General features: G+C 70.9%; 51 protein-coding genes, 1 tRNA gene and 2 pseudogenes (1 of these 54 running past the window's edge). 24 read left to right on the top strand and 30 right to left on the bottom strand.

The window, feature by feature from the left end:
- Window positions 1-744, bottom strand: the 5' portion of a protein-coding gene (locus ABZ453_RS37190; RefSeq protein ID WP_359022201.1) for a pirin family protein. Its footprint begins 228 nt before the window's first position; the window shows 744 of its 972 coding nt (coding positions 1-744); the start codon lies at window positions 742-744; the stop codon falls past the left edge of the window.
- A gap of 110 nt (window positions 745-854) precedes the next feature.
- Window positions 855-1322: an SseB family protein gene (locus ABZ453_RS37185; protein WP_133044023.1), complete on the bottom strand. Its 468-nt coding sequence runs from the start codon at window positions 1320-1322 to the stop codon at window positions 855-857.
- Between the two features lie 163 nt (window positions 1323-1485).
- Here ABZ453_RS37185 and ABZ453_RS37180 point away from each other — a divergent pair, with 163 nt between their 5' ends.
- The 5 genes from ABZ453_RS37180 (at window position 1486) to ABZ453_RS37160 (ending at window position 6625) form a co-directional block, all read left to right on the top strand.
- Window positions 1486-3327, top strand: coding sequence for an acyl-CoA dehydrogenase (locus tag ABZ453_RS37180; RefSeq protein WP_359022199.1), 1842 nt, complete (start codon window positions 1486-1488; stop codon window positions 3325-3327).
- A 132-nt stretch (window positions 3328-3459) separates the two neighbouring features.
- On the top strand, window positions 3460-4752 hold the full coding sequence (locus ABZ453_RS37175; protein WP_208781849.1) for a M18 family aminopeptidase: 1293 nt from the start codon (window positions 3460-3462) through the stop codon (window positions 4750-4752).
- A gap of 81 nt (window positions 4753-4833) precedes the next feature.
- A complete protein-coding gene (locus ABZ453_RS37170; protein ID WP_133044020.1) occupies window positions 4834-5085 on the top strand; it encodes a DUF6458 family protein in 252 nt (83 codons plus the stop codon).
- Window positions 5086-5240: 155 nt separating this feature from the next.
- Window positions 5241-6401: a glycosyltransferase family 2 protein gene (locus ABZ453_RS37165; protein WP_359022196.1), complete on the top strand. Its 1161-nt coding sequence runs from the start codon at window positions 5241-5243 to the stop codon at window positions 6399-6401.
- 59 nt (window positions 6402-6460) lie between these two features.
- Window positions 6461-6625 carry a hypothetical protein gene (locus ABZ453_RS37160; RefSeq protein ID WP_356769957.1) on the top strand — a complete coding sequence of 55 codons (165 nt, stop codon included), beginning with the start codon at window positions 6461-6463 and terminating at the stop codon, window positions 6623-6625.
- Between the two features lie 6 nt (window positions 6626-6631).
- Here the strand turns inward: ABZ453_RS37160 and ABZ453_RS37155 are convergent, their stop codons facing one another.
- Both ABZ453_RS37155 and ABZ453_RS37150 read right to left on the bottom strand, forming a co-directional pair.
- Entirely contained in the window at window positions 6632-8488 is a 1857-nt protein-coding gene (locus tag ABZ453_RS37155) for an NHL domain-containing thioredoxin family protein (protein ID WP_359022194.1), read from the bottom strand.
- A gap of 29 nt (window positions 8489-8517) precedes the next feature.
- Window positions 8518-8910, bottom strand: a complete 393-nt coding sequence (locus ABZ453_RS37150; protein WP_359022192.1) for a cupin domain-containing protein — start codon at window positions 8908-8910, stop codon at window positions 8518-8520.
- A gap of 52 nt (window positions 8911-8962) precedes the next feature.
- On the opposite strand from ABZ453_RS37150, the gene ABZ453_RS37145 reads away from it, so the two are divergent.
- Together ABZ453_RS37145 and ABZ453_RS37140 are read left to right on the top strand one after the other, a co-directional pair.
- Window positions 8963-9964, top strand: a complete 1002-nt coding sequence (locus tag ABZ453_RS37145) for a helix-turn-helix domain-containing protein (protein ID WP_359022190.1) — start codon at window positions 8963-8965, stop codon at window positions 9962-9964.
- Window positions 9961-10455 carry an LURP-one-related family protein gene (locus tag ABZ453_RS37140; protein WP_208781505.1) on the top strand — a complete coding sequence of 165 codons (495 nt, stop codon included), beginning with the start codon at window positions 9961-9963 and terminating at the stop codon, window positions 10453-10455. Before ABZ453_RS37145 ends, ABZ453_RS37140 begins: the two co-directional genes overlap by 4 nt.
- Before the next feature lie 92 nt (window positions 10456-10547).
- Here the strand turns inward: ABZ453_RS37140 and ABZ453_RS37135 are convergent, their stop codons facing one another.
- The gene (locus tag ABZ453_RS37135; RefSeq protein WP_359022188.1) at window positions 10548-11345 is read right to left on the bottom strand and encodes a carbon-nitrogen family hydrolase; all 798 of its coding nucleotides are present in this window, start codon (window positions 11343-11345) and stop codon (window positions 10548-10550) included.
- A 184-nt stretch (window positions 11346-11529) separates the two neighbouring features.
- On the opposite strand from ABZ453_RS37135, the gene ABZ453_RS37130 reads away from it, so the two are divergent.
- Window positions 11530-12354 (top strand): maleylpyruvate isomerase family mycothiol-dependent enzyme, encoded by an 825-nt coding sequence (locus ABZ453_RS37130; protein ID WP_359022186.1) that lies wholly within the window; start codon window positions 11530-11532, stop codon window positions 12352-12354.
- A 15-nt stretch (window positions 12355-12369) separates the two neighbouring features.
- Here the strand turns inward: ABZ453_RS37130 and ABZ453_RS37125 are convergent, their stop codons facing one another.
- The 3 genes from ABZ453_RS37125 to ABZ453_RS37115 all read right to left on the bottom strand — a co-directional run bounded on the left by ABZ453_RS37125 (window position 12370) and on the right by ABZ453_RS37115 (window position 15335).
- Complete coding sequence (locus tag ABZ453_RS37125) at window positions 12370-13170, bottom strand: hypothetical protein (RefSeq protein ID WP_359022184.1); 801 nt, start codon at window positions 13168-13170, stop codon at window positions 12370-12372.
- Window positions 13171-13374: 204 nt separating this feature from the next.
- Complete coding sequence (locus ABZ453_RS37120) at window positions 13375-14676, bottom strand: MFS transporter (RefSeq protein ID WP_359022182.1); 1302 nt, start codon at window positions 14674-14676, stop codon at window positions 13375-13377.
- Window positions 14673-15335 carry a GntR family transcriptional regulator gene (locus ABZ453_RS37115; protein WP_359022180.1) on the bottom strand — a complete coding sequence of 221 codons (663 nt, stop codon included), beginning with the start codon at window positions 15333-15335 and terminating at the stop codon, window positions 14673-14675. The genes ABZ453_RS37120 and ABZ453_RS37115 overlap by 4 nt, the downstream gene beginning before the upstream one ends.
- Window positions 15336-15565: 230 nt before the next feature.
- On the opposite strand from ABZ453_RS37115, the gene ABZ453_RS37110 reads away from it, so the two are divergent.
- Both ABZ453_RS37110 and ABZ453_RS37105 read left to right on the top strand, forming a co-directional pair.
- The gene (locus ABZ453_RS37110; RefSeq protein WP_359022178.1) at window positions 15566-16477 is read left to right on the top strand and encodes a D-alanyl-D-alanine carboxypeptidase; all 912 of its coding nucleotides are present in this window, start codon (window positions 15566-15568) and stop codon (window positions 16475-16477) included.
- Window positions 16478-16651: 174 nt separating this feature from the next.
- Window positions 16652-17668 carry a Bro-N domain-containing protein gene (locus tag ABZ453_RS37105; protein WP_359022176.1) on the top strand — a complete coding sequence of 339 codons (1017 nt, stop codon included), beginning with the start codon at window positions 16652-16654 and terminating at the stop codon, window positions 17666-17668.
- A gap of 90 nt (window positions 17669-17758) precedes the next feature.
- On the opposite strand, the gene ABZ453_RS37100 is transcribed toward ABZ453_RS37105, so the two are convergent.
- The 3 genes from ABZ453_RS37100 to pdhA (ABZ453_RS37090) are packed head-to-tail and all read right to left on the bottom strand — an operon-like array spanning window position 17759 to window position 21360.
- Window positions 17759-19189 carry a dihydrolipoamide acetyltransferase family protein gene (locus ABZ453_RS37100; RefSeq protein ID WP_359022174.1) on the bottom strand — a complete coding sequence of 477 codons (1431 nt, stop codon included), beginning with the start codon at window positions 19187-19189 and terminating at the stop codon, window positions 17759-17761.
- Window positions 19190-19199: 10 nt separating this feature from the next.
- Window positions 19200-20207: an alpha-ketoacid dehydrogenase subunit beta gene (locus ABZ453_RS37095; protein WP_359022172.1), complete on the bottom strand. Its 1008-nt coding sequence runs from the start codon at window positions 20205-20207 to the stop codon at window positions 19200-19202.
- Between the two features lies 1 nt (window position 20208).
- A complete protein-coding gene (gene pdhA / locus ABZ453_RS37090; protein ID WP_359022170.1) occupies window positions 20209-21360 on the bottom strand; it encodes a pyruvate dehydrogenase (acetyl-transferring) E1 component subunit alpha in 1152 nt (383 codons plus the stop codon).
- Window positions 21361-21807: 447 nt separating this feature from the next.
- On the opposite strand from pdhA (ABZ453_RS37090), the gene ABZ453_RS37085 reads away from it, so the two are divergent.
- Window positions 21808-22920, top strand: coding sequence for a phosphotransferase (locus ABZ453_RS37085; protein ID WP_359022168.1), 1113 nt, complete (start codon window positions 21808-21810; stop codon window positions 22918-22920).
- 111 nt (window positions 22921-23031) lie between these two features.
- On the opposite strand, the gene ABZ453_RS37080 is transcribed toward ABZ453_RS37085, so the two are convergent.
- Window positions 23032-24597, bottom strand: coding sequence for a protein kinase (locus ABZ453_RS37080; protein WP_359022166.1), 1566 nt, complete (start codon window positions 24595-24597; stop codon window positions 23032-23034).
- A gap of 336 nt (window positions 24598-24933) precedes the next feature.
- Here ABZ453_RS37080 and ABZ453_RS37075 point away from each other — a divergent pair, with 336 nt between their 5' ends.
- Window positions 24934-26553 carry a protein kinase gene (locus ABZ453_RS37075; protein WP_359022164.1) on the top strand — a complete coding sequence of 540 codons (1620 nt, stop codon included), beginning with the start codon at window positions 24934-24936 and terminating at the stop codon, window positions 26551-26553.
- 65 nt (window positions 26554-26618) lie between these two features.
- Here ABZ453_RS37075 and ABZ453_RS37070 read toward each other — a convergent pair whose 3' ends face one another.
- The gene (locus tag ABZ453_RS37070) at window positions 26619-27161 is read right to left on the bottom strand and encodes a bacterial proteasome activator family protein (protein ID WP_359022162.1); all 543 of its coding nucleotides are present in this window, start codon (window positions 27159-27161) and stop codon (window positions 26619-26621) included.
- Between the two features lie 87 nt (window positions 27162-27248).
- Complete coding sequence (locus tag ABZ453_RS37065) at window positions 27249-27800, bottom strand: PadR family transcriptional regulator (RefSeq protein ID WP_359022160.1); 552 nt, start codon at window positions 27798-27800, stop codon at window positions 27249-27251.
- A 78-nt stretch (window positions 27801-27878) separates the two neighbouring features.
- Here ABZ453_RS37065 and ABZ453_RS37060 point away from each other — a divergent pair, with 78 nt between their 5' ends.
- Entirely contained in the window at window positions 27879-28529 is a 651-nt protein-coding gene (locus ABZ453_RS37060) for a hypothetical protein (protein WP_359022158.1), read from the top strand.
- Window positions 28530-28535: 6 nt separating this feature from the next.
- Here the strand turns inward: ABZ453_RS37060 and ABZ453_RS37055 are convergent, their stop codons facing one another.
- Together ABZ453_RS37055 and ABZ453_RS37050 are read right to left on the bottom strand one after the other, a co-directional pair.
- Window positions 28536-29516, bottom strand: a complete 981-nt coding sequence (locus ABZ453_RS37055; protein WP_359022156.1) for an NAD(P)H-quinone oxidoreductase — start codon at window positions 29514-29516, stop codon at window positions 28536-28538.
- Window positions 29517-29549: 33 nt separating this feature from the next.
- Window positions 29550-30224, bottom strand: a pseudogene (locus ABZ453_RS37050) (NAD(P)-binding protein); the annotation flags it as partial.
- Window positions 30225-31171: 947 nt separating this feature from the next.
- Between ABZ453_RS37050 and ABZ453_RS37045 the strand changes: the two are divergent.
- Window positions 31172-31999: a DUF2637 domain-containing protein gene (locus ABZ453_RS37045; protein ID WP_359022154.1), complete on the top strand. Its 828-nt coding sequence runs from the start codon at window positions 31172-31174 to the stop codon at window positions 31997-31999.
- 470 nt (window positions 32000-32469) lie between these two features.
- Window positions 32470-32721 (top strand): annotated as a pseudogene (locus tag ABZ453_RS37040) (ion channel); the annotation flags it as partial.
- Window positions 32722-32811: 90 nt separating this feature from the next.
- On the opposite strand, the gene ABZ453_RS37035 reads toward ABZ453_RS37040, so the two are convergent.
- The 5 genes from ABZ453_RS37035 to pdhA (ABZ453_RS37015) are packed head-to-tail and all read right to left on the bottom strand — an operon-like array spanning window position 32812 to window position 38761.
- Window positions 32812-34200 (bottom strand): molybdopterin molybdotransferase MoeA, encoded by a 1389-nt coding sequence (locus tag ABZ453_RS37035; protein ID WP_359022152.1) that lies wholly within the window; start codon window positions 34198-34200, stop codon window positions 32812-32814.
- A complete protein-coding gene (locus tag ABZ453_RS37030) occupies window positions 34197-35114 on the bottom strand; it encodes an NTP transferase domain-containing protein (protein ID WP_359022150.1) in 918 nt (305 codons plus the stop codon). The genes ABZ453_RS37035 and ABZ453_RS37030 overlap by 4 nt, the downstream gene beginning before the upstream one ends.
- Window positions 35115-35157: 43 nt before the next feature.
- Window positions 35158-36624 (bottom strand): dihydrolipoamide acetyltransferase family protein, encoded by a 1467-nt coding sequence (locus ABZ453_RS37025; protein ID WP_359022148.1) that lies wholly within the window; start codon window positions 36622-36624, stop codon window positions 35158-35160.
- Entirely contained in the window at window positions 36624-37628 is a 1005-nt protein-coding gene (locus tag ABZ453_RS37020) for an alpha-ketoacid dehydrogenase subunit beta (protein ID WP_359022146.1), read from the bottom strand. The genes ABZ453_RS37025 and ABZ453_RS37020 overlap by 1 nt, the downstream gene beginning before the upstream one ends.
- Window positions 37628-38761 carry a pyruvate dehydrogenase (acetyl-transferring) E1 component subunit alpha gene (gene pdhA, locus ABZ453_RS37015; RefSeq protein ID WP_359022144.1) on the bottom strand — a complete coding sequence of 378 codons (1134 nt, stop codon included), beginning with the start codon at window positions 38759-38761 and terminating at the stop codon, window positions 37628-37630. The genes ABZ453_RS37020 and pdhA (ABZ453_RS37015) overlap by 1 nt, the downstream gene beginning before the upstream one ends.
- 190 nt (window positions 38762-38951) lie before the next feature.
- Between pdhA (ABZ453_RS37015) and ABZ453_RS37010 the strand changes: the two genes are divergently transcribed.
- A complete protein-coding gene (locus ABZ453_RS37010; protein WP_133044336.1) occupies window positions 38952-39437 on the top strand; it encodes an Lrp/AsnC family transcriptional regulator in 486 nt (161 codons plus the stop codon).
- Between the two features lie 2 nt (window positions 39438-39439).
- On the opposite strand, the gene ABZ453_RS37005 is transcribed toward ABZ453_RS37010, so the two are convergent.
- Both ABZ453_RS37005 and ABZ453_RS37000 read right to left on the bottom strand, forming a co-directional pair.
- Window positions 39440-40030 carry a TetR/AcrR family transcriptional regulator gene (locus tag ABZ453_RS37005; RefSeq protein WP_359022142.1) on the bottom strand — a complete coding sequence of 197 codons (591 nt, stop codon included), beginning with the start codon at window positions 40028-40030 and terminating at the stop codon, window positions 39440-39442.
- Window positions 40027-41544: a 3-hydroxyacyl-CoA dehydrogenase gene (locus ABZ453_RS37000; protein WP_359022140.1), complete on the bottom strand. Its 1518-nt coding sequence runs from the start codon at window positions 41542-41544 to the stop codon at window positions 40027-40029. The genes ABZ453_RS37005 and ABZ453_RS37000 overlap by 4 nt, the downstream gene beginning before the upstream one ends.
- Window positions 41545-41704: 160 nt before the next feature.
- On the opposite strand from ABZ453_RS37000, the gene paaN reads away from it, so the two are divergent.
- Window positions 41705-43396 (top strand): phenylacetic acid degradation protein PaaN, encoded by a 1692-nt coding sequence (gene paaN, locus ABZ453_RS36995; RefSeq protein WP_359022138.1) that lies wholly within the window; start codon window positions 41705-41707, stop codon window positions 43394-43396.
- Here the strand turns inward: paaN and ABZ453_RS36990 are convergent.
- The 3 genes from ABZ453_RS36990 to ABZ453_RS36980 are packed head-to-tail and all read right to left on the bottom strand — an operon-like array spanning window position 43393 to window position 46193.
- Window positions 43393-44133, bottom strand: coding sequence for a TrmH family RNA methyltransferase (locus ABZ453_RS36990; protein WP_359022136.1), 741 nt, complete (start codon window positions 44131-44133; stop codon window positions 43393-43395). The genes paaN and ABZ453_RS36990 overlap by 4 nt on opposite strands.
- A gap of 33 nt (window positions 44134-44166) precedes the next feature.
- Complete coding sequence (locus ABZ453_RS36985) at window positions 44167-45375, bottom strand: HTTM domain-containing protein (protein ID WP_359022134.1); 1209 nt, start codon at window positions 45373-45375, stop codon at window positions 44167-44169.
- Complete coding sequence (locus ABZ453_RS36980) at window positions 45372-46193, bottom strand: DUF5819 family protein (RefSeq protein ID WP_359022132.1); 822 nt, start codon at window positions 46191-46193, stop codon at window positions 45372-45374. Before ABZ453_RS36980 ends, ABZ453_RS36985 begins: the two co-directional genes overlap by 4 nt.
- Before the next feature lie 340 nt (window positions 46194-46533).
- Here ABZ453_RS36980 and paaA point away from each other — a divergent pair, with 340 nt between their 5' ends.
- The 6 genes from paaA to ABZ453_RS36950 all read left to right on the top strand — a co-directional run bounded on the left by paaA (window position 46534) and on the right by ABZ453_RS36950 (window position 51445).
- Window positions 46534-47529: a 1,2-phenylacetyl-CoA epoxidase subunit PaaA gene (gene paaA / locus ABZ453_RS36975; protein ID WP_359022130.1), complete on the top strand. Its 996-nt coding sequence runs from the start codon at window positions 46534-46536 to the stop codon at window positions 47527-47529.
- Window positions 47526-47813 carry a 1,2-phenylacetyl-CoA epoxidase subunit PaaB gene (gene paaB / locus ABZ453_RS36970; protein WP_130439069.1) on the top strand — a complete coding sequence of 96 codons (288 nt, stop codon included), beginning with the start codon at window positions 47526-47528 and terminating at the stop codon, window positions 47811-47813. The genes paaA and paaB overlap by 4 nt, the downstream gene beginning before the upstream one ends.
- Window positions 47810-48529 carry a 1,2-phenylacetyl-CoA epoxidase subunit PaaC gene (gene paaC / locus ABZ453_RS36965; protein ID WP_359022127.1) on the top strand — a complete coding sequence of 240 codons (720 nt, stop codon included), beginning with the start codon at window positions 47810-47812 and terminating at the stop codon, window positions 48527-48529. The genes paaB and paaC overlap by 4 nt, the downstream gene beginning before the upstream one ends.
- Window positions 48523-49062 carry a 1,2-phenylacetyl-CoA epoxidase subunit PaaD gene (paaD, locus tag ABZ453_RS36960; RefSeq protein WP_359022125.1) on the top strand — a complete coding sequence of 180 codons (540 nt, stop codon included), beginning with the start codon at window positions 48523-48525 and terminating at the stop codon, window positions 49060-49062. The genes paaC and paaD overlap by 7 nt, the downstream gene beginning before the upstream one ends.
- Complete coding sequence (locus tag ABZ453_RS36955; RefSeq protein WP_359022123.1) at window positions 49062-50126, top strand: 2Fe-2S iron-sulfur cluster-binding protein; 1065 nt, start codon at window positions 49062-49064, stop codon at window positions 50124-50126. The genes paaD and ABZ453_RS36955 overlap by 1 nt, the downstream gene beginning before the upstream one ends.
- Before the next feature lie 185 nt (window positions 50127-50311).
- The gene (locus ABZ453_RS36950; RefSeq protein ID WP_359022121.1) at window positions 50312-51445 is read left to right on the top strand and encodes an acyl-CoA dehydrogenase family protein; all 1134 of its coding nucleotides are present in this window, start codon (window positions 50312-50314) and stop codon (window positions 51443-51445) included.
- A 28-nt stretch (window positions 51446-51473) separates the two neighbouring features.
- On the opposite strand, the gene ABZ453_RS36945 is transcribed toward ABZ453_RS36950, so the two are convergent.
- The 4 genes from ABZ453_RS36945 to ABZ453_RS36930 form a co-directional block, all read right to left on the bottom strand.
- Window positions 51474-51803: a rhodanese-like domain-containing protein gene (locus ABZ453_RS36945; protein ID WP_208785366.1), complete on the bottom strand. Its 330-nt coding sequence runs from the start codon at window positions 51801-51803 to the stop codon at window positions 51474-51476.
- Between the two features lie 58 nt (window positions 51804-51861).
- On the bottom strand, window positions 51862-52707 hold the full coding sequence (locus ABZ453_RS36940) for a J domain-containing protein (protein WP_359022120.1): 846 nt from the start codon (window positions 52705-52707) through the stop codon (window positions 51862-51864).
- Between the two features lie 276 nt (window positions 52708-52983).
- Window positions 52984-54396: a DUF2252 domain-containing protein gene (locus ABZ453_RS36935; protein ID WP_359022243.1), complete on the bottom strand. Its 1413-nt coding sequence runs from the start codon at window positions 54394-54396 to the stop codon at window positions 52984-52986.
- Between the two features lie 336 nt (window positions 54397-54732).
- A tRNA-Leu gene (locus ABZ453_RS36930) sits at window positions 54733-54819 on the bottom strand.
- Between the two features lie 500 nt (window positions 54820-55319).
- Here ABZ453_RS36930 and ABZ453_RS36925 point away from each other — a divergent pair.
- On the top strand, window positions 55320-55817 hold a 498-nt coding region (locus ABZ453_RS36925; RefSeq protein ID WP_359022118.1), incomplete at its 3' end, for a DUF3662 domain-containing protein.

Raw genomic sequence — 55817 nt, 5'->3', positions numbered from 1 at the left:
GAACACCGCCGTCTGGCCCAGGTGGATCGGGCGCCGCTCGGCACCCACCGCACCCTTGCCCGCGAGCACGTACGCCAGCCCGTTGAAGTCCTCCCGCCACGGCAGGGTGATCTCCGCACCCGGCGCGAGGGTCGCGTGGATCATCGTGATCGGGGTGTGGGTGATACCGGGGCCCGCCTGACCGTCCAGCTCACCGGCGATCACCCGCAGCAGGGCGCCGCCGTCGGGGGAGGTCAGCAGCTGGACGTGGCCCCCGCGGATGTCCTGGTAGCGGGGCGTCATCATCTTGTCCTTGGCCGGGAGGTTCACCCACAGCTGCAGACCGTGGAAGAGACCGCCGGACATGACGAGGGCCTCCGGCGGGGCCTCGATGTGCAGCAGGCCGGAACCCGCGGTCATCCACTGGGTGTCGCCGTTGGTGATGGTGCCGCCGCCGCCCTGGCTGTCCTGGTGGTCGAAGATCCCGTCGATGATGTAGGTGACGGTCTCGAAGCCGCGGTGCGGATGCCAGGGGGTCCCCTTCGGCTCTCCAGGCGCGTAATCCACCTCCCCCATCTGGTCCATCATGATGAACGGGTCCAGGTGGCGGTAGTTGATCCCGGCGAACGCACGGCGCACCGGGAAGCCCTCGCCCTCGAAACCGCTGGGCGCGGTGGTGACGGCGAGTACGGGACGGGCCACGGCGTCGGCCGGGGCGACCACGCGCGGCAGGGTCAGCGGGTTCTCGACGGTCACAGCGGGCATGTCGGTACCTCCTTGTGCGGCCATTTTAGTTGAGCATTGAACTTTCTGCTACCCCACAACAGAGAGAGCCCGGAGGGCATTCCCTCCGGGCTCCCGGCTGCGCGAGCGGTTCAGCCGTACATTCTGCGCATCGCGAAGTCGACCATCTGTTCGACCGCCTTCGCGTCGAAGACCATCCGGTGCTCGCCCTCCATGTCGAGGACGAAGCCGTAGCCGGTGGGCAGGAGGTCGATGACCTCGGCCCCCGTGATCACGAAGTACTTGGACTCCTTGCCCGCGTACCGGCGCAGCTCCTTCAGCGAGGTGAACATCGGGATCACCGGCTGCTGGGTGTTGTGCAGGGCGAGGAAACCGGGGTTGTCGCCACGCGGGCAGTAGACCTTGGAGGTGGCGAAGACCTGCTGGAAGTCCTCGGCCGACATCTGCCCGGTGGTGAAGGCGCGCACCGCGTCCGCGAGCGACGGCGGCGACGGCTCGGGGTACAGCGGCGGCTGCTGGCCGTACCCGCCCGGCATCTGCTGCTGCGGCGGGACGCCGTACTGCTGCTGGGCCCCAACGTTCTGGTCGTAGCCGTACATGCACCACAGGGTACTGACCCCGCACGAGGGCTCGGTCACAGATGGCCGGATCGGGGTTGCTTCTTATTACCGACGGGTAGCATCATCGTAGCCACTTGTTGGTACGTGAACTAGCGCGAGGATCCACCAGTGCCTCGCCGATCTCTCTTACGGAGCCGTCGCCATGGGGCACTACAAGTCGAATCTCCGCGACATCGAGTTCAACCTCTTCGAAGTACTCGGACGCGACAAGCTGTACGGCACCGGACCGTTCGAGGAGATGGACACCGAGACCGCGAGGAGCATCCTCGAGGAGCTGACCCGTCTCTCGGAGAACGAGCTGGCGGAGTCCTTCGTCGACGCCGACCGCAACCCGCCGGTCTTCGATCCGGAGACCAACACCGCGCCGGTCCCGGCGTCCTTCAAGAAGAGCTACAAGGCCTTCATGGACTCCGAGTACTGGCGCCTGGGCCTGCCCGAGGAGATCGGCGGCACGACCGCCCCGCCCTCGCTGATCTGGTCGTACGCGGAGCTGATCCTCGGCGCCAACCCGGCGGTCTGGATGTACTCCTCCGGCCCGGCGTTCGCGCGCATCCTCTTCGAGGAGGGCACCGAGGAGCAGAAGAAGTGGGCGCAGATCGCGGTGGACCGCACCTGGGGCTCCACGATGGTGCTCACCGAGCCCGACGCGGGTTCCGACGTCGGCGCCGGCCGCACCAAGGCGGTGCAGCAGGAGGACGGCTCCTGGCACATCGAGGGTGTGAAGCGCTTCATCACCTCCGGTGAGCACGACATGGAGGAGAACATCCTCCACTACGTGCTGGCCCGTCCCGAGGGCGCCGGCCCCGGCACCAAGGGTCTGTCGCTCTTCCTCGTGCCGAAGTACCTGTTCGACTGGGAGACCGGCGAGCTGGGCGAGCGCAACGGCGTGTACGCCACCAACGTCGAGCACAAGATGGGCCTGAAGGCCTCCAACACCTGCGAGATGACCTTCGGCGACAAGCACCCCGCCAAGGGCTGGCTGATCGGCGACAAGCACGACGGCATCCGCCAGATGTTCCGGATCATCGAGTTCGCCCGGATGATGGTCGGCACGAAGGCCATCTCGACGCTGTCGACCGGCTACCTGAACGCCCTGGAGTACGCCAAGGAGCGCGTCCAGGGTCCGGACCTGGCGAACTTCATGGACAAGACCGCGCCGAAGGTCACCATCACCCACCACCCCGACGTGCGCCGTTCGCTGATGACGCAGAAGGCGTACGCCGAGGGCATGCGGGCGCTCGTCCTCTACACCGCCTCCATCCAGGACGCGATCGCCGTCAAGGAGGCGAACGGCGAGGACGCCAAGACCGAGCACGCGCTCAACGACCTGCTCCTGCCGATCGTGAAGGGCTACGGCTCCGAGAAGGGCTACGAGCAGCTCGCCCAGTCGCTGCAGACCTTCGGCGGCTCCGGCTTCCTGCAGGAGTACCCGATCGAGCAGTACATCCGCGACGCCAAGATCGACACCCTGTACGAGGGCACCACGGCGATCCAGGGCCAGGACTTCTTCTTCCGGAAGATCGTCCGCAACCAGGGCGCGGCGCTGAACTCCCTCGCCGAGGACATCAAGAAGTTCCTGGCGCTGGGCACCGGCGGCGAGGAGCTGGCCGGCGCCCGTGAGCACCTCGCGAAGGCGGCCGTCGAGCTGGAGGCGATCGTCGGCCTGATGCTGACCGACCTCGCGGCCACCGAGCAGGACGTCAAGAACATCTACAAGGTCGGCCTGAACACCACCCGCCTGCTGCTGGCCTCCGGTGACGTGGTCGTCGGCTACCTGCTGCTCAAGGGCGCCGCGGTCGCCGCCGAGAAGCTGGAGACCGCCTCCGCGAAGGCTGTGTCTTCTAAAGATGTGGCGTTCTACACCGGCAAGATCGCGGCGGCGAAGTTCTTCGCGGCCAACGTCCTGCCGGGCGTCACCGGCGCGCGCAAGCTCGCCGAGGGCGTCGACCTGGACCTGATGGAGCTGGACGAGGCCGCGTTCTAGTCGGGGCTCCGGTCCCGCCGGTTGTGGGTTCCGTCGTCGCCGGATCTGGGTAGCCAAAATTCCACATCGCCCTCACGAGGGCCCGCTCCCTGTACGCGGAGTGGGCCCTCGTACGTCGTTAAGGTGAACCCCATGAGCGAACCCCCCCGCTTCGACCGCGGCCACACCGACGACCTCATGTCCTTCCTGACGGCGAGCCCGTCGCCGTACCACGCGGTGGCGAGTGCCGCCGAGCGGCTGGAGAAGGCAGGGTTCCGGCAGGTCGCGGAGACGGACGCCTGGGACGGGACGAGCGGCGGCAAGTACGTGCTGCGCGGCGGCGCGATCGTGGCCTGGTACGTCCCCGAGGGCGCGGCGCCCCACACGCCGTTCCGTATCGTCGGCGCGCACACCGACTCCCCGAACCTGCGGGTCAAGCCGCTGCCCGACACGGGGGCGCACGGCTGGCGCCAGGTGGCCGTGGAGATCTACGGCGGCCCGCTGCTGAACTCCTGGCTCGACCGTGACCTGGGGCTGGCCGGCCGGCTGACCCTGCGGGACGGCTCGACCCGGCTGGTCAATGTCGACCGGCCGTTGCTGAGGGTGCCGCAGCTCGCCATCCATCTGGACCGTTCGGTGTCGGCGGAGGGCCTCAAGCTCGACAAGCAGCGCCACATGCTGCCGGTCTGGGGTCTGGGCAACGACGTGCGCGACGGCGATCTGATCGCCTTCCTGGAGGAGAGCGCGGGGCTCGCGGCGGGCGAGGTGACCGGCTGGGACCTGATGACGCACTCCGTGGAGCCGCCGGCGTACCTGGGCCGGGACAAGGAGCTTCTCGCCGGGCCGCGCATGGACAACCTGCTGTCGGTGCACGCGGGCGTGGCCGCGCTCGCCGCCGTCAGCGGCACCGACCTGCCCTGCGTCCCCGTACTGGCCGCCTTCGATCACGAGGAGAACGGCTCGCAGTCGGACACCGGGGCGGACGGACCGCTGCTCGGAAGTGTGCTGGAGCGGTCGGTGTTCGCGCGGGGCGGGTCCTTCGAGGACCGGGCGAGAGCCTTCGCGGGCACGGTGTGCCTGTCGTCCGACACGGGTCACGCGGTGCACCCCAACTACGCCGAGCGGCACGACCCGACGCACCACCCGCGGGTCAACGGCGGGCCGATCCTGAAGGTCAACGTCAACAACCGCTACGCCACCGACGGTTCGGGCCGCGCGGTGTTCGCCGCCGCCTGCGAGAAGGCGAACGTCCCCTTCCAGTCCTTCGTCTCCAACAACTCCATGCCCTGCGGCACGACCATCGGCCCGATCACCGCGGCCCGGCACGGGATCAAGACCGTCGACATCGGCGTCGCGATCCTGTCCATGCACAGCGTCCGGGAGCTGTGCGGCGCGAACGACCCTTATCTGCTGGCGAATTCGCTGGTGGCGTTCCTGGAGGGATAGTCAACCGAGCCGTGGCGCATGGGTGATGTCCGTCCGGGTACTCGGGTTCTACCGCAACGACCGGACAGGGAGGCGACACTCATGGGCCTCGGCGGGTGCATCATCCTCATCGCCGTGGGAGCCATCCTCACGTTCGCGACCGACTGGCACATGCAAGGGGTCAACCTCGACCTGGTCGGCATCATCCTGATGATCGTCGGCCTGATCGGGATCAGCACCTTCAGCGGCATCGCCCGGCGCCGGCGCGTCGTGGTACCGCCGACGACACCGGTCGTGGAGGAGGAGGTTCGCCACCGTCGTACGGACGGATACTCCGACGGATACGGCATGTGACGGACACACAGGGCAAGCAACGACAACCGTGAGCATTCCGTGATCAGGGGTGTCTTGTTGGCTTGTGTGAAAATAGTGAAGACTCCGGAGTGTTGTAGTGCCCGGGGGGTCGCACGTGCCGGGCGTGAACCATCAGCACACCCGGAGGGCTCCCCGTGCACCACCCGGCGGAGACGACCGCCGTGGCGCCCGTCCCGGGGCCACGGCCTTCGCGACGGCACGCGGCACGTCGCGCCCATGCCGCACCCGACGAACTCGACGGCCCGCTGCGGCTCGTGGTGCTGATCCCGGCCCACAACGAAGAGGACCGCATCGCCGACGCCGTCCAGGGCCTGTGGCGGCAGACCCGGCGTCCCGACCTGATCGTCGTCGTGTGCGACAACTGCACCGACGCCACGGCCGAGATCGCCGCCGCCCACGGCGCGCAGGTCTTCCACACCCAGGGCAACACCCACAAGAAGGCCGGCGCCCTCAACCAGGCCATCGCCTGGGTGCTGCCCCATCTCGAGGAACGCGACCTGCTGCTGGTCCAGGACGCGGACACCGTGCTCGACCCGTGGTTCAACGAGACCGCGATGGGCACCTTCAACCGCAAGGTCGGCGCCGTCGGCGGGGTGTTCTACGGCGAGGACGGCGGCGGCTTCCTCGGACTGCTCCAGCGCATGGAGTTCCACCGCTACGCCTGGGAACTGGAACGCTCCGGCGGCAAGGCACAGGTGCTCACCGGCACCGGCACGATGTTCCGCGCGCGGGTGCTGCGTGAGGTCCGCGCGGCCCGCCGGGCCGGGGTCATCGGCGGCGGCAACGGCTACTACAGTCTCGCCTCGCTCACCGAGGACGACGAGATGACGAAGGCCGTCAAGACCCTCGGCTACCGCGCCATGTCACCGGCCGGCTGCGCGGTCACCACCGAGGTCATGCCGACCCTGGGCAAGCTGTGGCACCAACGGCTGCGCTGGCAGCGGGGCGCACTGGAGAACCTGCGCGACTACGGCTGGACCCGGGTCACCGCGCGCTACTTCATGCAGCAGTTCATGATGGGCTTCGGCGCCCTGTGCTTCCTGGTCTATCTGACCTACATGGTCACCTACACGACGCTGTACGGCTGGCCCGGCTTCTCCCCGTTCTGGACGGCGATCGGGCTGCTCTTCGTGGTCGAGAAGACGGTCTCCGTACGGCGCGCCGGGCCTCGAGCGGTGCTGGTCGCCGCGCTGATGGTCCCCGAGATGCTCTACGACCTCTTCCAGCACGCCGTCTACTTCACCTCGCTGTGGGGGCTGGTGCGCCGCAGCGAGGAGAAGTGGGTGGCGACCTGACACCCCCTTGACCCACCCCCCGCGAACCAACCCCCGCACACCGCTAGGAGAAGCACGACATGTACGGAAGAGTGATCGGCGCCGGGACCACGGGCGCCGGCGGCGCCACCCTGGCCGCCACGGGCATGTGGATGAACAGCATGGCGCTGCTCGTCACGGCCACCACCCTGATGGCCGCAGGGGTGGCCCTGTTCAAGCTGGCGCCGCGCACGCGCCGCCGCTGACCCCGGTCAGCCGGCCGAATCGTCCATTCCGGCCAGTACCAACGGCAGCCGGTCCGCCCCGCCTTCGGTGAGGCGGACCGGAACCCCCCAGTCCTGCTGGTGGACATGGCAGGCCGGGTAGGGGTTGTCCGTGTCGTCGTCGCAGGACGCGGCCATCGCGGAGACGTGCAGGACTCCTTCCGCGATCCCGGGGGCGAGCTCCAGGGTGCGGGAGAGGTCGGTGCCGGCGCCCTCGCCCTTCAGCAGGAGCCCGGGGGGCGTCGACGACACCAGCAGGCGGGTCGAGGGGCCGTACCGGGTGTCCAGTTTCTGGCCCGCGGGAGCCTGGAAGATCACGTCCAACAGGAGCCTGCCGGGGGCGACTTCGGTGGCGGCTCGCCGCGTGCGGTGGGCCACCGACTCCACCCGGACCGCCTCCTCCGGCAGACGCAGCCGGGTCAGCCTGTGCCGCGCCGACTCGACCACCACGATGTCCTCGCCCACCAGCACCGCGTCGCTCGGTTCGCGCAGGTCGGTCGCGAGGGTGGTGACCTCGCCGGTCGAGGGGTCGTAGCGGCGCAGGGCGTGGTTGTAGGTGTCGCTCACGGCCACCGAGCCGTCGGGGAGGGCCGTCACGCCCAGCGGGTGCTGGAACAGGGCCTGTCCGGCCGGGCCGTCGCGGTGACCGAAGTCGAACAGGCCCGTGCCGACGGCGGTGCGGACCGTGCCGTCGAGGTCCACCCAGCGCAGGGCCGAGGTCTCGGAGTCGGCCAGCCAGAGCCGGTCGGCGGTCGCCGCGAGTCCGGAGGGCTGGGCGAACCAGGCCTCGGAGCCCGGGCCGTCGACCAGCCCCTCGTTGGTGGTGCCGGCCGTGACGGCGACCGTCCCTCCCCCAGAGCCGAACGCCTGGGCGGTGCCCCCAGCCGGGTCGTACGCCCACAGCTGGTGGACGCCGGCCATGGCGATCCAGACCTTGCCGCCGAAGAGGGCCACGTCCCACGGGGAGGAGAGGTCGATCTCGCGCGCCGGACCCGACGTGGGCGAGCCCTGCCACCACTGGCGTCCGGTGCCGGCGAGCGTGGTGACCTCGCCGGTGGCGAGGTCGAGGCGGCGCAGGGCGTGGTTGACGGTGTCGGCGACGACGACCGCGGCCTCGTCGAGGAGGGCGAGGCCCTGCGGCTCGTTGAAGGCCGCCGCCTCCGCCGAACCGTCGGCGAACCCGCGCGCACCGGAGCCGATGCGGCGCACCACCGTCTCCCCGTCCGCCGCCAGCTCCACCAGCTGGTGCCGGGTGGTGTCGCTGACCAGGAAGGTGCCGCCCGGCAGGACCAGCGCCTTGCCCGGGAAGCGCAGGGTGGTCGGCTCCGGCTCCGGCGCCACGTACGGCCCGTCGCCGCGCCGCAGCGTCCCCTTCGCCTCGTGCTCCGCCTCCAGCTCCGTCACCAGCCGCTCGATCGCGTGCACATGCCCCTCACCGGCGTGCTGCGCGACGACGTACCCCTCGGGGTCGATCACCACCAGCGTGGGCCAGGCCCGCACCGCGTACTGCTTCCAGGTCGCGAGTTCCGGATCGTCCAGCACCGGATGCGCCACCCCGTACCGCTCCACGGCGTCGGCCACCGCCGCGTGCTCGGCCTCGTGCGTGAACTTCGGAGAGTGCACCCCGATCACGACGACGGTGTCGGCGTGCTTCTCCTCCAGCTCCCGCAGCTCGTCGAGGACGTGCAGACAGTTCACGCAACAAAATGTCCAGAAGTCGAGTACGACGATGCGTCCACGCAGGTCGGACAAGGTGTACTGCTGGTCGCCCGTGTTCAGCCAGCCGCCCTTGCCCACCAGCTCGGGGGCTCGGACGCGGACGCGTCGGGGAGGGGAGTCGGTCATGGCTCAAGAGTGCCACCCGCCACTGACAGTCACGAAAGCGCGTGGCCCGTCGTCGCGTCCACGTGGTCGGGGATCTCCTCGTGGTGGTCGCCGACCGTGAGGGTGCCGGTGGGTTCGAGCATCAGGATCTCCGCGGGGATCGGGGCGTAGGGCTTGTGGTGGGTGCCGCGGGGGACCGTGAAGACGGAGCCCCTGGGGAGGACGACCGTGCGTTCGCCGGAGGGTTCGCGCAGGGCGATGCGGAGTTCGCCGTCCAGGACCAGGAAGAACTCGTCGGTGTGGTCGTGGACGTGCCAGACGTGCTCGCCCTCGACCTTGGCGACGCGGACGTCGTAGTCGTTGACGGCGGTGACGATGCGCGGGCTCCAGCGGTCCGTGAAGGACGCGAGGGCGGCGGACAGGGAGATGGGTTCCGTGGTCATGGGTCCATCGTGGGGGTGGGCCGGGACGGTGCGTGAGTGCTAGAAATCGCATATGCCGCAAGGATCCTCTCAGCCCCCTCCGCACCGGGTCGCGGTGATCGTCGACGAGGGCACCAACCCCTTCGAGGTGGGCGTGGCGACCGAGCTGTTCGGGCTGCCCCGGCCCGAACTGGGGCTCGCGGGGCCGCTGTACGAGGTGACGGTGTGCGCGCCCGCGCGTGAGGTGCGGATGAACCACGGGTTCTTCACGTTGACCGGGCTGCCCGGGCTGGACGCCGTGGACGGGGCGGACACCCTCGTCGTCCCGGGGCGGCCCGACAACGTCGTCCCGCGCGCGGAGGCCGTACTGGAGGCGATCCGCCGCACGCACGCGCGTGGCGCCCGCGTCGTCAGCTTCTGCACCGGGACCTTCGCGCTCGCCGAGGCCGGGCTGCTGGACGGGCGCCGGGCCACCACCCACTGGCGCTGGGCGGACCTGTTCCGGGAGCTGCATCCGAAGGTGCTGCTGGAACCGGACGTGCTGTTCGTCGACGAGGGCGATCTGCTCACGGCGTCGGGCAGCGCGGCCGCGCTCGACCTCGGGCTGCACATCTGGCGCCGGGACCACGGCGCGGAGCTCGCGAACGCCGTCTCCCGGCGGCTGGTCTTCGCCTCGCACCGGGACGGCGGACAGCGGCAGTTCGTGGAGCGGCCCGTGCCGGACGTGCCCGACGAGTCGCTGGGACCGCTGCTGGCCTGGGCGCAGGAGCGGCTGGGCGAGCCGCTGACGGTGGCGGACCTGGCGGCCCGGGCGGCGGTGTCCCCGGCGACCCTGCACCGCCGTTTCCGCGTCCAGCTGGGCACGACCCCGCTGGGCTGGCTGACCGGGGAACGCGTCGCCCTCGCCTGCCGTCTCATCGAGCGCGGGGAGGAACGGCTGGACGTCGTCGCCGCGAGGAGCGGCCTGGGCAGCGCCGCCAACCTCCGCGCGCGCGTGCGGCGCGAGACTGGGCTCAGCCCGTCGGCCTACCGGCGGCGTTTCGGGCCGACGCCCGGGGAAGAGGTGGGGACATGAGATTCCAGGTACGCGACCGGCTCCTCGGCTTCGGCGAGGACTACTGGATCGAGGACGAGCACGGCGGCAAGGTCTTCCTCGTCGACGGCAAGGCGATGCGCCTCAGGGACACCTTCGAGCTGAAGGACACCCAGGGGCGGGTCCTGATCGACATCCACCAGAAGATGTTCGCCCTGCGCGACACCATGGTGATCGAACGGGACGGCGAGACCCTCGCCAAGATCAAACGTAAGCGCCTGTCGCTGCTGCGCCACCACTACCGGGTGACGCTCGTAGACGGCACCGAACTCGACGTCAGCGGCAAGATCCTCGACCGGGAGTTCGCCATCGAGTACGACGGTGAGCTGCTCGCCGTCATCTCACGCCGCTGGCTGCACATCCGGGACACGTACGGCGTCGACGTCGTCCGCGACGACGCGGACCCGGCGCTGCTGATTGCGGTGACGGTGTGCGTGATCCATCTGGCGGAGAAGGAACGCGAGGAGGACTGACGCCTTACGGAGCGCGGCTGAGGGCTTCCGGACGCTCGGAGGCTGAGGCCTTCCGGACGCTCGGAGTGCGTGAGCGAGGCTTCCGGCCGGCCTCAGAACGCGTGCGGGGGCTCCAGGCCCAGGACGCGGTCCTTCAGGGCCGGGAACTGCTCCCGGGTCGCCGCCACCTTCGCCGGGTCGAAGTCGACGGTGAGCACCTCCTCGCCGGCCCCCGCCTCGGCCAGCACCTCGCCCCACGGATCCACCACGATCGAGTGACCCGCCTGCGGAACTCCGGCATGCGTCCCGGCCGTTCCACAGGCGAGCACGAACGCCTGGTTCTCGACCGCCCGCGCCTGGGCCAGCAGCGTCCAGTGCGCCCGGCGGCGCTCCGGCCAGCCCGCCGGGACGACGAGGGTCTCGGCGCCGGAGTCGACGAGCGAGCGGAACAGTTCGGGGAAACGGAGGTCGTAGCAGGTGGCGACGCCGAGGGTGGTGTCGGGCAGACGGACCGTCACCAGCTCGCGTCCGGCACCCATCAGCACGGCCTCGCCCTTGTCGAAGCCGAAGCGGTGGATCTTGCGGTAGGCGGCGGCCAAGTCGCCGGAGGGTGAGAAGAGGAGGGAGGTGTTGTAGAGAGGGCCCGCAGGGTCCTGTTCGGGGATCGAGCCCGCGTGCAGCCACACGCCCGCGTCGCTCGCGGCCTTCGCCATCGCCTCGTACGTCGGCCCCTGAAGCGGCTCGGCGTCGGCGGCGAACCGCTCGTACGCGAAGGCGCCCGTGGTCCACAGCTCGGGCAGGACGACGAGATCCGCCCCGGCCTGCTCCCGTACCAGCGAGGCCACCCGACGCCGACGGGATTCGACCGATTCGCCCTCGTTCACGTCGATCTGGAGCAGAGAGGCGCGCACACTACCACCGTCCTGGCATTCGAGCCGTCCACACGGGCCTACGATCGTCACACGAAAGCACTGCCGGGGTGCCTCACAGCAGCGTAACTTAGCGTTCCAAGACACCCGCCGACAGCAGCCGCCACCTCCCACTGGCAACGCCGCCACCACCGCCCGTGTACCGACCGCCGAGGGGTCCCGTTCCGTGAGTCTGCATCCCACCCTCCAGCCCTACGCCGACGCCTGGACCCACTCCATCGAAGCCATATCCGAACTGGTGGGGCCGCTCGTGGAGGGAGAGTGGAACCGGCGCACGCCCTGCCCCGGCTGGTCGGTCCGGGACGTGGTCTCCCATGTCATGGGCCTGGACTGCGAGATGCTCGGCGACCCGCGCCCCATCCACACGCTGCCGCGGGACCTGTTCCACGTCACCAACGACCTCCAGCGCTACATGGAGATGCAGGTCGACGTCCGCCGTCACCACACGGCGCCGGAGATGACCTCCGAGCTGGAGTACGTGATCATCCGGCGCAACCGCCAGCTGCGCAACGAGTCGCGCGCCCCGGGCACCAAGGTGCGCGGTCCGCTCGGCACCGAGCTGACGCTGGAGAAGGCCATGCGGGGCCACGCGTTCAACGTGTGGGTGCACGAGCAGGACCTGCGCGCCGCGCTGGGCCGTCCCGGCAACCTCGACTCCCCCGGCGCGCACATCGCCCGGGATGTGCTCCTCGGCGAACTGCCCGCGGTGGTGGCCGAGCGGGCGAACGCGCCGCGCAGTTCGGCGATCGTCTTCGACGTGCACGGGCCGGTGGAGTTCCTGCGCACCATCAGGGTCGACATCCAGGGCCGCGGCACGCTGGAGACGGCCCCCGCGCTCGGGCCCGCCGCGACCTTCACCCTGGACTGGGAGACGTTCGTACGCCTGGCCTGCGGCCGGGTGACGCCGGAGGCGGTGGCGGACCGGGTGAAGGCGGAGGGCGATCCGGAGCTGACGGCGGCCGTCCTGCGCAACTTCGCGGTGACGCCGTAGTCCGCGTCGCTCGGTTCAGCGGTCCTCGGTGACGGAGGTGGCCACGCCGTCGGCGATGACGACCTTCGCCGCCACGCCCTTCTTGGCTGCGGTCTCCAGCTGGTCGAGGGTGCACGTGGACATCGACTGCGACATGGGGCTGCCGCAGATGCCGCCGGCGCCGTGCACGACGGTGTCGTTCGCGACGTAGAAGGCCTGCGGGGTGCCGCCCTGCTTCGGGGCGACCGTGTACTTGCCCGGGGCGAGGTAGGAGACGGTGCCGTCGTAGGTGGCGTTCACGCCCGAGCCACCGGTGCCGCCGCTGTCGACGTCGTGGCGTTCGCGGACGACGGTGGCGACGCCGTTCCTGATCGTGACGTCGGCGGTGACGGGGGCCTTCCTGGTGGCCGTCTCCAACTGGTCGAGGGTGCAGCGCGGACGGGCCTCGGAGCGGGGGCTGCCGCAGATCTTTCCGGCGCCGTGGACCTCGGTGTCGGTGGTGGTGAAGAAGGCCTGGTCGGTGCGGCCGGGGACATGGACGGTGTACTTGCCGGGGGCGAGGTAGCCGACCGTGCCGCCGGTGACGGTCGCGCTGACGCCCCGGGCGGTGCCGGAGGCGGTGGTCCGGGCGCTCGTGCCGGAGACGTGGGAGCGCTTCGAGGTCTTGGACACCTTCGAGGTCCCCTTCGACGAGGTCTTCGACGTCGACGTGTGCTGGGAGTTGCCGCCACCGGTCGTGCCACCGCTGTGCGAGGAGCCGCTCTGACACGCCGTCATCAGCAGGCCGGCCGTGATCGCGGCGGTGACGAGGGCGGCCTTGTGCAGGTGGCGGTACATCGGGGTTCCCTTCGGGAGCGTCGGAAGCGAGTACGGCGTTCGCTCGTTCGACGACTATGAGCTCCCGAAGGCCCCGCAGGTCACGCCCGTCCCCGCTTCACGACACCCCTGTCACACGCCCATGACACAGCGACACGTCGGCTGTGAAGGCCCGTTGGCATGAACCGGAGGGTCACACGGCTACGCGAACCGTCTCCACCCGGTTCACGCGGGCACGTGCACCGTCTCCACCCGGCTGGCCACCAGCCGCTCCCGCTCCCGCCGGGCGACCCGGCGCCGCAGCCGCAGGATCTGGCTGACGCCCAGCGCCTGCAGCACGAACACCGAGGAGAAGGCGATGGTGTAGTCGTCTCCGGTGGCGTCCAGGAGCACGCCGATCAGGAACAGCGTCGTCATCGAGGCGACGAAACCACCCATGTTGGTGATCCCGGAGGCCGTGCCCTGACGCTCCGGCGGGTTGGCCGGCCGCGCGAAGTCGAAGCCGATCATCGACGCCGGGCCGCACGCCCCCAGCACCGTGCAGAGCGTGACCAGCAGCCACATCGGCGCGTGCTCGCCGGGGTAGGCCAGCGTGACCGCCCACATCAGGGCCGTCGCCCCCACTGTGCCGAGCGCCAGTGGCAGCCGGGCCGTGTGGTGCCGGGCGACGATCTGGCCGTAGACCAGCCCGACGACCATGTTCGACAGGACGACCAGGGTGAGGAGTTCACCGGCCGTGGCGCGGGACAGGCCCTGCGCCCGGACCAGGAACGGCAGGCCCCACAGCAGCAGGAACACCATCGCCGGGAACTGGGTCGTGAAGTGCACCCACAGACCCAGCCGTGTCCCCGGCTCCCGCCAGGAAGCGGCGATCTGGCGTCGTACGTACGCGGCGCCCTGGTGCGGGAAGGGCTCCGGCTCGTGGCCCTCGGGGTGGTCCTTGAGGAACAGCAGCATCAGGACCAGGACGACGACACCGGCGACGGCGCTGCCCGCGAAGGCCGGCGTCCAGCCGACGGCGTGCAGCAGGCGGGCCAGGACCAGGGTGGAGACCAGGTTGCCCGCCATGCCGACCAGCCCCGCGAGCTGCGCGACCAGCGGGCCGCGGCGGACCGGGAACCAGCGGCTGCCCAGCCGCAGCACGCTGATGAACGTCATCGCGTCGCCGCAACCGAGCAGCGCTCGGGAGGCGAGGGCCGTGCCGTAGGTGGGCGAGAACGCGAAACCGAGCTGCCCCGCCGTGAACAGCACGGTGCCCAGGGCCAGCACCTTCTTGGTGCCGAGCCGGTCCACCAGCAGGCCTACCGGTATCTGCATGCCGGCGTAGACCAGCAGCTGCAGGATCGAGAAGGTCGACAGCGCCGAGGCGTTCACATGGAAGCGGTCGGCCGCGTCGAGGCCGGCCACGCCCAGGGACGTACGGAAGATGACGGCGACGAAGTAGACGGAGACGCCGATGCCCCAGACGGCGATCGCGCGCCGGCCGCCCGGAGGATCGCCCGGGAGGGTGGCCGAGGAGGAGCTCATCGCACCTCACCCCGGGCCAGGTGCGAGAACCAGCCCACATGCCGGTGGACGATCCCGACGGCCGCCTCCGCGTCCCCGGAGCGCAGCGCCTCGAGGATCTCCTCGTGCTCGACGAGGGTCTTGGCGATCCGGTCGGGGTGCGAGTGCATGATCGCGACGCCCATGCGCAGCTGGCGGTCGCGGAGCTGGTCGTAGAGACGGGAGAGGATCTCGTTGCCGCCGCTGCGGACGATCTCGGCGTGGAAGCAGCGGTCGGTGACCGCGACCCCGGCGAGGTCGCCGTCGGCGGCCTGCTGCTTCTGCCGGGCCAGCAACTCCTCGAGCCGCTCGACGAGGCCGGCCGGAGCGGGTACCGCCTTCCTCGCCGCGTGCACCTCGACCAGCAGCCGGGTCTCGACCACGTCCGCGATCTCCTGCGCGGAGACCGGCAGAACGAGGGCGCCCTTCTTCGGGTAGAGCCTGATCAGCCCTTCCACCTCCAGGCGCAGCAGCGCCTCGCGCACCGGGGTGCGCGAGACCCCGACGGCCTCGGCGAGCTCGCCCTCGGTGAGCAGGGTCCCGCCCTCGTACCGGCGCTCCAGGACGCCCTGCTTGACGTGGGTGTAGACGCGGTCGGCGGCGGGCGGTCGCTTGGCGGTCAGGGTCCCCGGGCTGCTCATGCGAACAGCATAGATACATCACGTACGCATGAGGGATCCGGTCCACCATCCGGACGGGCGTGGAGAGATCCGGGCGCACAACATGCGGACGAATCACCCGTCACGGGAACCCCACACAGCAACGGTGCAACCAACTGTGCTATTTACGTGTCTCACACGTGCGGCCCCATTCGCTCCCCATCCAACTCGGCCGCATATCAGGGGCTTTCAACCTAATCGGGGTATTTCAGTTGATTACCGCCATCACCGGCACCAAGGGCAGCCGCCTCCGCCGAGCCGCCGCGGTCACCGTCACCGCCGGCGCCGTTCTCGCGGCCGGGGCCTTCGCCGCGGCACCCGCGCAGGCCGTCACCACGCCCTCGATCGTGGCCAAGGGCGGCTACGTGATGAACAACGCGAACGGGTCGACGCTGTACACCAAGGCGGCGGACACCAAGCGTTCGACGGGCTCGACCACGAAGATCATGACCGCCAAGGTCGTGCTCGCGCAGTCGAACCTGAACCTGGACAAGAAGGTCACGATCCAGAAGGCGTACAGCGACTACGTCGTCGCCAACAACGCCTCCCAGGCCCACCTGATCGTCGGCGACAAGGTCACCGTCCGTCAGCTGCTGTACGGGCTGATGCTGCCGTCCGGCTGCGACGCCGCGTACGCGCTCGCCGACACCTACGGCTCCGGCACGACCCGGGCCGCGCGCGTGAAGTCGTTCATCGGCAAGATGAACAAGGCCGCGTCGGACCTGCACCTGACGAACACGCACTTCGACTCGTTCGACGGCATCGGCAACGGCAACAACTACTCGACGCCGCGCGACCTGACGAAGATCGCCAGCAGCGCGATGAAGAACGCCAACTTCCGCGCGGTCGTCAAGACGAAGTCGTACACGGCGAAGACGATCACGAAGACGGGCTCCACCCGCACGATGGCCGCCTGGACCAACACCAATGGCCTGCTCAGCAGCTACAGCGGCACGATCGGTGTCAAGACCGGCTCGGGTCCGGAGGCCGGCTACTGCCTGGTCTTCGCCGCGACGCGGGGCGGCAAGACGGTCATCGGCACGGTGCTGTCCTCCACGTCCATCCCGAACCGCGAGGCGGACGCGAAGAAGCTGATGAACTACGGCTTCGCCAAGCTCGGCTGACCCCGAGTCACCGTCCTGCCCGAAGGGCCCCTCGTCACTGGCGAGGGGCCCTTCACCCATGTACAGCCACCGGCAAGCGGAATCGTCGAACTTCGCTCGCACAAGTGAACATCAATACGCCAGCTGGCATATTCGATTTCCTCCGCCCTAGGTTCCGCAGCGGAGGTGGTTCACATGAACGAACCCAGCAAGCAGCCCGACGCGGGCAAGCGACAGGACGCGATCGACGTCAGCGACTTCGTGTATGCGGCGACGGGGGCCAGGATCCGACGGCTGACCATGCCGGGCGGTGCCCACTGGTTTCCGGCGGTGGATGTGTGCAAGCAGTTGGGACACACCAACCCGCAGAAAGCCCTGTCAGATCACGTCCCGGCAGAGCATCGAGACATTCTCGAGACCCTAACTGGAGGTTACGGTCTCAGCATTCCCGCAGGTAGAGAGTGGCGTCGAGACCTGAACGTCATCTCTCTCCAGGGCCTGATCCTTCTGGTCAACGCGTGCACGAAGCCCGCCTGCCTGCCCTTCAAGCAATGGGCCGCCGAAGTGATCGAGACCGTCCAGAGGGAGGGCTCCTATACCCTCGAAGAAGCCGAAGTGCAGTCCCCCGAACCCGGCGCCCCCATCGCATACGCCATGCCGGAGCAGGTCGCCGAAGCGATCGTGCGGCTGGAGGAACGCAATCTCCAGGCCGACGAACAGTTCGCAGTCACGCAGCACAAATCGCTCGCCCTGCAACAGGAGATCGTGGACACGCAGCAGAAGATCGCAGGCACACAACAGAAGATCGCCGACACCCAGCAGGAAATGCTCGATCTGCAGCGCGCCACCCTCGCCGCACAGCAGACCATCGCCCTGGCAATGGAACGCATCGCGGACCGTCTCGACATGCTGGCCTTCCAGCGTCCGGCACCGCCCACCGCCGACAGCCCCGCACCACCGACCACGGAATCCGTTCTGGCCGACTGGCGTCGAAGGCTGGCCGTGACGGAGGACGTCTGGACCGTGGCCGTTGTCATCGCACCGGTGCTCGTCGAGGAGGGTGAACTCCGGCAGCCGCTCGAAGTGATCGCCGCCCGTACGGGGTTGTCCGTGCAGCGAGTCAACGAGTGCCTGCGACTGCTGCGCAAGCACGCCTGCATCCGACCGCAGGGTGCATCCGAGGACGGGGCGCCGGTCTACGTGCTGAACTGAGCCGGGGCCGCTGAATGAACAAAGGGACGGCCGCAATCCGAAGTTGCGGCCGTCCCTACATGTTTCAACTTACCCCGCCCCGCAGGCACCTCACGCCCAGCTGATCAACCTCTTCGGCTGTTCCAGGATCGCCGCCACGTCCGCGAGGACCTTGGAGCCCAGTTCGCCGTCGACCAGGCGGTGGTCGAAGCTGAGGGCCAGGGTGGTGACCTGACGTGGCTTCACCTTGCCCTTGTGGACCCACGGCTGGAGCTTGATCGCGCCGACCGCGAGGATCGCGGACTCCCCGGGGTTGAGGATCGGCGTGCCCGTGTCGACGCCGAAGACGCCGACGTTGGTGATGGTCACCGTGCCGCCCTGCATGGCGGCCGGGGACGTCTTGCCCTCGCGGGCCGTGGAGACCAGCTCGCCCAGGGACTCGGCGAGCTGCGGCAGCGTCTTCGCGTGGGCGTCCTTGATGTTCGGGACGATCAGCCCCCGAGGAGTGGCCGCCGCGATACCCAGGTTGACGTAGTGCTTGAGGACGATCTCCTGGGAGGCCTCGTCCCAGGAGGCGTTGATGTCGGGGTTCCGCTTGATCGCCACCAGCAGGGCCTTGGCGATCAGCAGGAGCGGATTCACCCGCAGACCCGCGAACTCCTTGTCCTGCTTGAGCTCCTCCACCAGCTTCATCGTCCGCGTCACGTCCACCGTCACGAACTCCGTGACGTGCGGCGCGGTGAACGCCGACCCGACCATCGCCTGCGCGGTCATCTTGCGGACACCCTTGACGGGGATACGCGTCTCACGGGCCGTGTCGTACGTCGGCACGGGCGCGGGAGCGACCGCAGGCGCGGACGGTGCCTCCACCGCCGCTTCCGGCGCCTGCGTCGAGGCCACCGCCGCGTGGACGTCATCGCGGGTGATGATGCCGTCGGGGCCGGACGGGACCACCGTCGCGAGGTCGACGCCCAGGTCCTTGGCCAGCTTGCGCACCGGCGGCTTGGCCAGCGGCCGGGGCTTGTCGGCCGTAACGGCGGTCTCGGCGGCCGGCGCCGGCCCGCCGTGGCCGTTGAGCTCGGTCTGGACCGCCGTCGACGCCTGGGAGACCAGGACCTCCGGGCCCTTGCGCGGCCGGCGCCTGGTGGAGGACGTCGCCACGCCATAGCCCACGAGGACCGGCTGGCGGCCCGAACCCTCGGGCTTCTTCTCCTCGGCGGTCTCGGCAGGGGCGGCGGTCTCGGCCGGCGCCTGGGCGGGAACCTCGGCGGGAGCCGCACCGCCGGAGACATCCACCGCGATGATCGGCGTGCCCACGTCGACCGTGGTGCCCTCGGGGAAGTGCAGGTCGCGCACCACGCCGTCGTACGGGATGGGCAGTTCGACGGCCGCCTTGGCCGTCTCCACCTCGCACACCACCTGGCCGTCGGTGACCGTGTCGCCGGGCTGCACGTACCACTTGAGGATCTCCGCCTCGGTGAGCCCCTCGCCCACGTCCGGCATCTTGAACTCGCGTACGGACGCTTGCGTCATCGTCGTCACGACCCTCTCCTCAGTACGCCAGGGCGCGGTCGACGGCGTCGAGCACCCGGTCCAGGCCCGGCAGGTACTCCTCCTCCAGCCGGGCCGGCGGGTACGGGGCGTGGTAGCCGCCTACCCGGAGCACCGGTGCCTCCAGGTGGTAGAAGCAGCGCTCGGTGATCCGGGCGGCGATCTCCGCGCCCGAGCCGAAGAACACCGGTGCCTCGTGGACGACGACCAGCCGGCGGGTCTTCTCCACCGAGGTCTGGATCGAGTCGAAGTCCAGCGGGGAGATGGAGCGCAGGTCCAGGACCTCCAGCGACTTGCCCTCCTCGGCGGCCGCGTCGGCCACCTCCTGGCAGAGCTTCGCCATCGGGCCGTACGCGACCAGGGTCAGGTCGGTGCCCGTGCGCACGGTCCGCGCCTTGTGCAGCGGGCCGGGGATGGCCTCCGGGTCGACCTCGGCCTTGTCCCAGTACCGGCGCTTGGGCTCGAAGAAGATCACCGGATCGTCGCTCTGGATGGCCTGCTGCATCATCCAGTAGGCGTCCGAGGCGTTGGAGGGGCTGACCACCTTCAGACCCGACACGTGCGCGAACAGGGACTCCGGGGACTCGGAGTGGTGCTCGACCGCGCCGATGCCGCCGCCGTACGGGATGCGGACGACGACCGGGAGCTTGACCTTGCCCAGGGAACGCGCGTGCATCTTGGCGAGCTGGGTGACGATCTGGTCGTAGGCCGGGAAGACGAAGCCGTCGAACTGGATCTCCACGACCGGGCGGTAGCCGCGTAGCGCGAGGCCGATCGCCGTGCCGACGATGCCGGACTCGGCGAGCGGGGTGTCGATGACGCGGCTCTCGCCGAAGTCCTTCTGCAGGCCGTCCGTCACCCGGAAGACACCGCCGAGCTTGCCGACGTCCTCGCCCATGACGAGCACCTTGGGGTCCGCGTCCAGGGCGCGCCGCAGCGACTCGTTGATCGCCTTGGCCACCGCCATGGTCTTGGATGTCGACGTCCTGGATGTCACGGTCTCCGCCATGTCAGGCCCCCTCTCCGTCCGCGAACGACGCCTGGTAGGCGGCGAACTGGGCTCGCTCCTCGTCGACGAGCGCGTGCCCGTCCGCGTACACGTTCTCGAAGATGGCGAAGTGGTCCGGGTCCGGCATGGCACGGACCGCCTCGCGCACTCGTCTGCCCAACGCCTCGGACTCGGCCTCGAGTTCCGCGAAGAATCCCTCGTCCGTGTGGTTTGAGGTCTCCAGGTACCGGCGAAGCCGCAGGATCGGGTCCTTCGCCTCCCAGGCCAGCCGCTCCTCGTCGCCCCGGTAGCGGGTGGGGTCGTCGGAGGTGGTGTGCGCGCCCATCCGGTAGGTGTACGCCTCCACCAGCGTGGGTCCCTCACCGCTGCGGGCCCGCTCCAGCGCCCACTTGGTCACCGCGAGACAGGCCAGCACGTCGTTGCCGTCCACGCGGACGCCAGGGAAGCCGTAGCCCTGGGCGCGCTGGTAGAGCGGGACCCGGGTCTGCTTCTCGGTCGGCTCGGAGATCGCCCACTGGTTGTTCTGGCAGAAGAACACGACCGGTGCGTTGTAGACCGCGGAGAAGGTGAACGATTCGGCCACGTCGCCCTGGCTCGACGCACCGTCGCCGAAGTAGGCGATCACCGCGCTGTCGGCGCCGTCCTTGGCGACGCCCATCGCGTAGCCGGTGGCGTGCAGCGTCTGGGAGCCGATGACGATCGTGTAGAGGTGGAAGTTGTTGCTGTTGGGGTCCCAGCCGCCGTTGTTCACGCCGCGGAACATGCCCAGCAGGTTGGTCGGGTCGACCCCGCGGCACCAGGCGACGCCGTGCTCGCGGTAGGTCGGGAAGACGTAGTCGTCCTCGCGGGTGGCCCGGCCGGAGCCGATCTGGGCGGCCTCCTGACCCAGCAGCGAGGCCCACAGGCCGAGCTCGCCCTGGCGCTGCAGGGCGGTGGCCTCGGCGTCGAAGCGACGGGTGAGGACCATGTCGCGGTAGAGACCGCGCAGCTCTTCCGGGGTGATGCCGGCGACGTACTTGTCGTACTCGGCGTTCTTCAGGCGCTCGCCCTCGGGCGTCAGCAACTGAACGAGTTCGGGCTTGGTGCTCGGGGACTTCTTCGTCCCGGCGCTGCGTCGCGGCTTGCGCGCGGCGGCAGTGCTCTCCACGGTCACGTGTGCTCCTCCGTCGGTCCGGCCCCCGGGGTTGCCGGGTACCAGTACGGCTCACCTGTTCCGACACCCGTGCACGGGGTGGGTGCCACTCGGCCGGAACAGGCGTGACAAGGTGCCCCGGCGAGCGCCCTGCACAAGGCACGTTACCCAGTGCTCCACATCTCTGTGAAACCCCTCCTGACCTGGGATTTTGCTTGGATTTCCAAGTAAATCCCGAGAGTCCGGAACTTGTCCTGGTCACAGCCTTGCAGGGGGCCGGAACAACGGCACGTTATATCGGTGACCGAGGTCACGGGAAGGGTTTCCGTGTCGGACTTGCGCGGACACGGCATGGAAAAATCCCGATGGTGGCCCTGAAGGCCACTTCGAGCACATGGTGTGACCGAATGCGACTGCCTGTGACAACGCCCAGCTCACAGCCCCGGCTCGTGCCCTAGCATCTGCCGCGTGCCGCGCTCCTCCGTACCACCCCACGATCCTCACGCGCCCCCGTTGGGCGCTCTGTTGCGCCAGTACTCCGCCGGTTCCGCCCTCGCCTGTGAGCCCGTCGAACAGGGCCTGCTGAACCGCGGCTACCGCCTGTGCACCACCCGGGGCCGTTACTTCCTCAAGCACCACTTCGACCCCGAGACCGCCGACCCGGCCGCGATCGCCCGCCAGCACCGGGCCACCCAGCGGCTGGCGGATCTGGGCGTCCCGGTGGCGCCCCCGCTGCCCGGCAGGGACGGGCGCACGGTCGCCGTCGTCGGCGGGCGCGCGTACGCGCTGCATCCCTGGGTCGAGGGACGGCACCGGCACGGCGGCCAGCTCACCGCCGGGCAGTGCGCGCGGCTGGGGGCGCTGCTGGGGATCGTCCACGCCAGCCTGGAGCGCGTGATGCCGCCCCGTGCGCGGGCACGCGCCTCGGATCCGGCCACCCCGCATCCGCCCGCCCCGGATCCGGCCGCCTCGGATCCGGCCGCCTCGCATCCGCCCGCCCCGGACGCGCGCGCCGAGAGCGCCGACCCCGCCGACACCTTCACCCTCATCGACGACCTGCTCGGCCGGGTGCGCCGTCACCGGCCCGCCGACTCCTTCGACGAACTCGCCCGGCACCGCCTCCTGGAGCGGCGCGCGCTGCTGGAGCAGCACGCCGACCGGCGTCCCCCGCGGGGCGGCTCGGTGGGCTGGGTGCACGGCGACTTCCACCCGTTCAACCTGCTCTACAAGGGCGACGCGCCGGCCGCGATCGTCGACTGGGACCGGCTGGGGCTGCGCCCGCGCGCGGAGGAGGCCGTACGTGCCGCCGCGATCTTCTTCGTACGGCCCGCGGGCACCCTCGACCTGCCGAGGGTGCGGGCGTACGCGCGCGCGTACCGGCGTACGGCGGGCGCCACGCCCTCCCAGCTCGCGGCGGCCGTCCACCGCGTGTGGTGGGAGCGGCTCAACGACTTCTGGATGCTGCGCTGGCACTACGAACGCGGCGACACCCGAGCCGACCCCCAGTTCCCGGCGGCCTCGGCCCTCGCGGTGTGGTGGACCCGCGAGTACGACACGGTGTGCGAGGCGTTCGCCGAGTGACGGGCGGGCAGGCCAGCAGGCTTACACGCGCGTGAAGAGCCCCGTGAGCGGCACGCGTGCGGGAGCCCGTCACCGGCCCACCGCGCGCGTGGTCGTCGGGTGCGCCCGGAGTCAGCCGAGGCCGCCGAGCCCGCTGGTCGGGCCGCCGCCCGTGGGGTCCGACGTGTCCGACGGCTGGGACGTCTCGCTGGGAGTGTCCGTCGGTTCCGAGGTCGTCGGCTTGTTCGTCGGCTGGCTGCTCGGCTGGCTGGTCGCGCTCCGGGACGGCGTGTACGACGGGGTGTACGACGGCGTGTAATCCCCGGACCCGGTGTTCGTGCCCGAGCCGTCGTCCGTGGAGGTGTCGGCGGACTGGTCCGTGGACTGGTCGCTCGGTGTGTCGCTGTTGGTGTCGTCCTTGGTGGTCTGCGAGGTGGTGGGCGTATGGGAGGTCCCGGCGCCGCCCCCGTCCCCGCCGCTCTTCTGCAGGGCCAGCGCGACACCCGCCGCGATGGCGATCACCGCGAGGACGGCCAGGATCCACAGCTTGCCGCGGCCGCTGCCCCTGTTGCCGTGCCCCTCGAAGCCGCCGTCGTCCCCGCCGCCGTAGCCGCCGCCCGGCAGGATCGGCTGCGGGATCTGCGTCGTGCCGGAGCCGTCGGCCGGGTGCGGCAGCACCTGCGTGCCGGCGAAACCGGCGGCCGGGGTGTGCCGGCCGTCGTGCATGTCGACCGGCCCGGTGTTCCAGGTACCGGTGTGGCCGCCCTGGTCGTACAGCATCTGCAGCCCGTACTGGACGAGGCCGCGCATCTCCTCGGCGGTCTGGAAGCGGTCGTCCGGCTCCTTGGCCAGTGAGCGCATCACGAGGCCGTCGAGCTCCGGCGGGGACTCCCCGCCCGAGATCTGCGAGGGCGGGACGGGCACGTCCTGGACGTGCTGGTAGACCACCGACAGCGGGGTCTCGCCGACGAACGGGGGCCGCAGGGCGAGGAGTTCGTACAGCAGACAGCCGGTCGCGTACAGGTCGGAGCGGTGGTCGACGGCCTTGCCGAGCGCCTGCTCCGGGGAGAGGTACTGGGGCGTGCCCATGACCATGCCGGTCTGCGTCATCGTCGTGGACGCGCCGTGCAGGGCGCGCGCGATGCCGAAGTCCATGACCTTGACGGCGCCGTTGTGCGTGATGATGACGTTCGCCGGCTTGATGTCGCGGTGCACGATGCCGTGCTGGTGCGAGTAGGCGAGCGCCTCCAGGACGCCGGAGACGATGATCAGGGCCTGCTCGGGCCCCGGCGCCTCGGCGTTGATCAGCAGGTCGCGGATGGTGCGGCCCTCGACGATCTCCATCACGATGTACGGCACCGACTGGCCGCCCACGTAGTCCTCGCCGGAGTCGTACACGGCGACGATCGCGTGGTGGTTGAGGCCGGCCACCGACTGGGCCTCGCGGGTGAAGCGGGCCTTGGAGACCGGATCCTCCGCGAGGTCGGCGCGCAGCAGCTTCACCGCGACGGTGCGCCCCAGGCGCACGTCCTCCGCGGCGAACACCTCTGCCATGCCGCCTCGGCCGAGTCTGCGGGTCAGCCGATACCGGCCGTCCCCGACAAGCCCGCCGTTACCCCACATCTCCGGCGCATCTGACATACCGCCGCCAGTCGCCTCGGGGTCGGACGGGCCCTGAGCGCGCTGCTGCTGCTCCATCAGTCCTCGCCGTCGTTTCTGCCCGCGGTGCGCGCGGTGTTGTTACGGTCTCCGTCGGCCACGCTACAGCCTCAACGCAAGCCGCCGGTCCGAGAAGGGGACCGGAACCGGCACGAGACGGACCGGCCATGAAACCGTCTTCCGGTGTGGTCGTGCAAATTCTGTGTACCGGCCGTACAGCCTCTGTAACGCTCGCGCGACGCTTCTTTCGCGTACGGTCACGGAACGGGCACCGCGCTTGACGTGTCAGTGCCCTCGGGCAGACTTGGCCGGGAATGAGCCATTCGATCAACGACAGCCGGGCCGGCGCCTGAAGGCCCATGGGGGACGCGGAACATGAGCCAGGACGCCGCACAGGGCCGTTACGCGGGCCGGGCGCTCGCCGGCGGCCGGTATCAGCTGCGCGACTTGCTCGGCGAGGGCGGCATGGCCTCGGTGCACCTGGCGTACGACGCCACGCTGGACCGGCAGGTCGCGATCAAGACACTCCACACCGACCTCGGGCGGGAACAGGCCTTCCGCGAGCGCTTCCGCCGCGAGGCGCAGGCCGTGGCCAAGCTCACGCACACCAACATCGTCTCGGTCTTCGACACCGGCGAGGACACCCTCGACGGGATGACCACCCCGTACATCGTCATGGAGTACGTCGAGGGCCGCCCCCTCGGCTCCGTGCTCGACGAGGACGTACGGCGGTTCGGCGCGATGCCCGCCGACAAGGCGCTCAAGGTCACCGCGGACGTGCTCGCGGCGCTGGAGATCAGCCACGAGATGGGGCTGGTGCACCGCGACATCAAGCCGGGCAACGTGATGATGACCAAGCGCGGCGTGGTCAAGGTGATGGACTTCGGCATCGCGCGCGCGATGCAGTCCGGTGTGACCTCGATGACGCAGACCGGCATGGTCGTCGGCACCCCCCAGTACCTCTCGCCGGAGCAGGCCCTGGGCCGCGGCGTCGACGCCCGCTCCGACCTGTACTCGGTCGGCATCATGCTGTTCCAACTGGTCACCGGACGGCTGCCGTTCGAAGCGGACTCCCCGCTGGCCATCGCCTACGCGCACGTGCAGGAGGAACCGGTCCCGCCCTCCTCCGTCAACCGCGCGCTGCCCCCGGCCGTGGACGCGCTGGTCGCCCGCGCGCTGAAGAAGAACCCGAACGAGCGCTTCCCGAACGCCGTCGCCATGCGCGACGAGTGCCTGCGCGTGGCCGCGTCCTTCCAGGCCGCCCCGCCGAACATCGTGCCGGGCGCCCCGACGCAGAGCGGCGCAGGTGTCGGCTCCGCCGTCTTCCCTCCGGTCGACACCTCGGCGCCCGGGCCGACCGGCCCGGTCCAGACGCCGTACCAGCCGCCGACGCCGAACCCGTACTCCACGCCCGCGCCCTCACCGTCGTACGGCTATCCGCAGCAGGGCGGCTACCCGACGCCGGCCGCCTACGGCGGGCAGCCGTCCACCCCGCCGCCGTACAACATCGCGCGGCAGCCGCCCACGCCCGCGCCCCCCGGCGGCGACCGGAGCAACAAGCCGGTCGTGGTGGGCGCGGTCATCGTGTCGATCATCGCGGTCACCGGGCTGCTCGCGGCCGTGCTGCTGCACACGGGCGGCAACAAGGACAAGGGCGCGAGCGGGGGTTCCAGCGCGACCGCGTCGACGAGGCAGGTGGCGGGCTACCGCGGCCCGGACACCTCGAAGACGATCGACAAGACGGAGTGCACCGAGCCGCAGGAGTCGTACGACGAGGCGGGCAAGATCCGGGTGCCCGACTTCCGGTTCAAGTACATCGGCTCGGTCAAGGAGTGCCTGCAGGCCGCGGGCTGGCAGCTGAAGATCGACAACCTGGACGAGAACACGTACGGCCAGGGCTCGGTGATCAACCAGTTCCCCGCGGCCGGCACCGACGTCGACCCGAAGAAGGTCGAGCTCGAGCTCGCCGTGTCGACAGGCAATCCGGCGTCCTGAGCCCCGAGGTGCGAAGGGCCCGGCGGTTCGGCCGCCGGGCCCATTCCTTGTCGTGGTCCGGGTGCTTACAGGTACGGTCCGCCCGAGCGGCCGGCCGCGGGGCCGCCGTCCTCACCCATGCCCGGGGAGACCCCCGGCGGCAGGGCGCGGCGCATCTGCTCCAACTGGGCCCGCGCGGCCATCTGCTGGGCGAACAGCGTGGTCTGGATGCCGTGGAAGAGGCCCTCCAGCCAGCCCACCAGCTGGGCCTGCGCGATCCGCAGTTCGGCGTCGCTGGGGGTGCCCTCGTCCTGGAACGGCAGCGACAGCCGCTCCAGCTCCTCCACCAGCTCCGGTGCCAGCCCGTCCTCCAGCTCCTTGACCGAGCTGCGGTGGATGTCCTTGAGCCGGGCCCGGCTCGCCTCGTCCAGAGGAGCCGCCCGCACCTCTTCCAGGAGCTGCTTGATCATGCTGCCGATCCGCATCACCTTGGCCGGCTGCTCGACCTGCTCCGTCACCGGAATCTCGCGGGAGTCATCGTCGCCTCCGCCGCCAATCGCCATGCCGTCCTGGCCCACGACCAGGATCTGGGGATTATCCGGCGACCGTTCGTTCCTCGGCATCTCCATGCCGCCATTGTCTCGCACCCGTGCATCTCATCACCGTGGCGCCCCCCCGTACGAGGTGATCCACCGTTCACGGCGTGAAGGTTTGCGTCACTCCTCCGCGCGCTCGGTGACCGTCAGCCGCAGCACCCGGGCCTCACAGTGGTCCAGCCAGCGGATCTCGGCCTCCGCGTGACAGATCAGCTGCTCCAGGACCAGCAGCCGTGCCAGCTCGTCCGGATGCCCGGGGGAGTCGGCCAGCGCCTGGGCACGCTGCCGTACGTGCTCGTGCAGCGCCTGCGACGCGTGCCGGCGCTGGGTCTCGACGACCTCGCGCACGTCGACGCCGGGCGCGGTGACCGCCAGGGCCAGCTTGATCGCCAGCTCGTCGCGCGGCGGACTCGCCCGCTCCACGGGCCGCCCGAACCAGGCCCGCAGCTCGGCCCGGCCCGCCTCCGTCAGCGTGTACAGCGCCCGTCCGCCCTCGTCCTCGCCGTCCTGCGCGACCATGCCGTCCCGCTCCAGCCGGCCGAGGGTCGTGTAGACCTGCCCGATGTTCAGCGGCCAGGTGCCGCCGGTGCGCGCCTCGAACTCGGTACGCAGCCGGGAGCCGTAGCGGGGGCCGCCTTCCAGGAGCGCCAGCAGTCCGTGACGTATCGACATACCAGGATTGTGCAGCCCGTCCGCGTTTTTGGCGGAGTCCGGAATGCCGGACGCGTGCGTCGGTGTGACCGTGGATGCATGACTGGATGGGCGCGTGCGATGCGGACGGCGGGGCTGCTGGTGGCGGTGGTGGCCGGGGTGATGCCGGGCGGCGCGGCGTGGGCTCACGGGGGCGGATCGACGGCTCATGGCTCGGGGTCGGCGTACGCGCGGCAGCATCCGTCGGCGCACAGGATCCTGCCCGCGCCCGATGCCACGCCGACGCACCAGCGCACACCCGCTCATGAACTCGCGCCGGCGTACGAGACCGTGGGGGCGCCCGGTTCCCATGGCGGGCCCGCGCCCGAGCATGTACGGCCCTCCGCCCCTGCCGCTCCCGGCGAGCCGTCCCGTGCCGGGAGCCGGGCCGGGGTGGGGCGGGAGCGGCCGGGACGGGCCGAGGAGCCGGCGACGGAGCAGGGCGAGGACACCACCGTGGCGGCCACCGACCCGGAGAAGGCGGACGGAGGCGACGACGGCGTCGCCGAGAGCGCCGACGCATCCGTGCCGTCCGAGGAGGCCGTTCAGGTCACCCCCACGCCCGCACAGCGGCCTCCGGGGCAGAGCGGGACGCAGGCCGTGGCCCCCGCCGAGCCCGTCCTGCGCGTCCTGCCGCTGGGCAGCGGACTGGTGCTGATCGGGCTCGGCCTGGGGCTGGCGTTCATCGGGCTGCGGCTGCGCCGTTCCTGAGACCCGTCAGCCCACGACGAGCAGCACCTTGCCGATGTGCCCGCTCTCCTCCACCACCCGGTGCGCGGCGCTCGCGTCGCTCATCGGGATCTCGCGGTCGACGACGGGACGGACGTGCCCGGCGGCGATCAGCGGCCAGACGTGTTCGCGTACGGCCGCCACGATGGCCGCCTTCTCACCCAGCGGACGGGCCCGCAGCGAGGTCGCGCTGATCGCGGCCCGCTTGCCCAGGAGCGCGCCGATGTTCAGCTCGCCCTTGACGCCGCCCTGCAGGCCGATGATGGCGAGCCGCCCGTTGACGGCGAGCGTGCGGACGTTGCGGTCCAGGTACTTGGCGCCCATGTTGTCGAGGATGACGTCGGCACCCGCGCCGTCCGTGGCCCGCTCCATCTCCTCGACGAAGTCCTGCTCCCGGTAGTTGATCAGGATGTCCGCGCCGAGTTCGGCGCACTGGTCCAGTTTCTCCTTGGTGCCGGCCGTGACCGCGACCTTGGCACCCACAGCCTTGGCCAGCTGGATCGCCATCGTGCCGATGCCGCTGGAACCGCCGTGCACCAGCAGGGTCTCGCCGGGGCGCAGGTGGGAGATCATGAAGACGTTCGACCAGACGGTGCAGACCACCTCGGGCAGCGCGGCCGCCTGCTTGAGGTCCAGCCCCTCGGGCACGGGCAACAGTTGTCCGGCCGGTACGGCGACCTTCTCGGCGTAACCGCCGCCCGAGAGCAGCGCGCACACCTCGTCACCGACGGTCCAGCCGGAGACGCCGGGACCGATCGCGGCGATACGGCCCGAGCACTCGAGGCCGGGGTAGGGGGAGGCGCCGGGCGGGGGGTCGTAGAAGCCCATGCGCTGCATGATGTCGGCGCGGTTGACGGCGCTGGCCACCACCTCGACCAGCACCTCGCCCTCCGCGGGCACCGGATCGGGGACCTCCTCCCACACCAGGGCCTCGGGTCCGCCAGGTTCGGAAATCGTGATCGCATGCATGAGGGGGACGCTACCCCTCACCGAGGGTGGGACTCAGCCCTGCCGTATCGGGCGGACGTCAGGGGCGATCTGACCGCCCGGGGTCGCCCGGACGACGGTGATCAGACGGTCCGTCAACTGCAGCGTTCCTACGGCCCGGATCGTCGTACCCGAGCACCCGGTGCCCACGTACGACGCTCACCACCAGGTCCTCCGTCTCACGCGGGCCCTTGCCGGCCTCGGCCTTGGTGACCGGCGTTCGACCATGTCGAGCCCGCTGCCCTGCTGGATGAGGTCCTCCATCACCATGCCGGCCGCCGGACTGAGCACGGAGAGGCCGAGCAGCCGTCCGGCCGCACTGGCGCTGGTGATCACCGCGGCGGCACCGGACTGTTTCAGCAGCGGCGCGTTCTCCTCCTCCCGCACGGCGGCCACGATCTTCGCGCCCCGGTTGAGCTGCCGGGCCGTCGGCGTCACCAGCACGGCCGTGTCGTCGCGCCGGGTCGCGATGATGATCTGGCGTGCCCTGTGCACCTCGGCCCGCTTGAGCACCTCGCTGCGGGTCGCGTCACCCATGACCCCGGCGTACCCGTCGGCCGCCGCCGCGTCGATCACCTTGGCGGCGGGATCGACCACGACGACCTGGTCCTTCCCCAGCCCCGTCGCGCAGACGGTCTGGATCGCCGACCGCCCCTTCGTCCCGAACCCGACGACGACGGTGTGATCCCGCTAAGGGCATGGACAACGACCTTGTGCAGCGCGCCCGTTGGGGTGACTCAGAGGGACAGAACTGGGCCGGTCAGGTCCGGCTGTCCTTCGAGGTCGAGGAGGGCCCGCCACCGCTGAGAGAGCAGGAGAAGAACAACCGGACGTACGTCGCGGGACGCGGCGGACGGTACGTCCACACCTACGAAGAGCCGGACCCGAGCGCCTGCAAGACATGCTGGCCGCCATCGCGCCGCCGCCCGCGGGGCAGACGCCCGCCTGGTCCGCCGGAAGCGAGATCTCCCCCATGCGCGCCGCAGAAGCCCGCACCCGGTTCCGGTGGCAGGGGTCCAGAGGCCGCAAGGCAACAGGACCGCCGCAAAATATGATGGCCGTACTGCGGGAAAATATCCACCTGCGGGGCCGCACGCGTCCACTTGGCGGCACCGAGGAAAGTTTTTCATACAGCGGTAAGTAAGGGTTGCGGCTGATCGGCAAAGGATAAGTGGGATCTGCACCCCAATTGACCAGCAGCCATCCGGCAAACCTTAAGGACATAGAAATCCCCCCGTTTCATACGATCACCCATAGGTCTGCCCGATACCTGCACAACGTGTTTGTCGGGCTAATCATTCACCCGTTCGCAGCGCATCCGCCAACGAGATCCGCCGTTAGTTGGAATATGACGAAGGCGACCGGGGAACAGGCGATCGATCCTCTTCCGAAGAGGATGCAGTCCGAAGGAGTCCGAGTCACACGGCTCGGCCCCTTCACATACATCCCAAAACCCGCTCATGACGAGGCGGTAAGCGGAATCCTCGCCCACGGCGGACGGTCTGTCACACTCGAGGCGACCGGGAACGATCTCCAGAATCTCGTACATACCTTGAACATTCTGGAAAGTGGTCTTTCGAGACGCTGGGCGGAGTTGGAAGTCTGAGTGCCGGCGCAAAGGGACGGTCAGCTACGCCATGCACGACGAGCAAACAACTCCCTATTCGCGTTACTCCGCCGAGTTTTCCTATGGCTATGACGACGGCGGCGTACATCAGGAACCTTCTGGGATTCTCTACCCCCCTTTGACGCCGCTGGACTCCGGGTGGGATCCCGCAGAAGAGCTGGCCTTTATGCTGCGGGATGCTGCAGAGGCCGAAAAGCCCATCAGGATTCCGGCCGCACGCGGCGGGGAACCTTCGAATCACGGGTCTCACCGGGAGAACTTGGTCCAGCTCACCGGAGACTTGCCGCCCGTGAAGGCCGCGCCTCGGGACCATCGCAAGACGCGGGACCTGCGCCGGGACAAGCTCCTCACATTCAGTTACCTGATTGCCGCCGTAGCGGCTGTCATCGCGGCGACTGTCAGTGTGTTCGGCGGGATGATCTCTTACGACCCGCTGCTGTTCATCGCGGTCGGCCGTACTGACAGCAGCATCGTCTCCTGGTGGCCTCTGATGGTGTTCGGGCCCTGGCTGGTGGCGTCGTTGTCCATCCTGCGCCACGCGCTGCACCAGCGCCGGTCGTTCCATTCCTGGAGCGTCGTCTTGGTGTTCTCTTCCATCGCCATGGCCATGTGCGTCGCCCAGGCCCCGGACAACCTGATGGGACAAGCGGCGGCTGCGCTGCCGAGCTTCGCGTCACTGGCCTGTTTCCAGCAGCTGGTACGTCAGATCACCCTGACCAGGCCTCCCAGACGTCCACTTCGTCGGCACCGACTGCGATCTGCCGAGTCATCCGTCGGTGAAGGGCGGAGAAGCCCCGACCGCACACCGACGCCGAAGGGCAACGCACACGAACTTTGATCATGAAATACGTAGCATGCCGTGCCGGGGCCGAAGGGTGGTTACCTGACCGGCCTGAACGGTGCCGCCGCTGCTTTCGCCGACGGCGACGGCACCGGGAGCCTCCGGCCCAGACGGCGACGTGGGGGGACCGGATGAGCCCGCACACCAACTCTGAAGACGGCGCAGCCTCGCCGCCAGCGTTACGCAGCCGAACGTGTCTAGCCGGCATGAAATTGATCTTCGTACGGTGACCGCGAAGAAGGCGGCTCGAAGGCCGCGCAGCGCCTAGTCCGGATCGCGGCTCCGCCGGCGCGGACTGGCCACATCTCGCTGCCGCTCACAGTCCGGATCCTGAGCCTGCTCAAGGCTGGAGTGTCACTCGCTTTCGGCCTGCTCCGGGATCGCTCGCTCTGGCGGTGGGAACAGGCGGTCCTCCGGAGCGGGCAGTCCGAAGAGCATGAGAAGCAGCAGCGCCATGACGATCAGAGCTGCCACCCGACAGACGTCCACCGCTCAAGGCCGGGAAGTTCCCCATCCTTGGGTCCCTCTGGTACCGCTCACGGGCTGAGACACGAGCTGACGTCGAGGCGGGACGTTCCATCTCGATGCCGACGGAGAGTGCCACGCCGCCTCTCCAACAGGTGCTCAGACGCCTCGCCAACTCCGACGGCTCCGTTGATCTTCTCGACGCGGCGCACTACGCCACCGTCACTCTCTCCACCACTGGCTACGGCGATGTCAACTACGGCAGCGGGCTGGACCTTGTCGAGCGCCCCGTGTCACGAGATGTTCGCCCGCCTGGCGGGCGATCGTGTCATGGCCCGGAGGTTTCACGTGAAACACACCCCGATACCGGCGGACGCCCAGGGCAGATCGAGGAGTTCCAGCTCCTGACCCGCTCGTGCGCCACCGGGCGGTACGACGGCGAGAGCGTCGGCCGCCGCGATGCCCCGCAGCATGGCCGGCCCGTTGTAGTGCAGCGGCACGGCGACATCCCCGCGCAGCACGACCGGGATGAGCCGGGTGTCGTACGGATGCCCGTGCGCCGTGCCCTGCAACGGCAGCACGTACGGCTCCGGGGCCGGGTGCGCGGCAAGGGTGCGCAGCAGTGGCTCGGCGAGGGTGAGCAGGCCGGAGACGGCGGCGAGGGGGTTGCCGGGGAGGCCGACGAGGTGCTGGTCCTCCTTGGTGCGGGCCAGCAGCATGGGATGGCCGGGGCGCACCTTCACGCCGTCCACGAGGAGTTCGGCGCCGATGCGCTCCAGGGTGGGGTGCACATGGTCGAGGGGGCCGGCGGCCGTGCCGCCGGTGGTGACGATCAGGTCGGCGGTGGAACCGGTGATCGCCTTGTGCAGTGCCTTGGCGTCGTCACGCAGGCGGCGTACGGCGATGACCTCGGCGCCGAGCGCGCGCAGCCAGGGCGGCAGCATCGGACCGAGGGCGTCCCGGATCAGACCGTCGTGCGGCCGCCCCTCGGTGAGCAACTCGTCGCCGAGGACGAGGACTTCGGCGCGGGGGCGGGGTACGGCGGTGAGGGTGTCGTAGCCGGCGGCCGCGGCGAGACCGAGCACAGCGGGTGTCACCAGGGCGCCGACGGGCAGGAGCTGGTCGCCGGAGCGGCACTCCTGGCCGCGGGGGCGGATGTCCTGGCCGTGGTGCATCTCGCGGGTGGCGTGCAGACGGCCCTGGGCGTCGCTGCGGCCGTGTTCGGTGCGCAGGACGGCCGTGGTGTCCGCGGGGACACGGGCGCCGGTGGCGATCCGGACGGCCTCGCCGTCGGTGAGCGGCTCGGGTTCCGCGTGCCCGGCCAGCACCCCCTCGTCCCGTACGTCCCAGGGTCCGGGCCCGGCGACCGCCCAGCCGTCCATCGCCGAGGTGTCGAAAGAGGGCAGGTCGGTGAGGGCCGTGAGGGGGGCGGCGAGGGTGAGGCCCAGGGCGTCGTCCAGGGTGACCGACACGGGGACGCGGCGGGCGGCCCGGGAGCCTGCGCGGGCGGCACGGGCGGCGGTCGCGCGGGCCTCGGGCCAGGGGGTGGCCCGGTGGTGGGCATCCGGCTTGTGGTGGGCGCCCTGGGCGGCGGGGGCCGGGACGTGGGCGGGGCCTTCCTTACGGCCGCCGGGGTCGCCCGCGGGGCCACCGTGCTCGTTCACCAGCGCGAGCACCTCCTCGACGTCCAGGTCCTCGGCGTCCTCGCCGGTCCGGGTGGAGCGGGCGGTCATCCGGCGTCCGGACGGGGCTCGGGCGTGGCGTCCGGGGCCGCGTCCGACTTGGCGTCGGCGGCCTCGTCCGCCCAGCGCAGGGCGAGGGCGGCGGCCTTGCGGGCGGCCTCGGCGACGGCCTGCGGGCCGCCGCCGGCCAGTCCGGCCGCATAACCGACGAGGAAGGTGGTCAGCGGTGCGGCGGGCCTGGCCACACCGTGAGCGGCGTCGCGGGCGAGATCGAGCAGGAGGCCGGTGTCGACGTCGAGGTCGATGCCCAGCTCGTCCTTGGCTGCGGAGATCCATTCATCCAACACGTGCCCATGCTCCCTGATACGTGCCCTGGCGGTGGCGATGTCGTCCCAGGTGTCGCAGTCGAAGGACGCGACGGGGTCGGGGACGCGGGTGAGGTCGAGGCCGGCGGTCAGCCGGCGGAGGGGGAGGCCGGTGAGGCCGTCGTGTTCTGTGGAGAGGGCGGCCAGTGCACGGCCCAGCGCGGGCGCGCGATAGGCGGCCACGAGGGGTTGGTCACGGCCGTCGGCGTCGGTGAGCAGGACAGCGTCGGCGCTGCCCGCCCGCAGGGCGGCCAGCAGCCGCCATACCGTCTGCGCTTCCAGGAAGGGCAGGTCGGCGGAGAGGACGACGACGTGGTCGGCCGTGGTGTGGCGCAGTCCGGCGCCGAGCGCGGCGAGCGGGCCGCCGCCGGGCGGGTCCTCGCGGGCCCACAGCACGGGCCGGGGTGTGGGGCGCGGTTCGGCCACGACGACCGTCCTGCGCGCGTCCGCGCAGGCCGCGAGCACCCGGTCGAGCAGCGCTCGGCCGCCCACGCGCAGGCCGGGTTTGTCGGCGCCACCGAGCCGCCGCGCGGCGCCGCCGGCCAGCACGACGGCGTCGTACGCGGTGCCGGGGACGTCCGAGCGCTCGTACGAGGTCACCCCATGAGTATGGGGGCCGCCGCGATCACAGGGAACGTCCGGGTCAGAGCGTGCGCAGCAGGACCGCCGGCTGTTCCACGCAGTCCGCCACGTAGCGCAGGAAGCCGCCCGCCGTGCCGCCGTCGCACACCCGGTGGTCGAAGGTGAGCGAGAGCTGGACGACCTGGCGCACCGCCAGCTCGCCCTCGTGCACCCACGGCTTGGGGACGATACGGCCGACGCCGAGCATGGCCGCCTCGGGGTGGTTGATGATCGGCGTGGAGCCGTCGACACCGAACACTCCGTAGTTGTTCAACGTGAAGGTCCCGCCGGTGAGTTCCCCGGGCGTGAGGCTTCCCGCGCGGGCCGCCTCGGTCAGCCGGGCGAACTCGGCGGTCAGCGCCTCGGCGTCGCGCGCGTGGGCGTCCCGTACGACCGGCACGACCAGGCCCCGCTCGGTCTGCGCGGCGAACCCCAGGTGCACGCGGTCGAGCCGGACGACCTCCCTGGCCGCCGTGTCGACCGTGGAGTTGAGCTCGGGGAAGCGGGCGAGGGCGGCGGTGCAGATGCGGGCGAGGAGGGCGAGAAGGGAGATCTTCTGCCCGCCTGCCGCGTTCATCGCGGCACGCGCACGCATCAGTTCGGTCGCGTCGGCGTCCACCCAGCAGGTGGCGTCCGGTATCTCGTGCCGGCTGCGGGAGAGCTTGTCGGCGACGGCACCGCGGATGCCCTTGAGGGGGATGCGGGTGCCTGCGGGGGCGGCCTGCGACGGCTCGGGCGCCGGGGCCACGGGCGTGGGCGTCGCGGTCACGCGCGTGTGCGGCTCGGCCGCCGGTGCCGCCTGCCGGGGCGCCGCGTCCGCGACCCGCAGCGCGTACTCGACGTCGGCCCGCAGGATCAGCCCGTCGGGGCCTGAGCCGGCCAACTCCCGCAGGTCCAGGCCGTTCTCGCGGGCGAGACGGCGGACGAGCGGAGAGATCACGGGGACGGGCCCCTCGCCCCGCGGGTTCCCGGGTGCGTCGCTCACGCGCGCAGTGCCGACGGCGACCGTGCCGTTCTGCCGCACGGGTCCTCGGCCTGCCGTCGGCGCGATCCTGCCGTCGGAGCCGTCGTCGGCGGGAGTGGCAGGCCTGCGCCCCGGTGCCGCCGGGGGCACGCGTCCGGGTGCCGCGGGACCGCCCGTCGGTGTCGTCGGGCGCACCCTGCGCCTGCGTGCCGGGGGTGCCCCGGTGCCGTAGCCCACCAGTACGTTCCCCGAGCCCTCGGACTCGGTGTCCGAGGCCTTTGGGCCCACCGCGACCGTCAGCAGCGGGGCGCCGACGGGAAGCTCCGCGCCCTCCTCGCCGAAGCGAGCGGTGACCACACCGCCGTAGGGACAGGGCACCTCGACCATCGCCTTGGCCGTCTCGACCTCGACGACCGGCTGGTCCACGGCGACGACATCGCCGACCTGCACCAGCCAGCGCACGATCTCCGCCTCGGTGAGACCCTCCCCGAGGTCGGGGAGCTTGAACTCCAGCACCTGTGCCATCAGTTCTCGGCCTCCCACTGCAGACGCCCCACGGCGTCCAGGATCCGGTCCACGCCGGGCAGGTGGTGCCGCTCCAGCATGGGCGGCGGGTAGGGGATGTCGAACCCGGCCACGCGCAGCACCGGCGCCTCCAGGTGGTGGAAGCAGCGCTCGGTGACACGCGCCGCGATCTCTCCGCCCGGTCCCCCGAAGGAGCCCGACTCGTGCACGACGACCGCGCGTCCGGTCCGCCGTACCGAGGCCGCGACCGTCTCGTCGTCGAACGGCACCAGGGAGCGCAGGTCGACGACTTCGAGGTCCCAGTCCTCGGCGCGCGCGGCCTCGGCGGCTTCGAGGCAGACGGGGACCGAGGGTCCGTAGGTGATGAGCGTGGCGCTACGGCCCGGGCGCCGCACCACGGCGCGGCCTATCGGTTCCACGTCGGTCGGGTGCTCGGGGTTCCAGGAGTCCTTCGACCAGTACAGGCGCTTGGGTTCCAGGAAGACGACCGGGTCGTCGGAGGCGATGGCGGCGCGCAGCAGTCCGTAGGCGTCGGCGACGGTGGCCGGCGTGACGACATGGAGCCCCGGGGTCGCCATGTAGTACGCCTCGGAGGAGTCGCTGTGGTGCTCGACACCGCCGATGCCGCCGCCGTAGGGGACGCGGATGGTGATCGGGAGCGGCATGGCGCCGTGCGTGCGGTTGCGCATGCGGGAGACATGGCTGATCAGCTGCTCGAAGGCGGGGTACGCGAACGCGTCGAACTGCATCTCCACCACCGGGCGCAGTCCGTACATCGCCATGCCGACGGCGGTGCCGAGGATGCCCGCCTCGGCGAGCGGGGTGTCGGTGCAGCGGTCCTCGCCGAACTCCTTGGCGAGGCCGTCGGTGACGCGGAAGACGCCGCCGAGGGTGCCGACGTCCTCGCCCATGACGTGCACCGAGGGGTCGGCGGCCATGGCGTCGCGAAGCGCTCGGGTGAGGGCCTGCGCCATGGTGGCCGGCTTGACGGCGACGGTGGTCATCAGTGCGCCCCTTCCTGCTCCGCCGCCAGCTCGGCCTCCAGCAGTGCCTGCTGTTCGCGCAGTTGTGGGGTCGGTTCGGCGTAGACATGGGCGAACAGGTCCGCCGGGTCGAGCACCGCGTCCTGGTTCATGCGCTCGCGCAGGTCGGCGGCCATGGTCTCGGCGGCATCGCGCGCGTGCCGCATCCCGTCCTCGTCGAGGAGGCCGCGTTCGGTCAGTTCGTGTTCCAGGAGCGCGATGGGATCGTGCGCCCGCCAGGCCTCGACCTCGGCGTCGCCGCGGTAGCGGGTGGCGTCGTCTGCGTTGGTGTGGGCGTCGACGCGGTACGTGATCGCCTCGACCAGCGTGGGTCCCCGGCCTTCACGCGCGTGCCGCACGGCGTCGGTAAGGACCTCGTGCACGGCGGCCGCGTCGTTGCCGTCGACCAGCCGGCCGGGCATGCCGTAGCCGACGGCCTTGTGGGCCAGGGAGGGGGCCGCGGTCTGCTTGGCGAGCGGGACGGAGATGGCGAAGCCGTTGTTCTGGACCAGGAAGACGACCGGCGCCTGCCAGACGGCGGCGAAGTTCAGCGCCTCGTGGAAGTCGCCCTCGCTCGTGCCGCCGTCACCGACCATGGCGAGCGCGACCACGTCGTCGCCCTTGAGGCGGGCGGCGTGCGCGAGACCGACGGCGTGCGGGAGCTGGGTGGCCAGCGGGGTACACAGCGGGGCCACGCGGTGCTCGTACGGGTCGTAGCCGGTGTGCCAGTCACCGCGCAGCAGGGTCAGCGCCTGGACGGGGTCGACCCCGCGGGCCACGGCGGCGAGGGTGTCGCGGTAGCTGGGGAAGAGCCAGTCCTGCTCCTTCAGGGCGAGCGCGGCGGCGACCTCGCAGGCCTCCTGGCCGGTGCTGGAGGGGTAGACGGCGAGACGGCCCTGCTTGGTGAGGGCGGTGGCCTGCGCGTTGTAGCGGCGGCCGCGCACCAGCTCGGCGTACAGGCGGCGCAGCAGGGCAGGGTCGGACTTCGCCGCCGCCTCGGTGCCCAGCACCCGGTAGGGCTCCGCGTCGGGCAGCAGCGGCGCGGGATCGGTGCGGGGCTGCCAGGCGGGGGGCGGCGATGGCCGGTACGCGCCCCGCTGCTCCATGACCGTCATGACGGCACCTCCTCGTGGGAGCGGCTACGGGAGGCGCGTCGGCTGTGACCCGCCTCACCTACCGATTGTTCGGTCGTCGGCACATTTTGGCTACAGGCCCCTTCAGGCTGTGGACAAACGGTTCTCCACAACCTGGAATGAACGCAGTACGTCCATGGCAGGGAGGCGGGGGGACATGGCACCTGAACAAATGGCCGAGGAGCCCGAGGGCACCGTCCCCCTGCCGCCGCCGCGGCCCCTCGACGCGATCGATCTGGACATCCTGCAGATGCTCCAGGCCGACGGCCGTGCGTCGATAAGGTCGGTCGCCGAACGGGTCCACGTCTCCCGCGCCAACGCCTACGCCCGCATCAACCGGCTCATCGACGACGGCGTCATCCGCGGCTTCGGCGCCCGCGTCGACCATGAGCGCGCCGGTCAGGGCACATCGGCGTACATCACCCTGAAGATCGTGCAGAACTCCTGGCGCACGGTCCGCGAGCAGCTCAGACAGCTGCCCGGCGCCTCCCACATCGCCCTGGTGGGCGGCGACTTCGACGTACTGCTGCTGGTCCACACGTCCGACAACCGGGCGCTGCGCGAACTGGTCCTCACCCGGCTGCAGGCCATGCCGGAGGTACTGAGCACCCGCACGCTACTGGTGTTCGAGGAGGAGGACCTGGAGCCGCAGGGCTGAGGTCAGCCCTCCTCGCGCAGGCCTCCGAAGACGAGCTGCACCACCGCGTCGGCGACCTCGCGCTCGTTCATCCCGCGCCCGTCCGGCCGGTACCACTCGACGATGGAGTTGATCATCCCGAAGACGAGCCGGGTGGCGAGCCGCACCTCCACGTCGCCGCGCACGTCCCCGTCCGCGGCCGCCGCCTTCAGCAGCTCGGCGACCCGGTGGTCGAAGTCGCGGCGGCGCTCCAGGGCCCACCGCTCGGTGCCGGTGTTGCCGCGCACCCGCAGCAGCAGGGTGACGTAGGGGAGTTCGCCGATCAGCACCTCGACCATGCGCCGCACGACGTACTGAAGACGGTCGGCGGCACGCCCCACACGCGCGTGCTCCTCGTCGAGGATCCCGAAGAGGCCGTCCAGGGCCCGGCTCACAGCCCGGCGCAGCAGCTCCTCCTTGCCCGCCACATGGTGGTAGATCGACGACTTGGAGATGCCGGCCGCCTTGGACAGGTGCTCCATGGAGGTGCCGTCGTAGCCGCGCTCGTTGAAGACCTGGACGGCGACGGACAGCAGCGTCTCCGGGGTGTACGTGTCGCGCTTGGCGGTCGTCATGAGGTGCTGCCCTCCCGCTTGTCGGAGGCGTAGGCGTGCCGGTACAGCGCCAGGGAGGGCGCGTAGCGGCCGGAGGGGTCGCGCAGGTGCAGGTCGTCGAGGAGGGCGTAGGCCCAGTTCCGGCCGAGCCTGCGGCTCCACTCGAAGGGGCCCAGCGGGTAGTTGACTCCCAGGCGCATCGCGGTGTCGATGTCCTCCTCGGTGGCCACGCCCTTGGCGACGGCGTCGTGCGCGAGGTCGACGATCCGGGCGACCGTGCGCGCGACGATCATGCCGGGGACGTCTCCGATGACGCTGACGTCCTTGCCGAGCGCCTGGAAGAGGCCGGTGGCCTCAGCGAGGGTCTGCGGGGAGGTGTCCTGGGACGCGGACACGGCGATTCGGGTCGCGCGGCGGTAGTCCAGGGCGAGGTCGAAGTAGACGACGTCCCTGAACTCCACCGAGGTCTGCCCGTCGGCGAGGGCGAGCTGGCCGCCTCCCGGCAGCACCAGGCGGCTGCCGTGGTCCTCGTCCTCCTCGCGGACCTGGATGCCCGCCTCGCGGATCAGCGCGAGCAGTTCCGACGCGGGGCCCAGGTCGCCCTCGGCGACGACGTACGCGGGCGGCTGCGCCTGCTCCGCGGTGTGCGGCTCGGCCCGCTCGGCGTCGTCCCCGTAGTCGTACCAGCCGTGCCCGCTCTTGCGGCCGAGCCGGCCCGACTCGACCAGGCGGCGCTGGGCGAGCGAGGGGGTGAAGCGCACGTCCTGGAAGAAGCTCTGCCACACCGAGTGCGTGACCGACTCGTTGACGTCCTGGCCGATGAGGTCGGTCAGTTCGAAGGCGCCCATCCGGAATCCGCCGGACTCGCGCAGGACCGCGTCGATGGTGGCGGGGTCGGCGCCCTGGGCCTCGTAGACCGCGAACGCCTCGGCGTAGAAGGGCCGGGCGATGCGGTTGACGATGAAGCCGGGGGTGTCGGCGCAGGCCACCGGCGTTTTGCCCCAGGCGCGTGCCATCTCGTACGCGCGCGTGGCCGACGTGACGTCGGTGGCGAATCCGGACACCACCTCCACCAGCGGCAGCAGCGGGGCGGGGTTGAAGAAGTGCAGGCCGACCAAGCGGCCCGGACTGCGCAGCGCGCCGCCGATCGCGGTGACCGACAGGGAGGAGGTGTTGGTGGCGAGCAGACAGTCCTCGTCGACGAGATCCTCGAGCGCCCGGAAGAGGTCCTGCTTGACGTCCAGCCGCTCCAGGACGGCCTCGACCACCAGGGAGCAGTCGGCGAGCTCGGCAAGGTCCGCGGCGGGCAGCAGACGCGCGCGTGCCGCGTCCCGTTCGGCGCCGGTGAGCCGGTCCTTCTCGACGAGCCGGTCGAGCCGGGCGCCGATGGCCGCGGCCGCTTCCCGGGCCCGGCCGGGAACGGCGTCGAACAGTCGTACGCGGTGGCCGGCGACCAGCGCGACCTGGGCGATGCCCTGGCCCATGGTGCCGGTGCCGACGACGGCCACGGGGCTGCTGAGGTCCAGTGCTGTCATGTGCGCGATCCTCCCGCACGGGGTTTTCCACAGATGCGGCGGACCCCCTTGTCCCGACCGATCGTTCGGTTACTCTAACTCTGACTGGCTGTTCCTGCCCATGTTTCTGCCCAGGTCATGAGCTCGACGAAGAGCTCTTGAGACGAGGAGTTGGTCCCGCATGGCCGCCGAACTGACCGCGCACGAGCTCATCGCCAAGCACCGGCCGACCCTCGACCAGGCGCTGGAAGCGATCCGCACGCGTGCGTACTGGTCCCCGCATCCCGAGCACCCCAAGGCCTACGGCGAGAACGGCAGCCTGGACATGGCCGCGGGCAAGGCCGCCTTCGACGCCTTCCTGGGCACCCGCCTCGACCTCGGCCAGCCCGGCACGGACGACTGGGTGGGCGGCGAGGTCTCGCCGTACGGCATCGAGCTGGGCGTGGAGTACCCGCACGCGGACGTCGACGTGCTGCTGCCCGCCATGCGGGCGGGCCAGAAAGCATGGCGGGACGCGGGCGCGGAGGCGCGCGCGGTGGTCTGCCTGGAGATCCTCAAGCGGATCAGCGACCGGACGCACGAGTTCGCGCACGCCGTCATGCACACCAGCGGCCAGGCGTTCATGATGGCGTTCCAGGCGGGCGGCCCACACGCTCAGGACCGCGGACTGGAGGCGGTCGCGTACGCCTACGTGGAGCAGGTACGCACGCCCGACACGGCGGAGTGGACCAAGCCGCAGGGCAAGCGCGACCCGCTCGCGCTCACCAAGCAGTTCACGCCGGTCCCCCGCGGGACCGCGCTGCTGATCGGCTGCAACACCTTCCCGACCTGGAACGGCTATCCGGGCTTGTTCGCCTCCCTGGCGACCGGCAACGCGGTCCTGGTCAAGCCCCACCCGCGCGCGGTACTGCCGCTCGCGCTCACCGTGCAGGTCGCGCGTGAGGTCCTCGGCCAGGCCGGCTTCGACCCGAACCTGGTGGCTCTGGCGGCCGAGCGCCCCGGCGAGGGCATCGCCAAGACCCTGGCGACCCGCCCGGAGATCCGGATCATCGACTACACGGGCTCGACCTCCTTCGGCGACTGGCTGGAGGCCAACGCCCGGCAGGCGCAGGTCTACACGGAGAAGGCCGGCGTCAACACGGTGCTCGTGGACTCGACGGCGAACTACAAGGGGATGCTGTCCAACCTGGCCTTCTCGCTGTCCCTGTACAGCGGCCAGATGTGCACCACCCCGCAGAACCTGCTGATCCCCCGTGACGGCATCCGTACCGAGGAGGGGCCGAAGTCGTTCGACGAGGTCGTCGCCGATCTCGCCCGCTCCGTCGACGGACTGCTCGGCGACGACGCCCGCGCGAACGCGCTCCTCGGCGCCATCGTCAACCCGGACGTGAAGGCGCGGCTGGAAGCGGCCGCGGGTCTCGGCGAAGTCGCCCTCGCGTCGAGGGAGATCAGCAACCCGGAGTTCCCGAAGGCCGTGGTCCGCACGCCGGTCATCGTGAAGCTCGACGGCGCCAAGCCGGACGACGAGGCCGCCTACATGAGCGAGTGCTTCGGCCCGGTCTCCTTCGCCGTGGCGGTCGACTCGACGGCCGACGCGCTGGAGCTGCTGCGGCGCACCATCCGCGAGAAGGGCGCGATGACCGTCGGGGCGTACACGAGCGACGAGGAGGTCGAGCGGGCGGTCCAGGAGGTCTGCCTGGAGGAGGCGGCCCAGCTGTCGCTGAACCTGACCGGCGGGGTGTACGTCAACCAGACGGCCGCCTTCTCCGACTTCCACGGCTCGGGCGGCAACCCGGCGGCCAACGCCGCGCTGTGCGACGGGGCGTTCGTGGCCAACCGTTTCCGGGTCGTCGAGGTGCGGCGGGAGGCCTAGAAACCGCCGGCGCTCCAGTGGTAGAGCGTCATCGCCACGCTGGTCGCCAGGTTGTAGCTGGAGACCTGGGGGCGCATGGGCAGGGACAGCAGATGGTCGGCACGCGCGCGTAGGGCGGCCGACAGGCCGCTGCGCTCCGATCCGAACGCGAGGACGGCGTCGTCCGGGAGCTTCGTCCCCCGGATGTCGTCGCCCTCCGGGTCCAGGGCGAACAGCGGCCCCTCGGGCAGCTCCTCCACGGTCAGCCGTTCCACCGCCGTCGCGAAGTGCAGCCCGGCCCCGCCGCGGACGACCGTCGGGTGCCAGGGGTCCAGCGTGCCGGTGGTGACCACACCGGTCGCTCCGAAACCGGCGGCCAGACGGATCACCGCGCCCGCGTTGCCCAGGTTGCGCGGGTTGTCGAGGACCACGACCGGGGCGGTGCGGGGGCGGCGCGCCAGCGTCTCGAGATGCGCCGCGCGGGGCGGTCGTACGGCCAGGGCGGCCACTGCCGTGGCGTGCGGGCGTTCGACGAGGCCGCGGTACGTGGGCTCCGGCACCTCGGTCAGGAGCGCGGCCAGCGTGTCCGTGACGTCGGGGGCCAGCTCGTCGGCGAGGGCGAGCGCGGCCGGCCGGTCCACCGCGACCGCCACCGGGATCTCCGCTCCGAAGCGCACGGCGTGCTTGAGGGCGTGGAAGCCGTCGAGCAGGACGCAGGAGTCGGCGAGCCGGCGCCAGAGGGTCACGGGGTCGGTCATGGCGTGCAGCCTACGTGCGCGTGGCCCGGGGGTTCACGCCGTGGAGTTCGCGTGCGTGGGCTCGGGGTTCTCCGGTGTCCGCGGCTCGGGCACCGCCGCACGGCCCGCCAGGGCGCGGGTGCGCGCGCGTGCGGCCCAGCCGCCCAGACGGCGCAGGAACGACGTCGGCAGGAAGACCGCGTCCGTCGCGATCATGGCCAGCGAGAAGAACGGCAGCCCGAGGACCACGGCGATCACGGCGTGCTCGGTCATCATCACCGCCAGCAGGACGTTCTTCACCCGCCGGTTGAACAGCGTGAAGGGGAAGGCGACCTGCACGATCACGGTCCCGTACGTCACCAGCATCACCATCGTGCCGCTGGAGGACAGCAGGTCGGCGAGACCCGGCCAGGGCGAGAAGTAGTCGAGGTGGAGCGGGTAGTAGACGGCGGTACCGTCCTGCCAGCGCGAGCCCTGGATCTTGTACCAGCCGGCCGTCGCGTAGATCAGACAGGCCTCGGCCATGATCACCAGCAGCGCGCCGTTGTGCACGACGTTGGCCACGACGTCCGCCAGGATCCGCGGTTCCCGGCCCCTGGCCCAGCGGGCGACGGCCCACCGCACGGCCTGCGCCACCCACACCAGCCACAGGATGACCGGCACGGTCGGGTCGGTGCCGTCGAAGCGGCCACCGGCCGTCACCGCGACGAGGACGAACCCGAGCACGCCCCACAGGGCGGGACCGATCCGGTCCGCGACGCCCTCCCCACGCGCGTATGCCTCACGCGTGCGCCGTTCCCGCCGCGCGTCCAGCGACCACACCTGGCCGCAGCGGGTGAAGACGAGATAGACGGACATCAGGTGCAGGACGTTGTCACCACCGTCGCCGATGAAGACGCTGCGGTTCTGCAGAGAGAGCACACCGACCATGAAGAGCACGGACATGGTGCGGGTGCGCCAGCCGAGCAGCAGCAGGACGCTCGCCAGCAGGGCGAACGCGTAGACCAGCTCGAACCAGAACCGGCCGCTGGACCACATCAGGGCCGTGAAGGCGTGGTTGTCGGCGATCAGCCGCTGGGCCAGGTCCCAGCTCCACGGAGCGTCGGGGCCGTACATCTCCTGGCGGTGCGGGAACTCGCGGAGCAGGAACAGCAGCCAGGTCGCGCTGAAGCCGATGCGGACCACGGCGGTCTGGTACGGGCCGAGGGCCGCGTCGGTGACGCGGGCGATGCCAGCCGAGACGGCCAGAGCGAAACGGTTCACTCCGCGCCCCCCTCGGTGTCGGCGGCCGAGACCGGCCACCAGGGCAGCACGCGGTACATCGGCTGGTCGGAGAGCTTCTCGCCACTCCACTTCGGGGGCTGGACGTTGGTGGTGCGCGAGCGGACCTGCACCTGGATCACCGAGCCGCTCTTCCCAGCCGCGTCGTCCCGGTCGAGGCGCAGCGCCACGATGCGCCGCACATACGCCTCGGACAGAGAGCCGCGCAGGCCCGAGGGGCGGTTGTCGGCGTCATGCGTGGCGAGGAAGAAGTCCCAGGCCCGGCGCAGTTCGTTCTGCTGGGTGTGGCTGGGCAGCAGATTGCCGTCGATGGCCCGGCCGTCCTCGGCCGACAGGTCGTACCAACCGGTGGTGCGCACCCCGCCGTCTGTCGCGCGCACCTCGGCGCGGGCCTGGACCGCGATGTTCTGCTGCAGCGGGTTGGGCGCGAACAGTTTCCAGTTCTGTTCGAACTCCGGGTAGATCCATTCGTCGATCGCCTTGCCGTGCTGCTGGGTGACCGTGTTCGCCGGCGCGACATGCAGGAACACCATGCCGATGTGCACGCAGACCACGGCGGCGACGACGGCGAGAGCGAGGGCGGCGCCTATCTGGTAGCGCGGGGAGAGGGCTGCGACACCGGTCCGGGGCTCCGCGTAGGGGCCGGTGCGGGGGGCGGCGGCGTCCGGCTCGGGTGCCGAGGGGGGCTCGGGCGGCGCGGACCCCTGCTCGGCCGTCCCGTCCGGTTCACCCGGCTCGGGCAAGCCGCCGGGCCCGTCCGGCACACGCCGGGCGCCCGACCCTGTGTCGTACGCGTCCATTCCGCCCCGATCCCCGATCCCGGTCCGTCTTCGGCTGCCCGGCCGCGGGCACCGCACCACACGGGCCCGTCGCACCACCGCACTCGCACGCGAACGGTACTCAGACCCGCCCGCGAGGCACAGTCCCCTCCCGCGAGGCACAGTCCCCTCCCGCGGAGCCCGGCTCGTCCTACCGGACCGGCCCGGCGGCGCGGACCGGATCCGCGTTTTCCACAGGGCATGCCCGCAGGTTGTCCACAGCGGTTGACACCTTACGGCGCCCGACCGACCATGGAATCGCACGAACCGAACGATCGGTCGGGAGCCGATTCCGGACAGAACCCAGGTCGAGGGGGACCGCATGGCCACAGCAGCCGCGCACAAGGCGTACGGCACCGAGGAGGAACACGCGGGCACCGCCGCCTACGAGCGTGCCTTCGACGCCGCCGTGGCCGCGGACGAGCGCATCGAGCCACGGGACTGGATGCCCGACGCCTACCGCGCGACGCTGGTCCGGCAGATGGCCCAGCACGCCCACTCCGAGATCATCGGCATGCAGCCCGAGGCCAACTGGATCACGCGCGCTCCCTCCCTGCGCCGCAAGGCCATCCTGATGGCCAAGGTCCAGGACGAGGCGGGCCACGGGCTCTACCTCTACAGCGCGGCCGAAACCCTGGGCACCAGCCGCGAGGAGCTGCTGGACAAGCTCCACTCCGGCCGCCAGAAGTACTCGTCGATCTTCAACTACCCGACGCTGACCTGGGCGGACGTCGGCGCCATCGGCTGGCTGGTGGACGGCGCGGCGATCACCAACCAGGTCCCGCTGTGCCGCTGCTCGTACGGACCGTACGCGCGCGCCATGGTCCGGATCTGCAAGGAGGAATCCTTCCACCAGCGCCAGGGCTACGAGCTGCTGCTCGCCCTCAGCCGCGGCACCCCCGAGCAGCACGCGATGGCCCAGGACGCGGTGGACCGCTGGTGGTGGCCGTCCCTGATGATGTTCGGCCCGCCCGACGACGAGTCGGCGCACTCCGCGCAGTCGATGACGTGGAAGATCAAGCGGCACTCGAACGACGACCTGCGCCAGCGCTTCGTCGACATCTGCGTCCCCCAGGCCGAGTCCCTGGGCCTGACCCTGCCCGACCCGGACCTGAAGTGGAACGAGGAGCGGGGACACCACGACTTCGGCCCGATCGACTGGACGGAGTTCAAGGAAGTCCTCAAGGGCAACGGACCGTGCAACGAACAGCGGCTCACCCAGCGCAGAAAGGCCCATGAAGAGGGCGCCTGGGTGCGCGAGGCGGCCGCGGCCCACGCGGCCAGGCACAGCGACGACACGAAAGCGGAGCAGGCATGACCAACACCGACTGGCCCCTGTGGGAGGTCTTCGTGCGCTCGCGCCGGGGCCTGTCCCACACCCACGCCGGCAGTCTGCACGCGCCGGACGCGGAGTTCGCCCTGCGCAACGCCCGCGACCTGTACACCCGGCGCGGCGAGGGCGTCTCGATCTGGGTCGTGCCCTCGACCGCGATCACCGCGTCCTCGCCGGACGAGAAGGACCCGTTCTTCGAGCCGGCCGCCGACAAGCCGTACCGGCACCCGACGTTCTACGAGATCCCGGAGGGGGTGAAGCACCTGTGACGACGACCGTTCCCACGGCTGCCGCCCTCGCTCTCGGCGACGACGCCCTGGTGCTCTCGCACCGTCTGGGGGAGTGGGCCGGCCACGCCCCGGTCCTGGAGGAGGAGGTCGCCCTCGCCAACATCGCGCTGGACCTGCTCGGGCAGGCCCGGGTGCTGCTGTCGACGGTGGGAGACGAGGACGAGCTGGCGTATCTGCGGGAGGAACGCGCCTTCCGCAACCTGCAGTTGGTGGAACAGCCCAACGGCGACTTCGCCCACACCATCGTCCGCCAGCTGTACTTCTCCACCTATCAGCACCTGCTGTACGCCGAACTGGCCGCCGGAGATGGCCCGTTCGCCGGTCTCGCCGCGAAGGCCGTCAAGGAGGTCGCCTACCACCGCGACCACGCCGAGCAGTGGACCCTGCGACTCGGCGACGGCACGGACGCCAGCCATGAGCGGATGGTGCGGGCGTGCACGGCACTGTGGCGCTTCACCGGCGAGATGTTCCAGCCGGTGGACGGGCTGGACGTCGACTGGGCCGGGATGGACACCGCCTGGCTGGAGTCCGTCGAGGCCGTGCTGCGCCGGGCGACCCTGCCCCTCCCGGAAGGGCCGCGCTCCGGCGCCTGGTCGGCCGGCGCGGGCCGTCAGGGCGTGCACAGCGAGCCGTTCGGGCGGATGCTCGCCGAGATGCAGCATCTGCACCGCAGCCACCCGGGGGCGTCATGGTGACGACGACCCCGCTGGAGGCCGAACTCCTCGAGATCGCAGGCTCGGTGCCCGACCCTGAGCTGCCGGTGCTCACCCTTCACGAACTCGGTGTCGTACGGGCGGTGCATGTGCGCGGCGCGGACTCGGTCGAGGTGGAGCTGACCCCGACGTACACCGGCTGCCCGGCCATCGAGGCGATGTCCCTGGACATCGAGCGGGTACTGCGGGCCCACGGCATGCGCGAGGTCGCGGTCCGCACGGTGCTGCGGCCGGCCTGGTCGACGGACGACATCACGGCCGAAGGGCGGCGCAAACTCCGGGATTTCGGGATCGCACCGCCACGCTCGGCACGTGACTCCGGGCCGGTGACCGTCGGGTTGGGACCGACCCGCACCCTCGCCGACGAACCCGCACCCCGGCCCGAGCCCGTCCGCTGCCCCCACTGCGGCTCCCCCGACACCGAGCTGCTGAGCCGTTTCTCCTCCACCGCGTGCAAGGCACTGCGCCGCTGTCTCGCCTGCCGCGAACCCTTCGACCACTTCAAGGAGTTTTGATGGCCCGCTTCCACGCGCTCCCGGTGGCGGCGGTCGACCGGCTCACCGACGACTCCGTGGCCCTCACCCTGACCGTCCCGCCCGAACTGCGCGAGGAGTACCGGCACGCGGCCGGCCAGCACCTCGCCCTGCGCCGCGTCGTCGACGGGGTCGAGATACGCCGTACGTACTCGATCTGCTCCCCGGCACCCGACGCGGACGGGCCGCACACCCTGCGGGTCGGCGTGCGGCTGGTGGAGGGCGGGGCCTTCTCGACGTACGCGCTCAAGGAGATCAACGTCGGTGACGAGCTGGAGGTCATGACCCCGGCCGGCCGCTTCACGCTCGACCCGGCGCCCGGGCTGTACGCGGCCGTCGTCGGCGGCAGCGGCATCACCCCGGTGTTGTCGATCGTCTCGACACTGCTCGCGCGCGAGCCGGAGGCGCGGTTCTGCCTCATACGCAGCGACCGGACGGCCGCCTCGACGATGTTCCTGGAGGAGGTCGCCGACCTCAAGGACCGGTATCCGGGACGGTTTCAGCTGGTCACGGTGCTGTCCCGGGAGGAACAGCAGGCGGGGCTGCCGTCCGGGCGGTTGGACCAGGAGCGGTTGACCGGGTTGCTGCCCGCGCTGCTGCCGGTGGACCGGGTGGCGGGGTGGTTCCTGTGCGGCCCCTACGGACTGGTGCAGCAGGCGGAGCGGACGCTGCGCGGCCTCGGTGTCCCCCGGGCCCGTATCCACGAGGAGATCTTCCACGTGGACAGCGCCCAGCCGATCACCGGTACCACCATCGGCGCCGCCCCCGCGCACAGCACGGTCACGGCCCGGCTCGACGGGCGCGGCGGGACCTGGCCCGTGCAGGCCGGTGAATCCCTGCTCGACACGGTCCTGCGCAACCGGCCCGACGCCCCGTACGCCTGCAAGGGCGGGGTGTGCGGGACCTGCCGCGCCTTCCTGGTCACCGGCGAGGTGCGGATGGACCGCAATTTCGCGCTGGAGCGGGAGGAGACGGAGGCGGGATATGTGCTGGCGTGCCAGTCGCATCCGGTGACGGAGAGGGTGGAGCTGGACTTCGACCGGTGAACACCGGTGGAGCGCCGGCCCCCGACGGAACCTCGGCGGAGCGTCGGCACCGACCGGTGAACACCGGCGGAGCGCCGCCCCCGCATTGCCCGTGCATTGGCCGTCGGCAGCCCGTTCCCTTCTTCTAGAACCTGTTCTATCTTGACGGTCCGTCAGATCAGCGGACCCTCCGGAGGGACAGGACCGTGGACTTCACCTTCACCGAGGAGCAGCAGGCGGCGGCCGAGGCGGCACGGGGGGTGTTCGCCGGGGTCGCTCCGGACACGGTGCCCTCTCCCTCGCTGGTCGCGGGCGCCGTCGCCGAGGACTTCGACCGTCCGCTGTGGGGCAGGCTCGCCGAGGCCGACCTGCTGAGTCTGCTGCTGGACGCGGAGTACGGCGGGGCGGGGCTGGACGCCGTCGCGCTGTGTCTGGTGCTGCGGGAGTCGGCGAAGGGACTGGCGCGGGTGCCGTTGCTGGAGAGCGCCGCGGCCACCGCCGCCGTACAGGCCTACGGCGGGCCGGAGTTGAAGGCGGCGCTGCTGGAGCGGGCGGGGCGGGGCGAGCTGGTGCTGACCGTCGCTTCGAACGGCCGCACCGGTCACGACGGTGCCGAGCTCGCCGTCACCGCCCGACAGGACGGCGACGACTGGCTGCTGGACGGGGTACAGACCGCGGTGCCGTGGGCGCACACCGCCGACCTCGTCCTCGTACCGGCGCGGACGGCGGCGGACCGGACCCTGCTCGCCGTGGTGTCCCGCGACCACGAAGGGGTCGTGCTCGGTGAGCAGATCTCCACCGCGGGGGAGCGGCTCGGCGAGCTGCGGCTGGAGTCGGCGAGGATCGCGGCCCGGGACATGATCGACGCGGACGGGGCCTGGGAGTGGCTGCGGGAGCTGCTGACGACCGGGACCTGTGCGCTCGCGCTCGGGCTGGGCGAGCGGGTGCTGGAGATGACGAGCGACTACGCCGGCAAGCGGGAGCAGTTCGGACATCCGATCGCCACGTTCCAGGCGGTGGCGGTACAGGCCGCCGACCGCTACATCGACCTCCGCGCCATGGAGGCCACGCTCTGGCAGGCGGCGTGGCGGATGGCCTCCGGGGCGTCCGGCGCACTGCCCGCCTCCGGTGACGTCGCCGTCGCGAAGATCTGGGCGTCGGACGGGGTGCGGCGGATCGTTCAGACGGCACAGCATCTGCACGGCGGGTTCGGCGCGGACGTCGAGTACCCGCTCCACCGGTACCACGCCTGGGCCAAGCACCTGGAACTGGCGCTCGGCCCGGCGGCGGCACACGAGGAGGCACTGGGCGATCTGCTGGCGGCGCACCCACTGGGCTGACGGCCCCTGGTCCCCTGGTCCCCTGGAACTAGAGCACGAACCCGGGTCGGCCCTCGTCCGTCACGACGGGTCGGCCCGCGGCGGCCCAGACCTGCATGCCGCCGTCGACGTTCACCGCGTCGATGCCCTGCTGGACCAGATACATCGTGACCTGGGCCGACCGGCCGCCCGAGCGGCAGATCACATGCACGCGGCCGTCCTGCGGCGCGGCCTCCGTCAGCTCACCGTAGCGGGCGACGAACTCGCTGATGGGGATGTGCAGGGCGCCTTCGGCATGGCCCGCCTGCCACTCGTCGTCCTCGCGGACGTCCACCAGGAAGTCGCTGTCCTTGAGGTCCGAGACCCCGACCGTGGGCACACCAGCTCCGAAACTCATACCCCGACGCTACCGGACACCGTCCGAGGTCCCCGCCCGGCTACTGCTCGAGCAGCGTCGCCAGCTCCTGTTCGCGCAGGGCGACGTCCGCCAGGAGCTGTTCGGCGATCTCGTCGAGGAGCCGATCCGGGTCGTCGGGAGCGAGACGGAGCATCGAGCCGATCGCGCCCTCCTCCAGCTCCTTGGCCACCAGCGTCAGCAACTCCTTGCGCTGGGCGAGCCACTCGAGGCGGGCGTACAGCTCCTCGCTGCGGCTCGGGCCGCGCTCCACCGGCGCCGGCCCCTTGGCCCACTCCTCCGCCAGCTCACGCAGCAGGGCCTCGTCGCCGCGGGCGTAGGCACCGTTGACCCGGGTGATGAACTCCTCACGGCGCGCCCGCTCGGCGTCGTCCTGAGCCAGGTCGGGGTGAGCCTTGCGAGCGAGTTCGCGGTAGAGCTTGCGGGCCTCGGCGCTGGGGCGCACCCGCTGCGGAGGGCGTACGGGCTGCTCGGTGAGCATCGCCGCGGCTTCCGGGAACAGGCCGTCACCGTCCATCCAGCCGTGGAACAGCTCCTCCACGGCCGGCATCGGCAGCACCCGGGCACGCGCCTCGTCCGCCTTGCGACGGTCCTCGGGGTCGCCGGTGCGGGCGGCCCTGGCCTCGGCTATCTGCGCGTCCAGCTCGTCGAGGCGGGCGTACATCGGGCCGAGCTTCTGGTGGTGCAGCCGGGAGAAGTTCTCGACCTCGATGCGGAAGGTCTCGACCGCGATCTCGTACTCGATCAGCGCCTGCTCGGCGGCCCGCACGGCACGCTCCAGCCGCTCCTCGGGGCGCGGCGCACCGTCCTCGGGCGTCGATGGCGTCTCACCGGCGACCCCACCCTGCTCAGCTTCCGGGCTCGTCACCCGACCAGCGTAGGCCACGCCGGGAGCAGCACGGCCTGTCCTGCGACCGCGACGCCGCGAGGGACACCGGTGCGACCGGAGAGGAGCACCTCACGGGCACCGCTCACGCGCCCGCAACCCCCGCCGGACACCTCGCCCGCCACGGCTCACGCGCCCGCCACCCCGCCGGACACCACGCCCGCCACCGCTCACACGGCCACCACCCCGCCCGCCGTCACAGCCTCACGCACCCGGCTGGACATGATGCCCCCCACACACACCGCGGACATCACACCCTCACACCCCCATCTCCGCCGCCACCCTCCCCGCCCGTACCGCCGTCACGAAATCGGCGTGGTCGGACTCCGTGCGGTCGGCGTAGGCGACGGCGAAGTCTGCGATCGCCTCGTCCAGTTCCTCGTTCTTGCCGCAGTAGCCGGCGACCAGGCGCGGGTCGGCGCTGTGGGAGTGGGCGCGGGCCAGCAGGGCGCCGGTCATCCGGCCGTAGTCGTCGATCTGGTCGGCGGCCAGTGCCGCGGGGTCGACACTCCCCTTGCGGTTGCGGAACTGCCGCACCTGGTAGGGCCGTCCGTCCACCGAGGTCCAGCCCAGCAGGATGTCGCTGACGACCTGCATCCGCTTCTGGCCGAGCACCACCCGGCGCCCCTCGTGCTCGACGACCGGCGCCTCGAAACCGGCGGTCACCAGGTGCGGCACCAGCGCCGAGGGGCGGGCCTCCTTCACCTGCAGCACCAGCGGCTCACCGCGGTGGTCCAGCAGGAGCACCACGTAGGACCGGGTGCCCACGCTTCCCGTGCCGACGACCCGGAAGGCGACGTCGTGCACCGCGTGCCGGGCGAGGAGCGGGAGGCGGTCCTCGGACAGCGTGTCCACGTAACTCTCCAGGGACGCGGCGACGGCGGCCGCCTCCTCGTCCCCCACCCGCCGCAGCACCGGCGCCGCGTCCACGAATCGGCGGCCGCCGTCCTCGTGCTGCTGCGTCGCCTTCGACGCGAACCGCCCACTGGTGTTGGCCCGCGCCTTCTCGGAGACCCTCTCCAGCGTGCCGAGCAGGTCATGGGCGTCGGTGTGCGAGACCAGTTCCTCGTCCGCGATCGCGTTCCACGCGTCCAGCACCGGCAGCTTGGCCAGCAGCCGCATCGTGCGGCGATAGGCACCGGTCGCGTCGTAGGCCGCCTTGCGGCACTGGGTCTCGTCGGCGCCGGCCTCCCGGCCCGCGAGCACCAGGGAGGCGGCGAGCCGCTTCAGGTCCCACTCCCAGGGGCCGTACACGGTCTCGTCGAAGTCGTTCAGGTCGATCACGAGGTCGCCGCGCGCGTCACCGTACAGACCGAAGTTCGCGGCGTGGGCGTCCCCGCAGATCTGGGCGCGGATCCTGGTCATGGGCGTGCGCGCGAGGTCGTACGCCATCAGGCCCGCCGAGCCGCGCAGGAACGCGAAGGGGGTGGCCGCCATCCGGCCCGCCCTTATCGGGGTGAGCTCGGGGATGCGGCCGAGGTTGGACTCCTCCACCGCGGCGACCGCGGCGGGCCGCCCCGCGTCGAGGTCGAGCTCGGCGTGCGCCCGGCGCGGGACCAGCTTGCGCAGCGCCTTGCCCTCCTCCTTGGGCGAGCCCTCCACCGGCCACTCGGCGAATCCGCGCACCCGCGGCAACCGCCGCGCACCCGACGCCGCTGTCGCAGACGCCACGGTCGCCGACGCCGCTGTCGCCTCCGCCGCTGCCACCGCTCCGCTTTCGGTCACACCGACCGCCTCCCCCGCACTCACACGACGCACGCCCACCACCGGGCGCCGACGGACATCAAGACGAACCTCAGGACGAACATCAAGACGAACATCAACTCGTGCCGACCGTACAGCCGGCGACGAGAACGCGTCAGACCCTGTGGACAACTCCGAACCTGTGGAAAACCCCGCCCGGCGACGGCCCGACCGACCCGTGTGATTGTCCTCACCAGGTAATACGCCTCACACCGCTCCGGACAACGCGAAGGCCCCCAGGTCTGGGACCTGGGGGCCTTCGGCTGGTGCGCGAGGGGGGAGTTGAACCCCCACGCCCTTGCGGGCACTGGAACCTGAATCCAGCGCGTCTGCCTATTCCGCCACCCGCGCATTTGGGTGTGTCCTCCGACTCCTTGCCCTTGTGGGCTGGCGCCTTCCGACACCCAGAACATTAGCACGCTGGCAGGGGTGGGTTCACATCGCTTTCCCGGGGGCAGCCGCCGACCAGGGAGGTCTCCCGATCCCGGCCGGCGACCGGCCGACGTTCGGAGTCCTTCACTCCGTATCAGGGAGTGCCGGTTCTCGTATCAACCTCGTACCGGTACGGCCCGTCTCCCCAGGAGCCGGGCCAGGTCCACAGCCAGGTGCGGGACACTGGTCTGCGGCCGCCTCTACGATCCATGCCAGAACGAGTTCGCGGGAGGAGTTCGAAGAGGAGCCTCGGAGGGAACCTCCGGAGGAACCGGGGCGGGTGCGACACCCGTCGGCGGGGCCAGCGGGGGGAACCAGCCGATTCACCGGCGCGTGGATACGATCAGTAAGCAGTACCAGGTAAGGCAGTACCCGCCAAGCGGGAAGCAGGACGACAGCGACATCGGAGGAGGTGCCCCATGGGAGTCCTGAAGAAGTTCGAGCAGCGTCTCGAAGGTCTGGTCAACGGCACCTTCGCCAAGGTGTTCAAGTCCGAGGTCCAGCCCGTGGAGATCGCAGGCGCGCTCCAGCGCGAGTGCGACAACAACGCGACCATCTGGAACCGCGACCGGACGGTCGTCCCCAACGACTTCATCGTGGAGCTGAGCACGCCGGACTTCGAGCGGCTCAGCCCCTACTCCGGCCAGCTCGGCGACGAGCTCGCCGGCATGGTGCGCGACTACGCCAAGCAGCAGCGCTACACCTTCATGGGCCCCATCAAGGTCCACCTGGAGAAGGCGGACGACCTCGACACCGGTCTGTACCGTGTGCGCAGCCGTACGCTCGCCTCCTCCACCAGCCAGCAGCCGCCCGCCGGCCCCGCTCCGGCGGCCCCGGCCGCGGGCCGCCCCGGCGGTTACGGCTACCCGCCGGCCGCCGCCCCCGCGGGCGCCCCGCCGATGCCCGCCGCACCGCCG

It is taken from the genome of Streptomyces sp. NPDC005799, from assembly GCF_040630525.1.
In the GTDB taxonomy this organism is placed as follows: Bacteria; Actinomycetota; Actinomycetes; order Streptomycetales; family Streptomycetaceae; genus Streptomyces; species Streptomyces griseorubiginosus_B.
This window is presented reverse-complemented; position numbering and strand designations above follow the sequence as displayed.

What these genes read in the sequence shown, in the direction of transcription:
- ABZ453_RS37185 (WP_133044023.1), bottom strand. Translation starts at nt 1,322, where the DNA reads ATGTACGGCTACGACCAGAACGTTGGGGCCCAGCAGCAGTACGGCGTC.
- ABZ453_RS37180 (WP_359022199.1), top strand. Translation starts at nt 1,486, where the DNA reads ATGGGGCACTACAAGTCGAATCTCCGCGACATCGAGTTCAACCTCTTC.
- ABZ453_RS37175 (WP_208781849.1), top strand. Translation starts at nt 3,460, where the DNA reads ATGAGCGAACCCCCCCGCTTCGACCGCGGCCACACCGACGACCTCATG.
- ABZ453_RS37170 (WP_133044020.1), top strand. Translation starts at nt 4,834, where the DNA reads ATGGGCCTCGGCGGGTGCATCATCCTCATCGCCGTGGGAGCCATCCTC.
- ABZ453_RS37160 (WP_356769957.1), top strand. Translation starts at nt 6,461, where the DNA reads ATGTACGGAAGAGTGATCGGCGCCGGGACCACGGGCGCCGGCGGCGCC.
- ABZ453_RS37155 (WP_359022194.1), bottom strand. Translation starts at nt 8,488, where the DNA reads ATGACCGACTCCCCTCCCCGACGCGTCCGCGTCCGAGCCCCCGAGCTG.
- ABZ453_RS37150 (WP_359022192.1), bottom strand. Translation starts at nt 8,910, where the DNA reads ATGACCACGGAACCCATCTCCCTGTCCGCCGCCCTCGCGTCCTTCACG.
- ABZ453_RS37145 (WP_359022190.1), top strand. Translation starts at nt 8,963, where the DNA reads ATGCCGCAAGGATCCTCTCAGCCCCCTCCGCACCGGGTCGCGGTGATC.
- ABZ453_RS37140 (WP_208781505.1), top strand. Translation starts at nt 9,961, where the DNA reads ATGAGATTCCAGGTACGCGACCGGCTCCTCGGCTTCGGCGAGGACTAC.
- ABZ453_RS37125 (WP_359022184.1), bottom strand. Translation starts at nt 13,170, where the DNA reads ATGTACCGCCACCTGCACAAGGCCGCCCTCGTCACCGCCGCGATCACG.
- ABZ453_RS37120 (WP_359022182.1), bottom strand. Translation starts at nt 14,676, where the DNA reads ATGAGCTCCTCCTCGGCCACCCTCCCGGGCGATCCTCCGGGCGGCCGG.
- ABZ453_RS37115 (WP_359022180.1), bottom strand. Translation starts at nt 15,335, where the DNA reads ATGAGCAGCCCGGGGACCCTGACCGCCAAGCGACCGCCCGCCGCCGAC.
- ABZ453_RS37105 (WP_359022176.1), top strand. Translation starts at nt 16,652, where the DNA reads ATGAACGAACCCAGCAAGCAGCCCGACGCGGGCAAGCGACAGGACGCG.
- ABZ453_RS37095 (WP_359022172.1), bottom strand. Translation starts at nt 20,207, where the DNA reads ATGGCGGAGACCGTGACATCCAGGACGTCGACATCCAAGACCATGGCG.
- ABZ453_RS37080 (WP_359022166.1), bottom strand. Translation starts at nt 24,597, where the DNA reads ATGGAGCAGCAGCAGCGCGCTCAGGGCCCGTCCGACCCCGAGGCGACT.
- ABZ453_RS37075 (WP_359022164.1), top strand. Translation starts at nt 24,934, where the DNA reads ATGAGCCAGGACGCCGCACAGGGCCGTTACGCGGGCCGGGCGCTCGCC.
- ABZ453_RS37070 (WP_359022162.1), bottom strand. Translation starts at nt 27,161, where the DNA reads ATGGAGATGCCGAGGAACGAACGGTCGCCGGATAATCCCCAGATCCTG.
- ABZ453_RS37065 (WP_359022160.1), bottom strand. Translation starts at nt 27,800, where the DNA reads ATGTCGATACGTCACGGACTGCTGGCGCTCCTGGAAGGCGGCCCCCGC.
- ABZ453_RS37060 (WP_359022158.1), top strand. Translation starts at nt 27,879, where the DNA reads ATGACTGGATGGGCGCGTGCGATGCGGACGGCGGGGCTGCTGGTGGCG.
- ABZ453_RS37055 (WP_359022156.1), bottom strand. Translation starts at nt 29,516, where the DNA reads ATGCATGCGATCACGATTTCCGAACCTGGCGGACCCGAGGCCCTGGTG.
- ABZ453_RS37045 (WP_359022154.1), top strand. Translation starts at nt 31,172, where the DNA reads ATGCACGACGAGCAAACAACTCCCTATTCGCGTTACTCCGCCGAGTTT.
- ABZ453_RS37035 (WP_359022152.1), bottom strand. Translation starts at nt 34,200, where the DNA reads ATGACCGCCCGCTCCACCCGGACCGGCGAGGACGCCGAGGACCTGGAC.
- ABZ453_RS37025 (WP_359022148.1), bottom strand. Translation starts at nt 36,624, where the DNA reads ATGGCACAGGTGCTGGAGTTCAAGCTCCCCGACCTCGGGGAGGGTCTC.
- ABZ453_RS37020 (WP_359022146.1), bottom strand. Translation starts at nt 37,628, where the DNA reads ATGACCACCGTCGCCGTCAAGCCGGCCACCATGGCGCAGGCCCTCACC.
- pdhA (WP_359022144.1), bottom strand. Translation starts at nt 38,761, where the DNA reads ATGACGGTCATGGAGCAGCGGGGCGCGTACCGGCCATCGCCGCCCCCC.
- ABZ453_RS37010 (WP_133044336.1), top strand. Translation starts at nt 38,952, where the DNA reads ATGGCCGAGGAGCCCGAGGGCACCGTCCCCCTGCCGCCGCCGCGGCCC.
- ABZ453_RS37005 (WP_359022142.1), bottom strand. Translation starts at nt 40,030, where the DNA reads ATGACGACCGCCAAGCGCGACACGTACACCCCGGAGACGCTGCTGTCC.
- ABZ453_RS37000 (WP_359022140.1), bottom strand. Translation starts at nt 41,544, where the DNA reads ATGACAGCACTGGACCTCAGCAGCCCCGTGGCCGTCGTCGGCACCGGC.
- paaN (WP_359022138.1), top strand. Translation starts at nt 41,705, where the DNA reads ATGGCCGCCGAACTGACCGCGCACGAGCTCATCGCCAAGCACCGGCCG.
- ABZ453_RS36990 (WP_359022136.1), bottom strand. Translation starts at nt 44,133, where the DNA reads ATGACCGACCCCGTGACCCTCTGGCGCCGGCTCGCCGACTCCTGCGTC.
- ABZ453_RS36980 (WP_359022132.1), bottom strand. Translation starts at nt 46,193, where the DNA reads ATGGACGCGTACGACACAGGGTCGGGCGCCCGGCGTGTGCCGGACGGG.
- paaA (WP_359022130.1), top strand. Translation starts at nt 46,534, where the DNA reads ATGGCCACAGCAGCCGCGCACAAGGCGTACGGCACCGAGGAGGAACAC.
- paaB (WP_130439069.1), top strand. Translation starts at nt 47,526, where the DNA reads ATGACCAACACCGACTGGCCCCTGTGGGAGGTCTTCGTGCGCTCGCGC.
- paaD (WP_359022125.1), top strand. Translation starts at nt 48,523, where the DNA reads ATGGTGACGACGACCCCGCTGGAGGCCGAACTCCTCGAGATCGCAGGC.
- ABZ453_RS36955 (WP_359022123.1), top strand. Translation starts at nt 49,062, where the DNA reads ATGGCCCGCTTCCACGCGCTCCCGGTGGCGGCGGTCGACCGGCTCACC.